At 40.6% G+C, this 57,671-nt stretch carries 46 protein-coding genes; 33 read left to right on the top strand and 13 right to left on the bottom strand.

Annotated elements, in window-relative coordinates; translation table 11 throughout:
* Nucleotides 1-297: 297 nt before the first annotated feature.
* On the top strand, nucleotides 298-1,473 hold the full coding sequence (nhaA, locus tag PSF09_RS17940; protein ID WP_210836629.1) for a Na+/H+ antiporter NhaA: 1,176 nt from the start codon (nucleotides 298-300) through the stop codon (nucleotides 1,471-1,473).
* A 190-nt stretch (nucleotides 1,474-1,663) separates the two neighbouring features.
* On the top strand, nucleotides 1,664-2,584 hold the full coding sequence (gene nhaR / locus PSF09_RS17935; RefSeq protein ID WP_004914690.1) for a transcriptional activator NhaR: 921 nt from the start codon (nucleotides 1,664-1,666) through the stop codon (nucleotides 2,582-2,584).
* A gap of 54 nt (nucleotides 2,585-2,638) precedes the next feature.
* On the opposite strand, the gene rpsT is transcribed toward nhaR, so the two are convergent.
* The gene (gene rpsT / locus PSF09_RS17930) at nucleotides 2,639-2,899 is read right to left on the bottom strand and encodes a 30S ribosomal protein S20 (RefSeq protein ID WP_004914688.1); all 261 of its coding nucleotides are present in this window, start codon (nucleotides 2,897-2,899) and stop codon (nucleotides 2,639-2,641) included.
* 589 nt (nucleotides 2,900-3,488) lie between these two features.
* Between rpsT and ribF the strand changes: the two genes are divergently transcribed.
* The 9 genes from ribF to PSF09_RS17885 all read left to right on the top strand — a co-directional run bounded on the left by ribF (nucleotide 3,489) and on the right by PSF09_RS17885 (nucleotide 16,442).
* Nucleotides 3,489-4,427, top strand: coding sequence for a bifunctional riboflavin kinase/FAD synthetase (gene ribF, locus PSF09_RS17925; protein ID WP_210836632.1), 939 nt, complete (start codon nucleotides 3,489-3,491; stop codon nucleotides 4,425-4,427).
* A 28-nt stretch (nucleotides 4,428-4,455) separates the two neighbouring features.
* The gene (gene ileS / locus PSF09_RS17920; RefSeq protein WP_272665620.1) at nucleotides 4,456-7,266 is read left to right on the top strand and encodes an isoleucine--tRNA ligase; all 2,811 of its coding nucleotides are present in this window, start codon (nucleotides 4,456-4,458) and stop codon (nucleotides 7,264-7,266) included.
* The gene (gene lspA / locus PSF09_RS17915; RefSeq protein ID WP_272665619.1) at nucleotides 7,266-7,769 is read left to right on the top strand and encodes a signal peptidase II; all 504 of its coding nucleotides are present in this window, start codon (nucleotides 7,266-7,268) and stop codon (nucleotides 7,767-7,769) included. Before ileS ends, lspA begins: the two co-directional genes overlap by 1 nt.
* An 82-nt stretch (nucleotides 7,770-7,851) precedes the next feature.
* On the top strand, nucleotides 7,852-8,322 hold the full coding sequence (fkpB, locus tag PSF09_RS17910) for an FKBP-type peptidyl-prolyl cis-trans isomerase (RefSeq protein WP_272665618.1): 471 nt from the start codon (nucleotides 7,852-7,854) through the stop codon (nucleotides 8,320-8,322).
* A complete protein-coding gene (gene ispH / locus PSF09_RS17905) occupies nucleotides 8,303-9,256 on the top strand; it encodes a 4-hydroxy-3-methylbut-2-enyl diphosphate reductase (RefSeq protein ID WP_210836637.1) in 954 nt (317 codons plus the stop codon). The genes fkpB and ispH overlap by 20 nt, the downstream gene beginning before the upstream one ends.
* A gap of 290 nt (nucleotides 9,257-9,546) precedes the next feature.
* The gene (dapB, locus tag PSF09_RS17900; protein ID WP_272665617.1) at nucleotides 9,547-10,368 is read left to right on the top strand and encodes a 4-hydroxy-tetrahydrodipicolinate reductase; all 822 of its coding nucleotides are present in this window, start codon (nucleotides 9,547-9,549) and stop codon (nucleotides 10,366-10,368) included.
* 445 nt (nucleotides 10,369-10,813) lie between these two features.
* Nucleotides 10,814-11,977, top strand: coding sequence for a glutamine-hydrolyzing carbamoyl-phosphate synthase small subunit (gene carA / locus PSF09_RS17895; RefSeq protein ID WP_272684267.1), 1,164 nt, complete (start codon nucleotides 10,814-10,816; stop codon nucleotides 11,975-11,977).
* A 15-nt stretch (nucleotides 11,978-11,992) separates the two neighbouring features.
* Complete coding sequence (gene carB / locus PSF09_RS17890) at nucleotides 11,993-15,214, top strand: carbamoyl-phosphate synthase large subunit (protein WP_272665615.1); 3,222 nt, start codon at nucleotides 11,993-11,995, stop codon at nucleotides 15,212-15,214.
* Between the two features lie 202 nt (nucleotides 15,215-15,416).
* Nucleotides 15,417-16,442 carry a MerR family transcriptional regulator gene (locus tag PSF09_RS17885; protein ID WP_272665614.1) on the top strand — a complete coding sequence of 342 codons (1,026 nt, stop codon included), beginning with the start codon at nucleotides 15,417-15,419 and terminating at the stop codon, nucleotides 16,440-16,442.
* 39 nt (nucleotides 16,443-16,481) lie between these two features.
* Here the strand turns inward: PSF09_RS17885 and PSF09_RS17880 are convergent, their stop codons facing one another.
* Together PSF09_RS17880 and metC are read right to left on the bottom strand one after the other, a co-directional pair.
* Entirely contained in the window at nucleotides 16,482-17,159 is a 678-nt protein-coding gene (locus PSF09_RS17880; RefSeq protein ID WP_210836649.1) for a DedA family protein, read from the bottom strand.
* Between the two features lie 163 nt (nucleotides 17,160-17,322).
* The gene (gene metC, locus PSF09_RS17875; protein WP_272665613.1) at nucleotides 17,323-18,507 is read right to left on the bottom strand and encodes a cystathionine beta-lyase; all 1,185 of its coding nucleotides are present in this window, start codon (nucleotides 18,505-18,507) and stop codon (nucleotides 17,323-17,325) included.
* A gap of 414 nt (nucleotides 18,508-18,921) precedes the next feature.
* Between metC and exbB the strand changes: the two genes are divergently transcribed.
* The 4 genes from exbB to yedF all read left to right on the top strand — a co-directional run bounded on the left by exbB (nucleotide 18,922) and on the right by yedF (nucleotide 23,262).
* Entirely contained in the window at nucleotides 18,922-19,863 is a 942-nt protein-coding gene (exbB, locus tag PSF09_RS17870) for a tonB-system energizer ExbB (protein WP_210836653.1), read from the top strand.
* A 5-nt stretch (nucleotides 19,864-19,868) separates the two neighbouring features.
* Nucleotides 19,869-20,294 (top strand): TonB system transport protein ExbD, encoded by a 426-nt coding sequence (exbD, locus tag PSF09_RS17865; protein ID WP_210836655.1) that lies wholly within the window; start codon nucleotides 19,869-19,871, stop codon nucleotides 20,292-20,294.
* Between the two features lie 1,517 nt (nucleotides 20,295-21,811).
* Complete coding sequence (gene yedE / locus PSF09_RS17860) at nucleotides 21,812-23,026, top strand: selenium metabolism membrane protein YedE/FdhT (RefSeq protein ID WP_109911866.1); 1,215 nt, start codon at nucleotides 21,812-21,814, stop codon at nucleotides 23,024-23,026.
* On the top strand, nucleotides 23,023-23,262 hold the full coding sequence (gene yedF / locus PSF09_RS17855; RefSeq protein WP_004914660.1) for a sulfurtransferase-like selenium metabolism protein YedF: 240 nt from the start codon (nucleotides 23,023-23,025) through the stop codon (nucleotides 23,260-23,262). The genes yedE and yedF overlap by 4 nt, the downstream gene beginning before the upstream one ends.
* A 322-nt stretch (nucleotides 23,263-23,584) precedes the next feature.
* On the opposite strand, the gene PSF09_RS17850 is transcribed toward yedF, so the two are convergent.
* Together PSF09_RS17850 and rdgC are read right to left on the bottom strand one after the other, a co-directional pair.
* Nucleotides 23,585-24,100: a GNAT family N-acetyltransferase gene (locus PSF09_RS17850; protein ID WP_272665611.1), complete on the bottom strand. Its 516-nt coding sequence runs from the start codon at nucleotides 24,098-24,100 to the stop codon at nucleotides 23,585-23,587.
* A 234-nt stretch (nucleotides 24,101-24,334) separates the two neighbouring features.
* On the bottom strand, nucleotides 24,335-25,240 hold the full coding sequence (gene rdgC, locus PSF09_RS17845; protein ID WP_004914657.1) for a recombination-associated protein RdgC: 906 nt from the start codon (nucleotides 25,238-25,240) through the stop codon (nucleotides 24,335-24,337).
* Between the two features lie 189 nt (nucleotides 25,241-25,429).
* Between rdgC and mak the strand changes: the two genes are divergently transcribed.
* Both mak and PSF09_RS17835 read left to right on the top strand, forming a co-directional pair.
* Nucleotides 25,430-26,335, top strand: coding sequence for a fructokinase (gene mak / locus PSF09_RS17840; RefSeq protein WP_272665610.1), 906 nt, complete (start codon nucleotides 25,430-25,432; stop codon nucleotides 26,333-26,335).
* 839 nt (nucleotides 26,336-27,174) lie between these two features.
* Entirely contained in the window at nucleotides 27,175-29,124 is a 1,950-nt protein-coding gene (locus PSF09_RS17835; RefSeq protein WP_210840445.1) for a bifunctional 2',3'-cyclic-nucleotide 2'-phosphodiesterase/3'-nucleotidase, read from the top strand.
* A 196-nt stretch (nucleotides 29,125-29,320) separates the two neighbouring features.
* Here PSF09_RS17835 and PSF09_RS17830 read toward each other — a convergent pair whose 3' ends face one another.
* From PSF09_RS17830 to PSF09_RS17820, 3 genes are all read right to left on the bottom strand, one after another.
* Nucleotides 29,321-29,620 carry a type 1 fimbrial protein gene (locus PSF09_RS17830; RefSeq protein ID WP_210840444.1) on the bottom strand — a complete coding sequence of 100 codons (300 nt, stop codon included), beginning with the start codon at nucleotides 29,618-29,620 and terminating at the stop codon, nucleotides 29,321-29,323.
* Between the two features lie 433 nt (nucleotides 29,621-30,053).
* Nucleotides 30,054-30,653, bottom strand: a complete 600-nt coding sequence (locus PSF09_RS17825) for a nitroreductase family protein (RefSeq protein ID WP_210840501.1) — start codon at nucleotides 30,651-30,653, stop codon at nucleotides 30,054-30,056.
* Nucleotides 30,654-31,005: 352 nt separating this feature from the next.
* On the bottom strand, nucleotides 31,006-31,866 hold the full coding sequence (locus tag PSF09_RS17820; RefSeq protein WP_210840502.1) for a MetQ/NlpA family ABC transporter substrate-binding protein: 861 nt from the start codon (nucleotides 31,864-31,866) through the stop codon (nucleotides 31,006-31,008).
* Nucleotides 31,867-32,104: 238 nt separating this feature from the next.
* On the opposite strand from PSF09_RS17820, the gene PSF09_RS17815 reads away from it, so the two are divergent.
* The gene (locus PSF09_RS17815) at nucleotides 32,105-33,139 is read left to right on the top strand and encodes an isopenicillin N synthase family dioxygenase (protein WP_272665608.1); all 1,035 of its coding nucleotides are present in this window, start codon (nucleotides 32,105-32,107) and stop codon (nucleotides 33,137-33,139) included.
* Nucleotides 33,140-33,187: 48 nt separating this feature from the next.
* The gene (locus tag PSF09_RS17810; RefSeq protein WP_272684266.1) at nucleotides 33,188-34,471 is read left to right on the top strand and encodes a cystathionine gamma-synthase family protein; all 1,284 of its coding nucleotides are present in this window, start codon (nucleotides 33,188-33,190) and stop codon (nucleotides 34,469-34,471) included.
* A 46-nt stretch (nucleotides 34,472-34,517) separates the two neighbouring features.
* Here the strand turns inward: PSF09_RS17810 and PSF09_RS17805 are convergent, their stop codons facing one another.
* A complete protein-coding gene (locus PSF09_RS17805; RefSeq protein WP_272684265.1) occupies nucleotides 34,518-38,201 on the bottom strand; it encodes an AAA family ATPase in 3,684 nt (1,227 codons plus the stop codon).
* A gap of 1 nt (nucleotide 38,202) precedes the next feature.
* Complete coding sequence (gene sbcD / locus PSF09_RS17800) at nucleotides 38,203-39,417, bottom strand: exonuclease subunit SbcD (protein ID WP_272684264.1); 1,215 nt, start codon at nucleotides 39,415-39,417, stop codon at nucleotides 38,203-38,205.
* Between the two features lie 250 nt (nucleotides 39,418-39,667).
* Here sbcD and phoB point away from each other — a divergent pair, with 250 nt between their 5' ends.
* From phoB to brnQ, 3 genes are all read left to right on the top strand, one after another.
* A complete protein-coding gene (phoB, locus tag PSF09_RS17795) occupies nucleotides 39,668-40,357 on the top strand; it encodes a phosphate regulon transcriptional regulator PhoB (RefSeq protein ID WP_272684263.1) in 690 nt (229 codons plus the stop codon).
* A gap of 23 nt (nucleotides 40,358-40,380) precedes the next feature.
* The gene (phoR, locus tag PSF09_RS17790) at nucleotides 40,381-41,691 is read left to right on the top strand and encodes a phosphate regulon sensor histidine kinase PhoR (RefSeq protein WP_272665604.1); all 1,311 of its coding nucleotides are present in this window, start codon (nucleotides 40,381-40,383) and stop codon (nucleotides 41,689-41,691) included.
* A gap of 490 nt (nucleotides 41,692-42,181) precedes the next feature.
* Nucleotides 42,182-43,507, top strand: a complete 1,326-nt coding sequence (brnQ, locus tag PSF09_RS17785) for a branched-chain amino acid transport system II carrier protein (protein ID WP_004914636.1) — start codon at nucleotides 42,182-42,184, stop codon at nucleotides 43,505-43,507.
* Between the two features lie 58 nt (nucleotides 43,508-43,565).
* On the opposite strand, the gene ggt is transcribed toward brnQ, so the two are convergent.
* The 3 genes from ggt to PSF09_RS17770 form a co-directional block, all read right to left on the bottom strand.
* On the bottom strand, nucleotides 43,566-45,332 hold the full coding sequence (ggt, locus tag PSF09_RS17780; protein WP_272665603.1) for a gamma-glutamyltransferase: 1,767 nt from the start codon (nucleotides 45,330-45,332) through the stop codon (nucleotides 43,566-43,568).
* Nucleotides 45,333-45,571: 239 nt separating this feature from the next.
* Nucleotides 45,572-46,174 (bottom strand): peroxiredoxin C, encoded by a 603-nt coding sequence (locus PSF09_RS17775; RefSeq protein WP_004905550.1) that lies wholly within the window; start codon nucleotides 46,172-46,174, stop codon nucleotides 45,572-45,574.
* A gap of 217 nt (nucleotides 46,175-46,391) precedes the next feature.
* On the bottom strand, nucleotides 46,392-47,003 hold the full coding sequence (locus PSF09_RS17770) for an acyl carrier protein phosphodiesterase (protein WP_272665602.1): 612 nt from the start codon (nucleotides 47,001-47,003) through the stop codon (nucleotides 46,392-46,394).
* 432 nt (nucleotides 47,004-47,435) lie between these two features.
* Between PSF09_RS17770 and queA the strand changes: the two genes are divergently transcribed.
* The 11 genes from queA (at nucleotide 47,436) to pgpA (ending at nucleotide 57,641) form a co-directional block, all read left to right on the top strand.
* Nucleotides 47,436-48,506: a tRNA preQ1(34) S-adenosylmethionine ribosyltransferase-isomerase QueA gene (gene queA / locus PSF09_RS17765; RefSeq protein ID WP_272684262.1), complete on the top strand. Its 1,071-nt coding sequence runs from the start codon at nucleotides 47,436-47,438 to the stop codon at nucleotides 48,504-48,506.
* 89 nt (nucleotides 48,507-48,595) lie between these two features.
* Entirely contained in the window at nucleotides 48,596-49,723 is a 1,128-nt protein-coding gene (gene tgt / locus PSF09_RS17760) for a tRNA guanosine(34) transglycosylase Tgt (RefSeq protein WP_272684261.1), read from the top strand.
* 94 nt (nucleotides 49,724-49,817) lie between these two features.
* Nucleotides 49,818-50,150 carry a preprotein translocase subunit YajC gene (gene yajC / locus PSF09_RS17755; RefSeq protein ID WP_004905542.1) on the top strand — a complete coding sequence of 111 codons (333 nt, stop codon included), beginning with the start codon at nucleotides 49,818-49,820 and terminating at the stop codon, nucleotides 50,148-50,150.
* A gap of 26 nt (nucleotides 50,151-50,176) precedes the next feature.
* Complete coding sequence (gene secD / locus PSF09_RS17750) at nucleotides 50,177-52,024, top strand: protein translocase subunit SecD (RefSeq protein ID WP_272684260.1); 1,848 nt, start codon at nucleotides 50,177-50,179, stop codon at nucleotides 52,022-52,024.
* A 10-nt stretch (nucleotides 52,025-52,034) separates the two neighbouring features.
* Nucleotides 52,035-53,003: a protein translocase subunit SecF gene (gene secF, locus PSF09_RS17745; protein WP_210837472.1), complete on the top strand. Its 969-nt coding sequence runs from the start codon at nucleotides 52,035-52,037 to the stop codon at nucleotides 53,001-53,003.
* A gap of 236 nt (nucleotides 53,004-53,239) precedes the next feature.
* Nucleotides 53,240-53,689: a transcriptional regulator NrdR gene (gene nrdR / locus PSF09_RS17740; RefSeq protein ID WP_210837470.1), complete on the top strand. Its 450-nt coding sequence runs from the start codon at nucleotides 53,240-53,242 to the stop codon at nucleotides 53,687-53,689.
* 5 nt (nucleotides 53,690-53,694) lie between these two features.
* Nucleotides 53,695-54,810, top strand: a complete 1,116-nt coding sequence (ribD, locus tag PSF09_RS17735; protein WP_272684259.1) for a bifunctional diaminohydroxyphosphoribosylaminopyrimidine deaminase/5-amino-6-(5-phosphoribosylamino)uracil reductase RibD — start codon at nucleotides 53,695-53,697, stop codon at nucleotides 54,808-54,810.
* A gap of 90 nt (nucleotides 54,811-54,900) precedes the next feature.
* Nucleotides 54,901-55,374, top strand: a complete 474-nt coding sequence (gene ribH, locus PSF09_RS17730) for a 6,7-dimethyl-8-ribityllumazine synthase (protein WP_004905531.1) — start codon at nucleotides 54,901-54,903, stop codon at nucleotides 55,372-55,374.
* Between the two features lie 103 nt (nucleotides 55,375-55,477).
* A complete protein-coding gene (nusB, locus tag PSF09_RS17725) occupies nucleotides 55,478-55,894 on the top strand; it encodes a transcription antitermination factor NusB (RefSeq protein WP_210837466.1) in 417 nt (138 codons plus the stop codon).
* A gap of 243 nt (nucleotides 55,895-56,137) precedes the next feature.
* On the top strand, nucleotides 56,138-57,121 hold the full coding sequence (gene thiL / locus PSF09_RS17720) for a thiamine-phosphate kinase (RefSeq protein WP_272665598.1): 984 nt from the start codon (nucleotides 56,138-56,140) through the stop codon (nucleotides 57,119-57,121).
* Between the two features lies 1 nt (nucleotide 57,122).
* Nucleotides 57,123-57,641 carry a phosphatidylglycerophosphatase A gene (pgpA, locus tag PSF09_RS17715; RefSeq protein WP_272665597.1) on the top strand — a complete coding sequence of 173 codons (519 nt, stop codon included), beginning with the start codon at nucleotides 57,123-57,125 and terminating at the stop codon, nucleotides 57,639-57,641.
* The last annotated feature ends 30 nt before the right edge of the window (nucleotides 57,642-57,671 follow it).

Here is a 57,671-nt window from a genome sequence, read left to right as displayed (position 1 = left end):
TAAAATCTTCATGAAAGGTATCGAGAAAAGAAGATGCATAATTATTTTGTGGTGGTTGAAAAATGTAGGTTGGGTACTGTAATAAAAAATTGAAATTATAAAGTCCATTTTTAACAAAATTTGTTATTTGTTTTTATAAAAGTTGTCTATAGTAAAATTAACGTTTCTTTATCATTCTCTGTGACGCTTAACTTAAATTGCTCGATAATTCCGATTCGTCTCTGATGAATAAACGACTTTTTACGAATTAATGATTAGCATAGTATTAACATTCAAAAATATATTGGGGTTAACTATATGACAGCAATTATTCGTAAATTTTTAAGGTTAGAAGCAGCAGGGGGCTTACTCCTGATTATTGCTGCCATAGTCGCTTTAATGATGGCTAACTCGCCATTACAAGGGGCTTATCAGCAATTTTTAGATATTCCTGTATCAATTAAGATATCAGAATTTGGTTTAGATAAGCCTCTGATATTATGGATTAATGACTTCTTAATGGCGATTTTCTTTTTGGTGGTCGGCCTTGAAGTAAAACGTGAGTTATTGGAAGGATCCCTTGCGGGGCGTGATAAAGCGATATTTCCAGCAATTGCGGCATTAGGGGGAATGATTGCCCCTGCACTAATTTATCTGTTATTCAACGGAGGAGATGCAGTTACTCAGCAAGGCTGGGCAATACCTGCAGCGACAGATATTGCATTTGCTTTAGGTGTGATGGCGTTATTAGGTAAGCGGGTGCCAACAGAACTTAAGGTGTTCTTATTAGCATTGGCTATTATTGATGACCTTGGTGTTATCGTGATTATTGCCTTTTTCTACACAAGTTCTGTTTCTTTGGTTGCATTGGGGCTTTCAGCACTGTGTATTGCCATTCTCTGTATGATGAATTGGCGTAGAGTAGAGAATACAGCTGCTTACTTAGTTATTGGGTTAATATTATGGGTGTGTATTTTGAAATCTGGGGTTCATGCCACATTAGCTGGGGTCATTGTTGGCTTCTTAATTCCTTTACATGGTACTAACCAGACCAAGCCTTCAGAAGAATTGGAACACGTTTTACACCCATGGGTTGTTTACTTAATTCTACCTATTTTTGCGTTTGCTAATTCGGGTGTACAGCTTCAAGGTGTAACATTAGAAGGTTTATTAAGCCCACTGCCATTAGGCGTTGCCGCAGGGCTAATTTTGGGTAAACCCATTGGGATTTTTCTGTTTAGTTGGATTTCGGTAAAACTTGGGTTCGCAAAGTTGCCTGAGTCGATTAACTTAAAACAAGTTTTTGCCGTTTCTGTATTGTGTGGGATCGGTTTTACTATGTCTATTTTTATAACCGGCCTCGCATTTGATGGACTCGATGAGGTGTATAGTACCTATTCACGCCTAGGTATTTTGCTTGGCTCTACGTTAGCTGCATTTTTAGGTTACTTTATGTTAAGAGTTGTGTTACCGAAACAAAAAGAACTAACTTAGTACCAGCTCAACATTTAATTTTGTAAATTATTAGTAAGAATTTCCGAACTAATAATCTATGATATACCGTAGTGTGTTTTTAAATACACTACGGTATTCATTTTAAAGGCTCTGAGAAATATGAGCTGCGGGTAAATGTGTATGGTCAATAGTCGTTTGTCTAGCTAGTGATGGTACAAAAGGAATCGATATGCGGGTTTCACATCTTAATTTTAACCATCTTTACTACTTCTGGCATGTATGTAAAGAAGGCTCTGTCGTTGGAGCAGCAGAAGCGCTTTACCTGACTCCTCAGACAATTACAGGGCAAATAAAAGCATTGGAAGAACGATTAGGTGGAAAATTATTCAAAAGGCAGGGGCGAGGTCTGGTGCCATCTGAGCTTGGGCAATTAATTTTTCGCTATGCAGATAAAATGTTCATGCTTAGCCAAGAAATGCTAGATATTGTTAATTATAGCCGCGAATCCAATCTACTGTTTGATGTCGGGGTTGCGGATACGCTATCAAAACAGTTAGTTAGTAAAATATTAGAAACTACAGTTGTAGAGCATGAACAAATTCATTTGCGTTGTTTTGAATCAACACATGAATTGCTATTAGAACAGCTCAGCCAACATAAATTAGACATGATTTTGTCTGATTGCCCAGTTGACTCATCGCAGCAAGAAGGCTTGTTTTCGGTGAAATTGGGCGAGTGTAATATGAGTTTCTTTTGCCGTCAGCCGATCCCTAAAAAGCCATTTCCTGAGTGTTTAGAGGAACGTCGTTTATTAATTCCTGGGCGGCGATATTTATTAGGTAGGCATATCTTAGCTTGGATACGAAATAAAAATCTACAAGTTGAAGTGTTAGGTGAGTTTGATGATGCGGCACTTATGAAAGCATTTGGTATGCATTATAACGCGATTTTTGTAGCTCCATCGCAGTATACACCTGATCTTCTAGGTGGCGAAGATATTGTAGAGTTAGGCCGTTTAGAGAGCGTAAAAGAAGAGTATTACGTTATTTTTGCAGAGAGAATGATTCAGCACCCAGCAGTACAGCGAGTGTGTAATAAAGATTTTTCAGATTTATTTTCAGTGCCGCTTGATAGCTTAGATAAAAAATAGCGACAAATAAAAAACCGGCATAAGCCGGTTTTTTAAGCTAATCAAGAAGCAAAATTACATTGCTTTGATTTGAGCAACTAAGTTAGCTTTATGACGTGCTGCTTTATTTTTGTGGATCAGGCCTTTAGTAGCATGGCGATCAACAATAGGTTGCATGTCATTGAATGCTTTCTGAGCAGCTTCTTTATCGCCTGCAGCGATAGCAAGGTAAACTTTCTTGATAAAAGTACGTACCATAGAGCGACGGCTAGCGTTATGCTGACGACGTTTCTCTGACTGAACGGCACGTTTCTTAGCTGATTTGATATTAGCCAAGGTCCAACTCCCAAATGTATTCTATTGAGGACAATTCAAAGGTCGAGGAATATGCCCTTTCGCCCTTCATTTGTCAATGGATTTGTGCAAATAAACATCGTGTACTTCGATGCTCATGCGCTGTGAATGGTGCAAGATTCTATCAGCAAATATAAGAAGAATACAGATCTTAGCGTGAAAAAATGCGTAATTGATGGCAGAAATTTAAAAAGAATTAAGATGAAAAATGTTTTTTAGTCTATCAATCAGTGGGTAGTATGAAAATCAAGCATGTTATGGCTGTTTTTTGTTCTTTTTGACCGTTTGGTTATAACCATTGAAGTATAAAACATAAAAATATAATATTTTTAGAGACCTTGGAACAAATTTGTTGTATTGATAATCCATTGGTTACCCCAAAGTTTTTGATGTTCGAATCCAATTGCTCTGTTTGGGGAGCGTAATAACCCACTAATTACATAAAAATAGTGGTTAATAAATCGTGTAGAGATCAAAAAAATAGGGTTTAATGAAACCTTTTGCGAACTAAGGTTAACCTTATGCGTCGTACAAGGTATAATCCTACAATTTCCTCGGTATTGAGCCTGTTATGGAGCTAATTCGCGGTATACAGAATATCCGGGCGTGCCATCATGGTAGCGTGCTGACTATCGGTAATTTTGATGGTGTCCATCGTGGGCATCAGGTTTTACTTCAAAATTTGAAACTTAAGGGAGCGCAGTTAGGGTTACCAACTGTCGTGATGATATTTGAGCCTCAGCCCCTTGAATTTTTTATTGGTGACAAAGCGCCTGCGCGTTTGACGCGTTTGCGAGACAAAGTTAAATATCTTGCAGACAGTGGTATTGATTACCTCTTATGTGTTGAATTTAACCAGCACTTTGCATCATTAACACCCGCTGAGTTTGTTGCTGACTTACTTGTCAGTAAGCTTGGGGTAAAGTATCTCGCTATTGGCGATGATTTCCGCTTTGGGAAAAATCGCATGGGGGACTTTGCTTTTTTACAGCAAGCAGGTGATGAATTTGGTTTTGAAGTTGCAGATACAGAAAGCTTCTGTGATTCAGGGCTTCGTATTAGCAGTACAGCGATACGAAAAGCGATTCAAGAAAACAATCTTGAATTAGCGGAAAGCCTATTAGGGCACTCTTATCGTATTAGCGGGCGAGTGGTTCATGGTAATCAACTTGGCAGAACAATAGGTTTTCCAACAGCAAACCTACCGTTAAAACGTTTAGTCACACCAGTTACTGGTGTGTATGCTGTAGAAGTTTACGGTTTAGGTGATAAGCCTCTACCTGGTGTGGCAAATATTGGCACACGTCCGACTGTATCTGGAAAAGGAACACAGTTAGAAGTTCATCTGATTGATGCAAATATGGATTTATATGGGCGTCATATCGATGTAGTGTTACGTAAGAAATTACGTGATGAGCAGCGGTTTGCTTCGTTGGAAGCGCTTAAGGAGCAAATTGCTAATGATGTAATTGCAGCGAGAGAGTATCTTACTGCAATAGGAATCAGATAATTTAGCGGAAAATTGGAACTGAGAATCGATGAGTGACTATAAAAATACCCTGAATCTACCAGAAACAGGGTTCCCAATGCGTGGCGATCTCGCTAAACGCGAACCACAGATGTTAGAGCGCTGGTACAAAGAAGGTTTGTATCAGGCAATCCGTAAAGCAAAATCGGGCAAGAAAACTTTTATTCTGCACGATGGCCCTCCGTATGCTAACGGCAGTATTCATATTGGTCACTCAGTTAACAAAATTCTCAAAGATATTATTATTAAGTCCAAAGGGTTGGCGGGTTATGATTCCCCATACATCCCGGGTTGGGACTGCCATGGATTACCGATTGAACATAAAGTTGAACAAATCGTTGGTAAGCCAGGGGAAAAAGTTTCCGCCGCTGAATTTCGTGCACAATGCCGCCAATACGCTAAAGAGCAAATTGAAGGCCAAAAAGCTGATTTCATGCGTCTTGGTGTTTTAGGTGAGTGGGATAAACCTTATCTAACAATGGATTTTAAAACCGAGGCTCACATTATTCGAGCGTTGGCGAAAACTATTGCAAACGGCCATTTAGTGAAAGGAGCAAAGCCTGTTCACTGGTGTACAGCTTGCGGTTCTTCATTAGCGGAAGCTGAAGTTGAATACTACGACAAAACATCACCGTCTATCTACGTTCGCTTTCCAGCTGTAGATAGCGAGGCCGTGTGTGAAAAATTTGGTGTGGTAAGTGACAAAACTCCGTCGCTGGTTATTTGGACAACGACACCTTGGACATTGCCAGCAAACCGCGCAATTTCATTAAATCCTGAATTCAAATATAACTTGGTCGATGCAAATGGCGAGTTAGTCATTTTAGCCGCAGACCTCGTTGAAGACGTGATGAAAACTGCGGGTATCTCCGTATGGGAAGTTCTTGGTGAATGCGAAGGTTCAGCATTAGAATTGTTGCGCTTCCAGCACCCATTTATGGGCTTTGATGTTCCTGCTATTTTGGGCGATCATGTGACATTAGACGCAGGTACGGGGGCTGTTCATACCGCACCAGGCCACGGTCCTGAAGACTATATTGTCGGCCAGAAATATGGCTTAGAAACGGCTAACCCTGTGGGCCCAGATGGCTGCTTCTTACCAAATACTTACCCAACATTAGATGGCGTATTTATTTTTAAAGCTAACGATCTTATCGTTGAATTATTGAACGAAAAAGGCGCGTTACTGTACAAACAAGCGATTCAACACAGCTACCCATGTTGTTGGCGCCATAAGACTCCAGTTATCTTCCGTGCTACGCCACAGTGGTTTATCGGCATGGATAAAAACGGCTTACGTGAACAATCTCTGAAAGAAATTGATATTGTTCAATGGATCCCGGGGTGGGGACGTGCACGAATTGAATCTATGGTTGAAAACCGCCCTGACTGGTGTATTTCTCGTCAACGTACTTGGGGTACCCCAATGTCGTTGTTTGTTCATAAAGACACTGAAGAGCTACATCCTCGCACATTAGAATTAATGGAAGAAGTGGCTAAGCGTGTTGAAGTGGATGGCATCCAAGCATGGTGGGATCTTGACCCTGCTGAGCTGTTGGGTGATGAAGCTGAAATATATCGTAAAGTACCTGATACCTTAGACGTGTGGTTTGATTCTGGCTCAACGCACTTTGCGGTTGTGGATGCTCGTCCTGAATTCCATGGTAATTCAGCGGATATGTATCTTGAAGGGTCGGATCAACATCGTGGCTGGTTTATGTCATCATTGATGTTATCAACAGCAATGAAAGGGAAAGCACCTTATCGCCAAGTGTTGACACATGGTTTTACTGTTGATGGCCAAGGCCGCAAAATGTCTAAATCTTTAGGCAACACAGTAAGCCCACAAGATGTAATGAATAAACTGGGTGCAGATATCTTACGTTTATGGGTTGCATCAACGGATTATACTGGCGAAATCGCAGTTTCAGATGAAATTTTAAAACGTGCTGCTGATTCATATCGCCGTATTCGTAATACTGCACGTTTCTTACTGGCTAACCTGAGTGGTTTCAATCCTGAAACCGACATGGTGAAACCAGAAGATATGGTGGTTTTAGACCGTTGGGCGGTAAGTCGTGCGTTAGAAGCTCAGCAAGAAATTGCTAAAGCCTATGATGAATATGACTTCTTGTCTGTTATCCAGAGATTAATGCATTTTTGCTCCATTGAAATGGGGTCATTCTATCTGGATATCATCAAAGACCGTCAGTATACCGCGAAAAGTGATAGCTTAGCGCGTCGTAGCTGCCAAACTGCGTTATTCCATATTGTTGAAGCGCTAGTGCGTTGGATGGCTCCAGTTCTGTCCTTCACTTCCGATGAAATTTGGAATGAGTTACCAGGAAAACGCGCTCAATTTGTTCTTACCGAAGAATGGTATGACGGTTTATTTGGTTTAGATGAATCAAATGAAATGAACAACAGCTTCTGGACTGAGCTATTGGCGGTTCGTGGTGAAGTGAATAAGGTCTTAGAACAAGCGCGTACTGATAAGCTCATCGGAGGCTCATTAGAAGCTGCAGTGACATTGTATGCAGATAAAACTTTGGCAGAAAAACTGCAAAGCCTGGGTGATGAATTACGCTTTGTTTTACTGACATCACAAGCTCATGTTGCTGATATTGCAACAGCTCCAGCAGATGCACAAGAAAGTGAATTGAAAGGCCTGAAAATTGCTTTCAGTAAAGCAGCGGGTGAAAAATGCCCACGTTGCTGGCACTATGCAAGCGATATCGGTTCTTCAAGCGAGCAACCTGAAATCTGTGGTCGCTGTGTCACTAACGTAGCCGGTAACGGCGAAACACGTAAGTTTGCTTAATGAAGACGCCAGTTTGTTCTACCGGTTTGCGTTGGTTATGGTTAACCATTGTGATCATCGTTGCGGATTTAGGCATTAAGCAATTAGTGCTTAGTGACCTAAATTTGTACGAACCGCATCCGATAATGCCATTTTTTAACATAATGTACGCGCAAAATTTTGGTGCGGCATTTAGTTTCTTGGCTGATGAAGGCGGGTGGCAACGTTGGTTCTTTGCGGGTATTGCAATTGGGATCTCCGTTATCTTAATGGTTATGATGTATCGCCAAAGTGCACAAAAACGCCTATCTAACATTGCATATGCATTGATTATTGGTGGTGCTATCGGTAATTTAAGCGACCGTTTAGTCCATGGCTTCGTTATCGATTACCTTGATTTTTACGTTGGTAATTGGCATTGGCCAACATTTAACTTAGCGGATATGGCGATTTGTATCGGTGCTGCTTTAGTTATTATTGAAGGTTTCTTGCCAGATAAGTCTAAGCAAGAAAAAGCCAAATAAAATGGCAGCGCACTAGGTTAGAATGTAATAACTCACAGCCCAGATTTTCTGGGCTGAATTTTATGATAAATAGGTTTGGTTTATGTCTACTCAAATACAGGCGCAGAGCTCTGTTTTACTGCATTTCACACTGAAATTGGAAGATGGCTCTACGGCTGATTCCTCGCATGCACAAGGAAAGCCTGCGTTGTTTGTTTTAGGGAATAACTCCTTATCGCCAGAACTTGAAGCTCAATTGATTGGCCTTAATGAAGGTGAAAAGAAAAGTTTTTCGCTGCCCGGAGACACTGTTTTTGGGAAACATAATCCTGACTTAGTTCAATATTTTTCATTGCGTGACTTTATAGAAACAGGCATTCCTGAAATTGGTACGATAATGCTATTTACCGCGATGAATGGCAGTGAAATGCCAGGTGTAGTAAAATCAATTGAAGGTGAGTCGATTACTATTGATTTTAACCACCCTCTCGCTGAGCAGCAGATTAGTTTTGATATCGAAGTGCTTGAAGTAGACCCGCAATTGGAGAATCACAATGCAAATATTAATGGCTAACCCTCGTGGGTTTTGTGCTGGCGTAGACCGCGCAATTAGCATCGTAGAAAGGGCATTAGAACTATATGGTGCTCCGATTTACGTTCGTCACGAAGTGGTTCATAACCGTTATGTTGTTGATGATTTACGTCAACGTGGTGCTATTTTTATTGAAGAAATCTCAGAAGTACCTGATGGGTCAATCTTGATTTTTTCTGCGCATGGCGTTTCTCAAGCCATTCGCCAAGAAGCGCGTTCTCGCGATCTAACGATGTTATTTGATGCCACTTGTCCTTTGGTGACGAAAGTTCATATGGAAGTTGCACGAGCGAGCCGTAAAGGCAAAGAAGCCATTTTAATTGGGCATGCAGGGCATCCAGAAGTCGAAGGCACGATGGGTCAATACAGTAACCCTGAAGGCGGGATGTATCTTGTTGAAAGCCCTGAAGATGTTTGGAAATTAAAAGTGAAAGATGAAAATAATCTCTCTTTCATGACACAAACAACACTTTCTGTTGATGATACCTCTGATGTTATTGATGCACTGACCTCTCGCTTTCCAAGCATTGTAGGGCCTCGTAAAGACGATATTTGCTATGCAACGACTAACCGCCAAGAGGCAGCGAGAGAACTTGCAGAACGCGCTGATATTGTTTTAGTCGTCGGTTCTAAAAACTCATCAAACTCAAATCGTCTAGCGGAATTAGCTTCGCGCATGCAAAAACCTGCATTTTTAATTGATGGTGCAGAAGATATTAAAACGGAATGGTTAGCAGATAAAAACATTATTGGCTTAACTGCGGGGGCATCAGCGCCAGACATCTTAGTTAGGCAAGTCATTGATCGACTTAAAGAGTTAGGAGCCGACTCGGTTGTTGAGTTGCAAGGGCGTGAAGAAAATATCGTCTTTGAAGTCCCTAAAGAATTAAGAGTTGAGGTCAAAGAGATTAATTAATCATTTGGTTTTAATTACAGGAACAGCCGCTTTATCATTCCTATCTTTGCGGCTGTTTTAACCTTTTTATTCAAGTTGTTCCCTTCGCATTTTCTCTCAATTAAAACTTTTACTGATAATCTTTATGCTTTCTACGCTTTTGTTAATAACTCTGCATTTTTGCTAGCAGAATACAGTCAGGATAGTTAATCTGTATCACAATCATTTCTAAACTGTGGGTAAAAATAGCCTTTTTATCCTAAACAACAGTTCAAATTTATATATTTGCATTAATTAAAAAAGGATAAACCATGGCAAATTCAGTGGTACGTGTCGCAATAGTTGGTGCAGGTGGACGTATGGGACGCCAGCTAATCCAAGCCGCACAACAACAAGATGGAATTCAATTGGGGGCAGCGATTGAGCGTGAAGGCTCGTCACTTATCGGAACCGATGCAGGTGAACTTGCAGGTATCGGTAAGTTAGGTATCTCTATTGTTGATTCACTTGACCAGGTTGTTAATGATTTTGATGTGGTTATTGATTTTACGCGTCCAGAAGGCACATTGCATTACTTAGCATTTTGTAAAGCCAACCAAAAAGCCATGGTCATTGGTACGACAGGGTTTGATGAGCAAGGGAAGCAAGCCATTGCCGAAGCTGCGAAATCTATTCCTATTGTCTTTGCGGCAAATTTCAGTGTCGGCGTCAATGTAGTACTGAAATTACTGGAAAAAGCAGCAAAAGTAATGGGAAATTACACAGATATTGAAATTGTTGAAGCTCATCACCGCCATAAAGTGGATGCGCCATCAGGTACTGCTTTAGCCATGGGGGAATCTATTGCTAGCGCGCTGGGTAAAAATTTAAAAGAGTGTGCTGTATACACCCGTGAAGGCTACACCGGAGAGCGAGAACCTGGAACTATTGGTTTTGCAACTATCCGAGCTGGGGATATTGTGGGTGAACATACCGCCATGTTTGCGGATATCGGAGAGCGAGTTGAAATTACTCACAAAGCCTCTAGCCGCATGACCTTTGCAAATGGTGCAATTAAGGCATCAGGTTGGGTTTGCGCTAGAAATAGTGGGTTATATGATATGAAAGATGTGTTAAGTCTTGATGATTTGTAGTATTTTTATTTGTTTTTTTAATTATAAATCAATTAATTATAATTAATAACTGTTTATTTGATGTTGATTTGAATTATTTGCATTCAAATCAACATTAACTTATGTTTTTATTGTTTTTATCTCCAATTTTGCTCGTTAATTATCCTTTCCTCCTTCTTTTAGCTGAGTTATTATCAATAAACTAGTTATCTTACTTTGCAACCGTTTACTAATTCATTTTTACTATGATTTATACTGCTCATCCAATTAAAAGTGAGGTAGTTGAGTAAAAAAGTAAGATAAAAGTGAAAAAAATGCATTTTTTTCTAGACAAGACCCTATCTCATCATTAGAATGCGCGCAATTTGCCAAAAATTTGCTTAAAAACTCATTTTGGCATTGATTTAGATCGCAAAATCTGAATTAATATGCAAAAAACGTGATTTATTATTCTCCGGAGGGTGTTTTGATTAAGTCAGCTATATTGGTTCTGGAAGACGGAACCCAATTCCACGGGCGTGCTATCGGTGCAGAAGGCGCTGCTGTTGGAGAAGTCGTTTTCAACACGTCGATGACCGGATATCAAGAAATAATTACAGACCCTTCCTATTCCCGCCAAATTGTTACTCTCACTTATCCCCATATTGGTAATATCGGCACTAATGCTGATGACGAAGAATCTCCAAATGTTCATGCTCAAGGCTTAATCATTCGTGACTTACCATTGGTATACAGTAACTTCCGCGGGCAAGAAGGGTTATCTGAATATCTAAAACGCCATAATGTGGTGGCGATTGCAGATATCGATACACGTAAATTGACACGTTTACTGAGAGAAAAAGGCGCTCAAAACGGTTGTATCATTGCGGGTGATAACCCAGATGTTGCACTGGCATTGGAAAAAGCGCGTAGTTTTTCAGGTTTGAATGGGTTGGATTTAGCAAAAGAAGTCTGCACTAAAGAGATTTATAACTGGTCCCAAGGTTCATGGACGCTGGAAAATGGCCAGCAAGGCGCAAAAACTGCGGATGAACTCCCTTTACATGTTGTCGCTTATGACTTCGGTGCGAAGCGCAATATCTTACGTATGTTAGTTGACCGTGGCTGCCGTTTAACTGTGGTACCAGCAACAACACCCGCAGAAACTGTATTGGCGATGAATCCTGATGGTATTTTCTTATCAAATGGCCCTGGTGACCCAGCCCCATGCGATTACGCCATCAAGGCCATTGAAACATTTTTAACCACAGAAATTCCAGTATTTGGTATCTGTTTAGGGCACCAGTTACTTGCCCTGGCAAGTGGCGCTAATACCATAAAAATGAAGTTTGGCCATCATGGTGCTAACCATCCAGTTAAAGATTTAGATAAAGATGTGGTGATGATCACGGCGCAAAACCATGGTTTTGCTGTTGACGAATCGACACTTCCCGACACACTGCGAGTGACTCACAAGTCGCTGTTTGATGGAACATTGCAAGGTATTCACCGTACGGATAAACCAGCATTCAGCTTTCAAGGCCACCCAGAAGCAAGTTCAGGGCCACATGATGCGGCAAATTTATTCGACCATTTTATTGAATTAATTAATGAATACCGTCAGAACACACCTCGTCAAAACGCACAATAATCGGGAGCAAAAGAAATGGCAAAACGTACTGATATAAAAAGCATTCTGATTTTAGGTGCTGGCCCGATTGTGATTGGCCAAGCATGTGAATTTGACTACTCAGGTGCTCAAGCATGTAAAGCACTGCGTGAAGAAGGCTACCGCGTAATCTTAGTTAACTCGAACCCTGCGACAATAATGACTGACCCAGAAATGGCAGATGCAACTTACATCGAGCCGATTCACTGGGAAGTTGTGCGTAAAATCATCGAAAAAGAGCGCCCAGATGCAGTATTACCAACCATGGGTGGCCAAACCGCACTGAACTGTGCGCTTGAATTAGAGCGTAAAGGCGTTTTAGCCGAGTTCGGTGTCACTATGATTGGGGCAACGGCAGATGCAATCGATAAAGCTGAAGATCGCCAACGTTTTGATAAAGCAATGAAAAAAATCGGCTTGGGCACTGCACGCTCAGGTATTGCACATAATATGGAAGAGGCATATGCCGTTGCAGATGCGGTCGGCTTTCCCTGTATTATTCGCCCATCATTTACGATGGGAGGCACCGGTGGTGGTATTGCCTATAACCGTGAAGAGTTTGAAGAAATCTGTACTCGCGGTTTAGATTTGTCCCCCACTAATGAATTATTGATTGATGAATCGTTAATTGGCTGGAAAGAATACGAAATGGAAGTTGTCCGCGATAAAAAAGACAACTGTATTATTGTTTGTTCAATTGAAAATTTCGATGCCATGGGGATCCACACGGGTGATTCTATCACTGTAGCTCCTGCTCAGACATTAACCGATAAAGAATATCAAATCATGCGTGATGCATCGATGGCAGTATTACGTGAAATCGGTGTTGAAACGGGCGGCTCTAACGTTCAATTTGCGGTAAACCCTAAAGATGGGCGTTTAATTGTTATTGAAATGAACCCGCGGGTTTCGCGCTCATCAGCACTTGCTTCTAAAGCGACTGGCTTCCCAATTGCAAAAATTGCGGCAAAATTAGCGGTGGGTTATACCCTTGATGAGTTAATGAATGACATCACTGGTGGCCGTACTCCGGCATCATTTGAGCCTTCCATTGACTATGTTGTGACAAAAATTCCACGTTTTAACTTTGAAAAATTTGCGGGCACGAATGACCGACTAACAACGCAAATGAAATCTGTCGGCGAAGTGATGGCTATTGGTCGCACATTCCAAGAATCAATGCAAAAAGCATTACGTGGCTTAGAAGTAGGCGCAACAGGCTTCGATCCGAAAGTGGCTCAAGAAGACCCTGAAGCACTAACTCGCATCCGTCGTGAATTAAAAGATGCAGGTGGAGAACGTATCTGGTTTATCGCGGATGCATTCCGTGCCGGTCTTTCTGTTGATGGTGTTTTCAATTTAACCAATATTGACCGCTGGTTCTTAGTGCAAATCGAAGAACTGGTGCGTTTAGAAGAAGAAGTGGCTGAATTAGGCATCAATGGCCTCACTAAGGACTTCTTGCGTGTACTTAAGCGTAAAGGCTTCGCAGATGCACGTCTGGCAAGTTTAGTCGGTGTTTCTGAAGCAGAATTACGCAAACTACGCCAAGGATATGATTTACATCCAGTATATAAACGTGTTGATACTTGTGCGGCAGAGTTTGCAACAGACACGGCTTATATGTATTCCACTTATGAAGATGAGTGTGAGTCCAACCCAAATAATGCTAAACCGAAGGTGATGGTGTTAGGCGGTGGGCCAAACCGAATTGGGCAAGGGATTGAATTTGACTATTGTTGTGTACATGCATCTTTAGCGTTACGTGAAGACGGCTATGAAACCATTATGGTGAATTGTAACCCAGAAACTGTTTCAACCGATTACGACACGTCAGACCGCCTCTATTTCGAACCTGTCACTCTTGAAGATGTGTTGGAAATTGTACGTATCGAGCAGCCAAAAGGTGTGATTGTGCAGTATGGTGGTCAAACACCATTAAAATTAGCTAGAGCGTTGGAAGCTGCAGGTGTTCCTGTTATTGGTACGAGCCCAGATGCCATTGACCGCGCAGAAGACCGTGAACGTTTCCAGCAGGCTGTTAATCGTTTGAACTTAAAGCAGCCACAGAACGCAACTGTCACTGCTATTGAGCAAGCAGTTGAAAAAGCAGCTGTTATTGGTTATCCACTGGTTGTTCGCCCATCCTATGTGTTAGGTGGTCGAGCAATGGAAATCGTATATGATGAAATCGATTTGCGTCGTTATTTCCAAACGGCGGTAAGCGTTTCTAACGATGCGCCAGTGTTACTTGACCGCTTCTTAGACGACGCAGTTGAAGTTGACGTAGATGCAATTTGTGACGGAGAGATGGTGCTGATTGGCGGTATCATGGAGCACATTGAGCAAGCTGGCGTGCACTCTGGTGACTCTGCATGTTCACTACCTGCATATACACTTAGCCAAGAAATCCAAGATGTGATGCGCGAACAAGTCCGCAACCTTGCCTTCGAGTTACGTGTACGTGGCTTGATGAACGTGCAGTTTGCCGTCAAAAATAACGAAGTTTATTTAATTGAAGTCAACCCACGTGCGGCAAGGACTGTGCCTTTTGTTTCTAAAGCAACTGGTGTGCCATTAGCGAAGGTTGCAGCGCGAGTGATGGTGGGGCAAACCTTGACACAGCAAGGAGTAACGGAAGAAGTTATTCCACCATACTACTCTGTAAAAGAGGTCGTATTACCATTTAATAAATTCCCTGGGGTTGACCCAATTCTTGGGCCTGAAATGCGTTCAACAGGTGAAGTAATGGGAGTCGGCCGGACATTTGCAGAAGCATTTGCTAAAGCGATGTTAGGCAGTAGCTCGACGATGAAAAAATCAGGCCGTGCACTGTTATCCGTGCGTGAAGGGGATAAAACACGTGTGGTTGATTTAGCCGCTAAGCTGTTAAAGCACGGCTTTGAGTTAGATGCCACTCACGGTACAGCGATTGTGTTAGGAGAGGCTGGGATTAACCCGCGCCTTGTCAATAAAGTTCATGAAGGTCGCCCACACATTCAAGATAGAATTAAGAATGGTGAATATGATTACATCGTGAATACCACAGCAGGTCGTCAAGCCATTGAAGACTCAAAATTAATTCGCCGCAGTGCATTGCGTTACAAGGTTCACTATGACACGACGTTGAATGGCGGTTTTGCCACCACGATGTCGCTCAGTGCAGATCCAACAGATACGGTAATCTCCGTACAAGAAATGCATGCATTAATAAAGTAATTATTTAATAAATTACTTATATAAGCCTCAGTATTCAATTTACTGGGGCTTTTTTATGGCTACTTTTAAATTATCGCTAGCGAGAAAATAATTGTCTGGTGATATTGTGGGTAAAATATAATTCCAATAAAAAATGCAAAATTGAGATTGACTCTCACGTAACGTGAGGCACTAACCTTGGTCGCAATTACAGGAGGAACCTATGCTATTTCAAGTTGGTGAGATTGCGGAAAAAACAGGATTAACCATCCGTACACTGCATCATTATGAAGAAATCGGCTTATTGGTACCAACTGCAAGAACCGATGCGGGTTATCGGCTTTACAACATGCAATGCATAGAGCGTTTAACGCAAATTCAATTGCTACGGCAGGTTGGAGTCAAACTAAAAAACATCGGTGAATTACTGGATGGCCAGAGTGGGGATATGACGAGTTTGTTGCAAGAACGAATTGCATTATTAACGGAACAAATGGAGCAAATGGCGACATTGCGTTATCGATTAGAGCAATTACACAAGCAAATGCAAACAGGTAATACTTTAACTCAGGCTGATTGGTTTTCTGTATTGGAGATGATGTCGATGTTTGATAAATATTTTACCCCTCAAGAGTTGGAACAATTGCCACTCTATACGGCGCACACGCTGAAAAATCAAGAGTGGCAACAGCGGGTAGCAACGGTAAACAAGCTGATGGAACAAGGCGCTATACCTCAATCTATCGAGGTGCAACAAATTGCACATGAATGGATGACGGCGTTAGAACGAGATACTGGGGGCAACCCGGATTTCTTTGCACGGCTGAATCAAATTCATTTATCGGATAACACGTTAGCCTATTCATCGGGTATTTCTGTTGCAATGATCCAATTTGTTGCAGAGGGTTTTAGTGAGTACCAATTATCACTGTTTAAACCTCATTTAACCACAGAGCAATTTGCTTTTGTTCAGCAACATTATTTTGCTTCAGGCCAGGTATGGCCAGAACTCATTGCGGGTTTATATAATGCATTAAAAGCACATAAATCCCCAGATTCACCCGAAGTACAACAATTAGCGAAAACATGGTTAACGATGTTCAACCAGTTTACGGGGGGAGATCCTGAGCTACAAGAGAGAATTCGGGCAATTTATCGAGAGGAACCCAAGATTTCGCAAGGAACATGGATGACAGTAGAAATTGGCCAGTACTTGTTTTCTGCTATTAGTATCTTGATGGACAAATAAGCCAAATGGCCGCTAATTAGCGGCCATTACTCGGTCATACTATGGTTTTTCTTTGTTACCAGAGAGTGCCTTTCGGTGTTTCCAATACATTACAATTGAACCAATTAGCCCACTAATTAGTAAGATGACAGGGATAATCATCAGTGCACTAATAACAATTTGCTCATGTTCTTTCACAAAAGGAATTTGGTTTAAGGCATACCCCAAGGTGACTATTAAGCCAACCCATAACAAGCCACTTAGCCAGTTAAAAAATTGGAAACGGCGGTGACTTAATTCAGATAACCCAGCGAGCAAAGGTAATATTGTTCTGACAAATGCAAGGAAGCGGCCAATAAGTAGGGCGTATAATCCTTGCTTATTAAACATATTATTTGCTTTGGTGTGATATTCCTCAGGAATTTGCGCTAACCAGCGTTTCACAACCTTGGTTTCACTTAACCATCGGCCTTGTAGAAAGCCTAGCCAGCAACCTAAACTGGCTGCTGTTGTCAGTAAGAGTATTGTGGGAACAAAGTGTAAGACTCCTTTGGCAATTAATGCACCTGAAAGGATCAACAAGGTATCACCGGGTAGGAAAGCGGCGGGAAGAACGCCATTTTCTAAAACAATGACAACAAAAAGTACGGTATATATAACCCAAAGCACTTCAGGGTTGGAGAGTTTAAGGAAATCGTGGTGCCAAAGTGCCAGTACGATTTCGCGTAGGACTTCCATAATCATTCCTGTATCTGCGTAAAAGCGAATTTCTTTATCATCTATATTACAGGAAAAAAAGGGCTCAAGTTTGATTTGTTTGATGAATTAATCATTGAGTGGATAAATTGCAGGAAATATTTAATAATTATCCTGCAATTAACATATTGATTTAAGTTACAAATTAAATTCGCTCAAAAGCTAATTGTAAGTCGTGAATTAAATCATCGGTGTGCTCTAAACCGATATGCACTCGGAAGAAGGTGCCTTCTTTTGGTGAAAAATCATACTGCCGCATACTGAGCAAATCTTCTTTTTGGTATCCCAAAATCAGCGATTCAAAACCGCCCCATGAATAGCCCATTTTAAAATGATTAAAATTATCAAGAAAAGCGGTAAATTGCTCCGTGGTTAAGCGTGATTTTAGTTGGAAAGAGAACAGACCATTCGAGCCTGTAAAATCACGAATAAAGAATTTATGACCCGGAGAATTTTCAAGTGCTGGGTGAAAAACCTGTTCAACTTCAGGGCGTTGCTGTAACCAATTAGCAACTTGTAAGCTATTAATTTGATGCTGTTTTAATCGAGTCGGCAATGTATGCAGGCCACGATTAGCCATATAAACAGTGTCTGGGTCAGCTGTTTGGCCTAAGAGATAGGAATTTTCACGTAATGTTTCAATACAGCGTTGGTTAGCCACAGCAAGGCCGAGCATTCCGTCGGAATGGCCATTGATATATTTAGTTGCTGATTGGATTGAAACGTCAACATCAAATAGTAATGGTTTAAGTAAGACGCCTGCAGCCCAAGTGTTATCGATCATAATTACAATTTCAGGCGATTTAGCACGTATAGCTTTTACGATTGCAGGTAAGTCATGAACTTCCATGGTGATGGAGCCGGGGGATTCTAAGAATACAATACGCGTATTGGATTGGATTAAATCAGCAATTCCCGTTCCGATTAGGGGATCAAAATACGTGGTTTGAACATTTAACTTAGTGAGAATATTGTCACAAAAATTTTGGGTTGGATCATAAGCTGAACCGGTAACAAGGATATGTTCGCCTGCAGAAATAAAGGACAAAATGGCATTGGTAATTGCGGCAGCACCAGAAGGGTAAAGGACACAACCGGCACCCGCTTCTAATTCTGTCATGGCTTCTTGAAAAGCAAAATGTGTTTGCGTACCACGGCGTCCATAAAATAGTACGTTATTTGCACGATGGCGAGTTGCATGTCGTTTCTCTTCAAGCGTATCAAAAATAATAGAAGAAGCTCGCTGAATAACGGGGTTTACCCCTTTTTGTGTGTACTTAGGGTTCCGCCCAATATGGACTAATTGTGTTTCAGGTTTTATGTCTGCCATGATTTTTTCCCTACACAGAATGTGAGCTGGTTAAATTTAGAGGTGATTTATACTAAGACGTTAAATGATCCTGATAGAAATGTAACTTGAGTATTCTTCAACTTTCAAATCATAGGTAAGTTTCATTTTGTCAGGTTGCGTATGATCACTTAATTGAGCGATGAATTATTAAGGAAAATAACCGCATAATAGAGAAGGGCATGTTTGTCTAAACGCAAAAAAATATAAAAAAATCGCGAATACTAATGATAATTACTATCAATTCGCGCTGTGTTTGATATCATCAGCACCGTCTTTTTGAAAAGAGACGGACAGCGCGAGTCAAATTTCGCTTTTAAAGGTTAGTCGATGAATGGCACAATCATCGATATGAATTTTATTATACAACACTAAAAAGAGAGTAAAGGCCAACTGATGCGTAAACTAACAGCTTCTATTCTATTGGCGTTCGGCTTGATGGGTACGGCAGTCGCTGAAACCACACCTGCAACAACACCAGCTGCGTCTCAAAATACACCATCAACACAACCGGCAGTAAATCCGGCTGCACCACCAACAACACCAAGTGCTGAAGTTGCATCAGTACCCGCTGTGCCTGTACAAGGCGAAACAGTGAACACAACAGTTGTTAATGAAAATATTGAAATTGCAACAGAAGCACCAACAGGGGGCTTTGATCAAGACTTATCTGTTTGGGGAATGTACCAAAATGCAGATAACGTGGTTAAAACCGTTATGATTGGTTTAGTGATTGCTTCTGTTATTACATGGGCACTGTTTTTCTCAAAAGGTTTAGAGATTTTAGTTGCTCGCCGTCGCTTAAAAGAAGAAGCGAAAGCGATTGCTGAGGTGAAATCACTCGATGAAGCAGTCAGTATCGCAGAAGGCTTCAAAGCAAATAGCATTACTCGTATGTTATTAAATGAAGCCGTTACTGAGCGGGCGTTATCAGCCAATAGCTCTGATTTATCAGGAACAAAAGAGCGTACTGCATTCCGTCTAGAAAGGGCAGTTGCTGCTATTAGCCGTTATATGGGCCGTGGCAATGGTTATTTGGCTACTATTGGTGCGATTTCTCCATTCGTCGGTTTATTTGGAACTGTTTGGGGGATCATGAATAGCTTTATCGGGATTGCCCACTCACAAACAACTAACCTTGCTGTTGTTGCGCCAGGCATTGCAGAAGCACTATTAGCGACAGCAATTGGTCTTATTGCCGCTATCCCTGCGGTTGTGATTTATAATATTTTTGCTCGTATGATCAACAACTATCGTGGTCAAGTAGGGGATGCCGCTGCTCAGTCCGCATTGTTACTGGGGCGTGATCTTGATCTGGCAAATAGCAAAGCAAGGTAATTATTATGGCAATGCGTTTAGGTGACGAACAAGACGATAGCGGTGAAATGCATGAAATTAACGTAACACCTTTTATTGATGTTATGTTGGTTTTATTGATTATCTTTATGGTTGCGGCACCATTGGCAACAGTTGATATTAAAGTCGACCTACCCGCTTCGACAGCGAAGCCGCAGCCGCGTCCAGAAAAACCCGTATTTCTAACGGTGAAATCGGACAACCAGCTTTTTATTGGTGACCAAGCTGTGACAAAAGAACAGCTTGCTTCTACACTTGACCAAGCAACAAGTTCTAATAAGGAAACGACAATCTTTTTCCAAGCGGATAAGAGTGTTGATTATGAAACTATGATGGATGTAATGAATGCATTGCGTCAATCAGGGTACTTGAAGATTGGTTTAGTGGGTATGGAAGCAACATCCTCAAAATAAGCGAATTACATCGTATAAACGCGTTTTATCATTAAGGGTAAAACGCGTTTTTTATTATCTAACTGTGCCTTAAGGTAAGTCTGTAGCGTTCTAATTTCCCGTTAACTCCGTTTTTGTCTATCTCATCACATTTATTTTGCTAATTAAATTTCTTTTTAAGAATTTTATTCTTACTTGACGTTTTATATTTGTAATTTAGTAGGCTGGGGTGGCTATTGTACTCATTGTTTCACTCTATTTAGGATATTTTTGCTTGTATTTTCTATAAGCAATGAAGCATTTTATTAATTTTTATAATGAATCATTGTTTGTTTTTTCTTTCTTATCACAGTAATGTCTATTGATTTTACCTTTTTTACTATTTATCTATTAGTTACATTGATTCATTTTCTTGGTTTTTTAATTTTTAAATGCGAGTTAAATAGCATATTAATGCTGATTATTTTATCAAAAGTAATGCAATAGCGATGTAAAACTTAATGAAAAATAAACCATATTATAAGTAAGGGTTTGTATAGAGATCATTTTTAACCTATTTGGCCTAATTCCTTATTAAGTTGGTGGTTATTTTGTAAGGGAAGGATTCATCAGAAAAGTGATTATTTATCATGACCCTGATTGTTTTTATATTTAATTCGTAGTTTAATAAATTTTAATTACGTAAATATCATTAATATTTATAATTGAAAAATATGTAAATTTTATTAATGTTCAAAAGATTTTATTATTCCAGAAAATATATTTGTAAAGCTATGTGATATATATTAATTAATATTAAATTTTAAATGAATTATTTTCTATAAAAAATGTAAATTGTTTGTAATATCTTAACTATAGGTTAAATATTTTGCCCTATTTTGACTTTTTTAATGTATCCATTTGATTCTAATTGTTTTATTTGATTTTTTTGTATCTTATCATGAAAATGAAAAAACACTTGCGCAACAAAAGTGTTGCGCTATAATGCAATCAATAACATTTAGAAACACTTTTAAATACTTTATTATACTGCGTTATCTATTTTTATAATTTACTTATGCTAGGGAATCAATAAGGCCAATGCTAATTTGGGAATAATATAAAGTTAGTGAACGTTTAGGCCTTTGCATTAAAAATAGATATAATTACTTAACAGGTAGGTCAGCTAAGTGAACGTATTTATACCGTGAGATAAGTGTTATTACTGGAGTCAAATGGGCTGACTACAGACTACGCATAGCAAGCGTCGCCGTAATACGGCAATTTCATATTATACTCTTCTATAGATAAAATAAGACTACACTTCCAGCGTTATCATTAAGATAGCGCTTTTTTTTTATTTCAGTCTATTTCTTCAAATCTGAGTGTGCTCAAGATCAATCTGTCTCTCGTTTTATGATGAAATAACTTCACGAAAAAATTTTTCGGAGTATGATGTTGCCACTTCGCTGTGGGGGTCGATATAAATACTTATAACGATAATTATACAACGGCGAATTTCTCTGCCAAGGTCTGGCGTGAATGAATTGGAAGTAACAATGACTTGGTCTGATTTTAAATCTCGCTATCTCATCGGTTTTTGGAAACCATTACCTGCAGTTATTGCAGCAGGTATCTTATCAACCTATTACTTTGGCTTGACGGGCACATTCTGGGCTGTCACGGGTGAGTTTACGCGTTGGGGCGGGCACATCATGCAGTTGTTTGGTGCTGAGCCAGAGACATGGGGCTATTTCAAAGTTATTGGCTTTGAAGGCACACCACTGGATCGCATTGATGGCGTAATGATCATTGGTATGTTTGCCGGGTGTTTTGCCGCTGCATTATGGGCCAATAACATTAAATTACGAATGCCTCAGCATCGGATACGTATTTTTCAAGCTATTTTAGGCGGTATTATCGCTGGATTTGGTGCTCGTTTGGCGATGGGATGTAATTTAGCTGCATTCTTTACTGGTATCCCTCAATTTTCATTACACGCATGGTATTTTGCTGTTGCTACTGCGGCAGGGTCATACTTTGGTGCGAAATTCACACTAATGCCAATGTTTCGCATTCCTGTGAAACTGAAAAAAGTCAGTACCGCATCGCCGTTAACACAAAATCATAATGTGGCGAAAAGGCGCTTTAAACTGGGAATGGTGATTTTCACTTTAGCACTGGCTTGGGGCTTTTATACCTTATTAGACTCCCCAGTGATGGGGTTTGCCATTTTATGTGGTATTGGTTTCGGGCTACTGATTGAAAGAGCACAAATTTGTTTTACCTCTGCATTTCGTGACCTGTGGATCACCGGACGTACTCATATGGCGAAAGCTATCATTATTGGTATGGCGGTCAGTGCGATTGGTATTTTCAGCTATGTGCAGTTAGGTGCAACGCCAAAAATTTTATGGGCTGGGCCGAATGCTGTTATTGGTGGATTGCTGTTTGGCTTCGGTATTGTACTCGCTGGTGGCTGTGAAACGGGCTGGATGTACCGTGCCGTAGAAGGCCAGGTTCATTATTGGTGGGTAGGCTTTGGTAATATTATTGGTGCTACAGTACTGGCTTACTACTGGGATGACTTAGGCCCTTGGCTAGCGACTGATTTTGACAAAGTTAATCTACTCGAAACTTTTGGTCCAGAAGGTGGATTACTAGTCACTTATGGGTTATTAGCGGTCGCATTTGTACTGATGTTGGTCTGGGAAAAACATTTTTTTCGTAAACGTTCTCAAAAAGCATCTAATGTATCCGTGGAGGTAGTATGAGTAAGAAAGACATTATCCCTGATTACCGGTTAGATATGGTCGGGGAACCTTGTCCATACCCAGCGGTGGCAACATTAGAAGCAATGCCATCGCTGAAAAAAGGCGAAATATTAGAGGTAGTAAGTGATTGCCCGCAGTCGATCAATAATATTCCTCTGGATGCGAAAAACTATGGTTATACTGTGTTGGATATTCAGCAAGATGGGCCGACTATTCGTTATCTTATCCAAAAATAACAGATACGCGTCATATTTTGCACTGTCGAGGTGTTGGCTTCATGCGTTAGCCCTAGTCACATACTTGTGTATGCTCCTAGGGTCTAACGCATTTGCCGCCTTGCGACAGCACAAACTATTTAGCGTATTGGTATTGGTCATGCTTCGTGCTGTAGCGTTGTTGACTGCTCTCACAAGCTCTAGTCACACGATACCCAGAGCTTATTCAATTGTCGCCTAGCTACACCCCAAATAATGTAGGGTATCTTGGTGATACCCTACATATATTAAAGCGGTCGGTAAATCGGGAAATTGAACACGGTTAGTATAGGTAGTAGTTCGGTTACTCTTCTTGTTCTTGCCAATTAGTAATATCTAAAACCAGCTCACATTCATCATCCATATAAGCGCCTGTTGGAACAAAACCAAGCTTTTTGTAGAACTCAAATGGGCTTTCTTCCCCTTCACCACAGCTATTATAAAGGCGTGGATAACCTTTTCTTTTTAAATACTGGATGACTTGAACTAAGGCTTCTCGGCCAAACCCCAGTTTTTGGTAGGGTTCTGCAATCATAAAGCGCCAAAGCATAATGCCGTCATATTCTAACTCATCGTCATCTAGCCCTGAATGCAGCATGATAAAACCAACAGGGACATCATCAGCGTAAATGCCTCGATACCATGCGCAATCAGAAAATTGTGCTTCCACTATGGAATAGGCGTTATCTGCTACCATATTACGCTGTGCTTCACTAAGTGTATGACTTAGTAAGCAAATTTCAGAAAAATTTTCTGCAGTGACTTTTTGTAGGGTAACCAGTGAATTTTCATCCAATTCAGGTTCGATGAGCTCTTTCATAACATTTCCTTCGACAGAATATTGACCATAATCATCAGTGATGGGTTATTTTTATTATTGTTAAACATAATTAAATATCAGAAATTTGCGATATGGATATAAATCAATCAACCAGAGATTTCACAACCAGTCAATGACTTAATTGTGGCTATGTAAGCGGGATCTAAAAAGTGATGGCAACTTACTTAAGTGTGAGTTGCCATTGTGAGAGCAATAGAGGATATGGAAACAAATTTAGTGTTCGGCTTCACCACCTAAGACATCAATCAAGCGAGCGATTAACGCACTGAGTTCACCGGTCATTAAGACGTAATCAGCATCAAATTTTTGAGCGTAGTCTTCTTTGGCGATGTCATCATTTTGATCTTTTAATGTATCACTAAATTTAAGGCGTTTCAGGGAACCATCGTCAGATAACATGAACTGGATACGCTCTTCCCAATCTAAGGCCAGTTTGGTAACGAGCTTGCCTGCTTCAATGTGGTTTGCGATTTCATCAGAAATTAGGTCTTGCTTCTTACAGCGGATAATACCACCTTCTTCTAAGATAGCTTTTAGCTCTGCTTCATCCATGACAGCAAAGCCTTGTGGTAATGAGCCTGAGCGGATCCACTCAGTAAGTGTTAGCTCTATAGGGTCTTTAAAAGTCAGAGGAACGACAGGTAAAGAACCTAAGCTTTTGCGGAGTAAGGCTAAATTGTCTTCAGCGCGTTTTGCACTTGCGGCATCAACAATAATTAATTGATTTACAGTATCAATCCAAATGTAGGTTTTACTGAATTTACTAAATGCGCGAGGGAGTAAAGCATGGACGACTTCATCTTTTAAGGAGTCTTTTTCGGTTTTTTTTAACTTACGCCCTTGTTCAGCTTCTAGTTTTTCAATTTTATCCTGTAGTTCTTGCTTTATTACAGGAGATGGCAGCATTTTTTCTTCTTTTTTAGCACAAATAAGAATTTGATTACCCGCAGCATGCGTCAAGGCATCACCACCATTCATAGGGGAAACCCAGCCAGTTTGCATCATGTCTTGGCTACCACAAGGATGATAGGCGAGGGCGGCAAGCTGTTTCTCTAAATCATCTGCGGAGAGTGCCAAATCCCGATTTAGGCGATAGACCAATATATTCTTGAACCACATGAAAAACCTACCTTTGTTGATAAATAGCCAGTTAGAGCAGGGGGCTATGATAGCGAATTGTCTGTTATTAAGCGAAAAAAAATACGTTGTTGTTGAGGGCTGCTATCATTTCATTAGCTAACTATTGATAATACTCCTCAAATCAAGCCATGATAACCATAGAACCCCTGAATAGTAGAGAGCATCATAATGAGAATAGGTATTGACCTTGGTGGAACCAAAATCGAAGTTATTGCATTGAATGACAGTGGTAATACTTTGTTTCGTAAGCGTATTCCAACACCCCGTGGTGATTATGATGCGACACTTAAAGCGATAGTGAATTTAGTGACGGATGCAGAAACGGCAACAGGGTTGTCAGGCAGTGTTGGCATAGGGATCCCTGGAACCTTGTCTCCAGTGACTGGAAAAGTTAAAAACGCCAATTCCACATGGCTTAATGGCAAACCATTCGATGCCGATTTAAGTCATTTATTAAATCGTGAAGTAAAAATGGCAAATGACGCTAATTGCCTAGCCGTCTCTGAGGCAGTTGATGGTGCAGGGGCTGGCGAGAAAGTCGTGTTTGCCGTAATTATCGGAACTGGATGTGGTGCAGGAATTGCAATAAATGGGCAAGTGCACTCAGGGGGGAATGGGGTTGCAGGGGAATGGGGTCATAACCCTCTACCATGGCAAGATGAGCAAGATAGGCAATTTTTAGTAACAGAAAACTGCTATTGCGGGCTGACAGGTTGTACGGAATTGTTTGTCTCAGGTACAGGATTTATGGCGGATTACGCGAAAATGTCAGGAAGCCAGAAAACGGGGATGGAAATTGTCGAATTAGCACAATCAGGTGATAAACATGCCACCATTGCACTGGAAAATTACCTCAATCGCCTCGCAAAAGCCCTCGGACAAGCCATTAATATGTTAGACCCAGACGTGATAGTGCTAGGGGGCGGAATGAGCAATGTAGATTACTTATATGAAGCGTTGCCAGCAAGGATCCGCCAATGGGTATTTGGTAGGGAGTGTGATACGCCAATTCGTAAAGCGGTGCATGGGGATTCGAGTGGGGTTCGCGGAGCCGCTTGGCTATTTTCGTCCTAATTTACGCTGTAGCGTTGTTGGCTGTGCTCGGCTACTCGGGTCACATACTTGTGTATGCTCCCCGAGATAACCTCTCTTGCCGCCTAGCTACAGCGCAAATTAGTTAGAAAATATCGTGTTAATGATGGTTGTAGCGTTGTTGGCTGTGCTCGGCTACTCGGGTCACATACTTGTGTATGCTCCTATTTTTTCGTCATACTTCAAGCTGTGGCTGTGTTGGCTTCATTCAGTCACTTTAGTCACATACTTATATATGCTCCTAGAGATGACCTCATCTTGCCGCCTTGCCACAACTCGAATTATTTAGAAAAAATACTTGATTTCTAATCTAATGAAATCTCTTTAGAAAACTAATGATTAAATAATCATCTTTTAATTCTTAAATTAAATTTAGATTAATTGAAAATAATTTGATGAGTATATTTATAAAATAAAAATGGATAAGAAAAATAGAGGCATTTTATTGGTGAAATAAAGCACAGGAATTTAAGTTAAATAATATCCTTTAATACTAAGTGATATAAATCACAGTTCTTTTTTTCCTTCGAAAAATATTCACAACTCCTTAATGGAATAACGTAAGTTAATTAAGGTGAATTTGTCATCATTAATTCATTTTTGTGAGCTATATAAAAATCAAGCCCAATAAAAAGATGAAAACCGTGATTTAGTCACAAAAAATGGTTACTGTTTGCAGTGTATTATCATTAAAAATTGACGTCATGCACATAGTGTAAAATTTTAACGCTATTTTTGTTGTTTATTTGTTCAATTTTACAGGGTAGGTACTCAAATTTGAGAGGCAATTTTCTCTCAAAAATGGCAACTAAGGGGATTACATGAATAAAGTATTAAAACTTTCAACACTTGCTATGTTAGTCGCATTTAATGTGAACGCGGCGACGGTTGATTTACGCGTAATGGAAACATCGGATGTTCACAGCAACCTCGTTGACTTTGATTACTATAGAGACAAGCCGACAGAGCAATTTGGTTACGTACGTACCGCGACATTAATTAAAGCCGCTAAACAAGAAGCAACAAACTCAGTATTAGTGGACAACGGAGATTTAATCCAAGGTAGCCCATTAGCAGATTATATAGTAGGTGAAGGTTTAAAAGACGGTGAATCTCACCCAGCACATAAACTTTTAAATACTATGGGTTACACCGTAGGTAACTTCGGTAACCATGAGTTTAACTTTGGATTAGAGTTCTTACACAAAGCGATTGATGGCGCAAAATTCCCATACATTAATGCCAATATTATCGACGCGAAAACAGGTAAAAACTACTTTAACCCATATATTATTGTCGATACACCAGTTAAAGATAGAGACGGCAAAACACACACCATCAAGATTGGTTATATTGGTTTTGTTCCACCGCAAATTCTCATTTGGGATAAACCAAATTTAGAAGGCAAAGTATTAGTTAATGACATTACTGAAACCGCGAAAAAATTTGTACCTCAAATGAAAAAAGAGGGAGCAGATTTAGTTGTTGCGATCCCTCACTCTGGTTTCTCTCAAGAGCCATATAAAGCAATGGCTGAAAACTCAGTTTATTACCTTAGTGAAGTTCCGGGTATTGACGCCATTATGTTTGGCCACTCACACGGTGTGTTCCCAAGCAAAGATTTCAGTGATATCAAAGGCGTTGATGTGGCAAAAGGAACTGTGAATGGCGTACCCGCTGTCATGCCAGGACAGTGGGGTGATCATTTAGGTGTTGTTGATTTAGTGGTCAATAATGATGATGGTGCTTGGAAAGTGGTTGATGCAACCGCTCATGCACGCCCTGTCTATGACAAACCAAATAAGAAAGCTTTGGTTGAGCGCGATGGCGACCTCGCAAAAATTATTGAACAAGAACACCAAGATACTCGTAAATTTGTCGGGAAACATATCGGTAAAGCATCAGAAAACATGTACAGCTACTTAGCATTGGTTCAAAGCGATCCAACTGTACAAATCGTGAATGATGCCCAAATTGATTACACCAAAAACTTTATTCAAGGTGACCCAGATCTGGCTGATTTACCGGTTCTTGCAGCCGCAGCACCATTTAAAGCAGGTGGTCGTAAAAATTCACCGACTGAATTCATTGAAGTCGAAAAAGGTGATTTAACCTTCCGTAATGCTGCTGACCTATATTTATATCCAAATACGTTGGTTGTGGTTAAAGCGACCGGTGCGGATGTCGTCGAATGGTTAGAATGTTCAGCGGGAATGTTCAATCAAATCAATCCACAATCAACAGCACCACAAAGCTTATTGAATTGGAATGGTTTCAGAACTTATAACTTTGATACCATTAGTGGTGTAAATTATCAAATCGACTTGACTCAACCAGCGAAATACGATGTTGATTGCCAAACCGTCAATAAAGATGCTAACCGAATCAAAAATGTCACCTACCAAGGTAAGCCGATTGATCCAAAAGCCACCTTCTTAGTGGCAACGAATAACTACCGTGGCTACGGCGGTAAATTTGCGGGAACAGGTGATAATAATGTTGCATTTGCATCTCCGGATGAAAACCGTTCTATTTTAGCGGCTTATATTGCTAAAGAGTCTAAAGAGAAAGGACAAATTGCGACTAAAGCGGCTAATAATTGGTCATTCACACCAATTAAAACAGACAAAAAACTGGATGTTCGCTTTGAAACAGCACCAAGTGAAAAGGCTGCAAACTTTATCAAAGAAAATGCACAGTATCCGATGAAACAAATCGGTACTGATGATATTGGTTTCGCTATTTATCAAATAGACTTAACTGAGAAGTAATCTTAACGTATTTGTATCGTTCAAGCCTGCCTACGGGTGGGCTTTTTAGTTGCTAACTTATAGGTTTGAGATGTGGTTATTAGTGGGGGATGATGCGAATTAAGCAGATGTTAAGGGGAAATAGCGCTCGGAATATTAACATCACTTTTAAAGTTTAATACCCCGAGCGGTTATAATTAATGTAGACATCATATTACTATTCATAAAAAACATTCAACATAGGTAATTTAGAGTTTTTGTCATATTCTACTTTTACATATTCAGATTCTATCTTTTGGCCCTCTTTTAAGGAACGGGTTATCGAGATGTCTTTACCTTTCCGGTAACATTTAACATTAACTTGCTCTTTATGTTCAACGTTGACTGAACATTGTGGCTCATAGATATAACCTGTAAATGAAATTGTACCTCCTGATGAATTATTACTTGCATAGGTGAAAGAACAGCTTGAAATGATTATAGCAACAATAGATGTTAGTAAAGATAAACCTTTCATAGTCCACCCCCTTAATAACATGTTACACGATGAAGCGTGTTTTTGTGCTCTCACTTTTAGTGTAGTTCAAATATCCATAATGCAAAACTAAAAATGAAAATATACTTAGAGTTTAGTGGGAGGATTGATTAATTCATTGATAAGTATCAATTTATCTATTTGTTTAATTTCTTCTGATCAATTAATAATCAAGTGGTAATGAAAGTGTAATAATAACAGTGCAATTGTAAATATTTCTATTTATTTTGATACAGTACTTTTAGTAATTATGTTTTATTGATAACACGGATTAATTTGGAATAAGCTATTATTTTAAATGATGAGAATCATAAGTGATGACATTAAGTGGTTCACTTTAATAATATGATATAAATAAAATCCCCCCGTAAGTATATTACGAGAGGATTATTTAAAGTTTTAGTATTATTTCAGCTTATTTGAAAACCTTGAAACGAACATCATCGTCCATAAAGTCTTTATCACCAGCAGGTGAATTAATAGAACCAAATACCATTTGAGCGCGTAATACCCAATTAGCAGGAACTTTCCATGCAGTTTGTACGTCATTATCAATCAGTGGATTGTAGTGCTGTAAAGATGCACCAATATTTTCTTGTGATAATGCAGTCCAAACTGCGAATTGAGCGATACCGCTGGCTTGTTCAGACCAAATTGGGAAATTATCCGCATATAAAGGAAATTGCTCTTGTAAGCCTTTTACGATGTCTTGGTCTTCAAAAAACAGAATAGAACCAGCACCTGCAGCAAAGCTATCAATTTTTTGTTCTGTTGCAGCGAAGGCTTGCTCAGGAACAATTTTACGCAGTGCTTCTTTGGTCATATTCCATAGTTTTTTATGTTCAGCACCAAATAAAATCACCACGCGAGATGTTTGTGAGTTAAATGATGATGGTGAATGTTTAACTGCTTCTTTAACTAATTTCGTGACGTGTTCTTCTGATACAGGTAAAGCATCGCCGAGGTTATAAATGGTACGACGATTTTTAATCATTTCGATAAATGCGTTAGACATTTTAGTCTCCTAGCTTTTCATTAGCGCACGGCATGTTATTGAATAAATCTTAGAAGCCGTAGTGTGTTTCAATGGTTATTACTATAACGTGGGGAATAAAAAATCATAGAAAAAAAATTTAACGATAAGGTTCAAATTTTTGAATCAAGTCAAGACGTGGTTTTAATTTGTTTAAAATCAATGGATTGTTTTTATTTCCGGTGGTGTTTTATGGTGAAAATGAGCATGGATAAGCACGAATGAATAACATGCATAGAAAATAATTGAGTATAAAAAAGGGGGAAAATATGGGAAATGAAAGTGCCTAGCTAGGGGCGTAATCCTGCTAGGCAAGAATGATAACTAGTTTTACTTAATTGAGTTCACTAATATTTTTGGTTATTTCTATTTTAGTTCCGCCAAAATTATCAATGATGTACTTTCTTACCGCTTCAGTGTGGTACAGTTCTGCTAATTTGGCAAATTTGGGGTTATCCTTGTTATCTGTTTTAACGACTAATAAATTGATATTATTAATAATAGTCTCATCATTTTCTTCCCTAAATAGCGAGTCAGTTAAAACGTTTAACCCGCCTTCTTGTGCAGCTGTATTACCGATGACTGCGATATCAACATCCGGTAATGCCCTTGGGCCATGAGCATATTTTATTTGCCTAAAAACTAAGTTCTTAGGGTTCGAGACAATATCATTAGTAGACCCTGTGGCTTGGTTGAAATCAGGTTTTAATGCAATTAACCCTGACTTTTCAAGTAATTTAAGTGCACGTATATGATTGGCTGCATCGTTAGGAATGGCAACGATAGATTGCTGAGGTAAATCAGCCAATTTTTTATGCTTTACCGAATATATACCCATTGGTTCAAAATAGGTGGTTGAAATTGCGGTTAATTGGTTATTATGACTTTTATTAAAATCTTTTAAAAAGCCCCAAGATTGAAATGCATTCACATCAACATCTCCGTCAATAGTGGCGACATTAAGAGTTATTCCATCATCAATAATTTTGACATCAATATCGAGATTGGCTTTTTTAGCTTCCGAAGATTGAGCAATAAATTGCCATATATCCGCATCACTACCGTGGCTGCCAATAATAATTTTTTGTGATGTTGCTTTTTGTGACTCTGTTATTTCGTTAGTGCTTTCTTCTTGGGAACATGCCACTACGGCCGATAACGACAAAGATAATAACACTGCAGGTAGTTTTTTCATTTGATGATCTCTAATTGGTTTTGTTATCAGTATCTAACCAAATAAAAATAAAGCTTTATAAATAATATTTTTTCCACATTTTTTCTTTTTAGTTATATAAGGTTAAAATATTCAAAAAGTTATATCGATATAGTTTTAAATTATTTTTAGTAATATCAGATGTGGTATTTAATCGAGTGATAAATATATCGTGAATTTTATTCATCATTTAAATAAATATTTTAGAAGGTCGATTAATATGTCTATAACACAATTACCTATTATTGATTTACATGAACTTGAAAACCCTGAAACAAGGGAGGATTTCTATAAAAAATTACGGTTTATTGCCAGGGAAATTGGTTTTTTTTATCTCGTTGGGCACAATATTTCTGCTGGTACCCGAGAGCAATTATTAGCTACAACTAAGCAATTTTTTGCCTTACCTCAAAGCGAAAAAGAAAGTATCTCGATGGAATACTCAAAACATTTTCGAGGGTATACGGCATCCACAGAAGAGAGTACTCGTAGCCAGCCAGATTACCGCGAACAGATTGATATTGGCGAAGAGTTACCGGCATTACAACTTAATCAAGATGATCCTATTTGGTTTAATTTACATGGGCCAAATCAATGGCCACAATCCTTACCTGAACTTAAACCCCAAGCACTTGCGTGGCAACGTGAAATGCGAGCCATTGCAATAAAATTAATTAAAGCATTTTTAGTTGCATTAGAATTACCATCAAATAGCTTTGATGAAATTATTGCCGACCCCGCTCAACATTTATTAAAACTTATTCATTATCCGGCAAGGGAAGATAATAATGAAGGAGAGCAAGGGGTTGGAGCGCACAAAGATGCGGGAATTTTAACCTTATTATGGCAGGATAATAGTGGGGGGCTACAAGTTGAAACAGATGCTGGTTGGATAGATGTTGAACCTTTGGAAAATGCATTTGTGGTAAATATTGGAGAAGTATTTGAATTAGCCACTAATGGCTATTTACGTGCGAATGTTCACCAAGTTGTTAGGCGTAAAAATAGTCATTCTCGCTATTCCATTGCTTATTTTATTACACCAAATATTTTTGCAGAAGAAGTCCCATTATTAAATTTACCCCATTATTTAGCACAACAAGCGTTAGGGCCTGATAGCGATCCATTAAATCCATTATTTACTAATCTCGGGAAAAATGTCATTAAAGGGCGTTTGCGTTCCCATTTGACAGTAACTCGTCGCTTTTACCCTAAGGAATATGAGCAAATAATAAGTAATAATAATATTATCTGAGCAATTAAGTCGTTAGAGATATGATGATAAACCGTATTGGAGCTAAAAATGTCAGAACAAAGCTATAAAAAGGACTTACAAGGTAAAGAATTATCCCCAGAAACGTTAATGATGAGTTATGGGTATGACCCTAAGCTTTCAGAAGGATCAATTAAACCGCCTGTTTTTCTGACATCTACATTTGTATTTAAAACCGCTCAGGAAGGGAAAGATTTTTTTAATTTAGTTAGTGGGCGCACACAAACGAGCGAAAACCAGAAACAAGGATTGGTGTATTCACGTTTTAACCATCCAAATAGTGAAATTGTTGAAGACAGATTAGCTCTATATGAAGGTGCACAAAGCGCAGCACTATTTTCTTCCGGTATGTCGGCTATTACGACTTGCTTAATGGCAGTATTGCAACCAGGTGATGTTCTACTCCATTCTCAGCCTCTCTATGGTGGAACAGAAACTTTATTTTTGAATACATTGGCTCGTTTCGGAATAACTTCGGTTCCTTTTCAAAATGGGTACGAGCAGGAGTCCATCTTAGAAGTTGCTAGTCGAGTCGGTAAAGAGCAAAAAATTGCGGCTATCTATATTGAAACGCCGTCTAACCCATTGAATACACTTGTTGATATTGAATTAATTAGCCAAGTGGCTAAGCAGATAGCTACGAAGCAAAATGGGCAAACTCCGTTAGTCATTTGTGACAATACGTTGCTAGGGCCTGTATTTCAAAAGCCACTCGCTCTCGGTGCAGATTTAAGTGTGTACTCACTAACTAAATATGTGGGAGGACATTCAGACTTAGTCGCAGGTGCGGTGGTTGGAAGTCAGGAGCTAGTCAAGAAAGTAAAAGCCCAACGTAATGCCATCGGTACACAGCTTGACCCGCATTCTAGCTGGATGTTGGGGCGGTCGTTAGAAACATTACAATTACGTATGGAAAGGGCAAATGAGAGTGCAAAAATATTAGCGGAGTATCTCCATCAGCACCCTAAAGTCAGTAAAGTGCATTTTCCTGCCTTTTTTCCTAAAGCGAGTGTTGAGCACCAGGTTTATCAAAAACAGTGTACAGGAGCAGGCTCAACTTTCTCTATCAATGTAGGGGATAATGAAGCGGATGCATTTCGTTTTCTAGACAACTTAGCTATCTTTAAATTAGCGGTTAGTTTAGGGGGAACTGAGTCGCTCGCCAGCCATCCTGCATCGACAACCCACTCAGGTGTTGCTCAAAAGGTCAGAGAACAAATCGGTATTAGTGATAATTTAGTTCGCCTATCTATAGGTATTGAAAATGTGAATGACCTTAAATATGCATTGGAATTAGCATTAGAAGCGATTTAATCATCAGGGTGGGGAATTTCCCACCCTGAATAGTCACTAAATTGAGTTAAATGATGCGGTATTGTGCGGGAAGTTCGCTAAAACCAAGCCCATTGCCTTTTTTCACTGCAATTTGGACGGGAATACGTTCTTTCATTGCTTCCACATGGCTAATCACGCCAATAGTTTTGCCAGATGCATTTAAACTTTCTAATGCATCAAGGGCAATATCTAACGTTTCTGCATCTAAAGTACCAAAACCTTCATCTAAAAAGAGCGATTCTAATTGTGTACGGTGACTTACCATATCAGATAGCGCTAAGGCTAACGCTAAGCTAACTAAAAAACTTTCCCCACCTGAAAGCGTTTTAATATCTCGAATGCTATCCGCTTGCCAGCCATCAATAACTTGTAATTCAAGGTTTGCTTGGTGACTGCGCTGTAATAAATAGCGACCATGGAGTTTTTCAAGTTGTTGATTGGCTAGAGAAACCAAACAATCCAAAGTTAAGCCCTGCGCATAACGTCGGAATTTATCTCCTTCAGCAGAACCAATAAGTAAGCTGAGATAGCTCCAATCATCATAACTTAATTGGCCCTTTTCTATTTCCTGCAGTAAATCTTGTTGTTGATGGCGCAGTTGCTTGTCTGTACTGAGCTGGTTAATTATCTGGCCTTGTTTTTGGTTTATTTGCTTAATTTCTTCATCAAGTTGAGTAACAATTGTTTGTAATTGCGTTTCATTAAGTGCTGAAAAATCAGTGATACGCTGTTGATTCAGTACCTCAATAGCTTGCAACCCTTCTTTATAACGCGTTTCACATTGTATGCGAGCTTGGTTAATATGTTGTTTTAGCGCTTCTAATTGCTGTTTTTCTTCGTGGCTGATTAGCGCATCAAGGAAAGCTTGTTGATGATGAAATGGACTATCCGTAAGCGCTTGAGTAAACAGGGTATTAGCTTGTGTTTGTGCCAGTTTTGTTTTTTCACAGGCGTCAATCAGCTCTTGATAACTTCCATTCATTGATGCAATGGCTTTATCAACCTCATTGAGTTGTTTGCTTAATTGTTCCTGAGTTTGGAAAAGTATGGTTTGTTTGTCATTCAACTGCTGAATAAATTGGCTGATGGCTAAGCCAGAAAGCAGTGTTTTTCGTTGTGCTGTTTTTTGCTCTAAACCTAACTCAATTTGTTTAAGGCGATTTCTTTCTTGTTCAATTTGTTGAGTGAGTATATTGAGTTGCTCTGACTCAACTTTTAATGTGGCATTATTGACTTCAATGTGTTGGCTAAGTGCTTGTGCTGCCACTTTTTGGTTATTAAAACGCTCACTTCGCTGAGTAATATCGAGAACCCATTCATCGAACGTATCTTTATCTGGCACATTTAAGTTAAATGGCGCTAGGGTAGATTGCCACTGCTCTAATTGTCTCTGTTTGCGTTGTTGGAATTGGCTCTGTTCTTTTTGCAGCTCATCATGTTGTTGTGTTTGGTTCTTTAAGCGTTCTTCGACTAATAACAGGTCTGATTGCAACTGGGTAAAGCTTGCTTGTTGCTCGTGTAAATGATGTTTGGTTTGCTGGTATTCACGCTCTAGAACAGCCATATCCACAACTATTTTCTGTTGCGTCGCTAGCTGATCCGTTAATTGATTAATTAAGAACGTAACGGCTTGTTCATTTTGGGTTAACTCAGGTGTGAGTGCTTGCTCACATGTCTTTTGCCACTGTTGGTTAAATGCATCGAATTGTTCATTGATTTGCTGCTGTTGCTGTAAATTTTCGTTTTGACGTTGTTTTTGTGTGTGAAGTTGTGATTCTAACTGAGTTTGTTGTTGTTTTAATTGGTCGAGTTTATTTGTTAGCTCAATGAGTTGTTGCTGTGTTTCACTGAGATGGATTGATTGATAATCGTGAACTGCTGGGTGTTCTGTTGAACCGCATAATGGGCAGGGGTTACCTGCTATTAGTTGTTGGCGTTCATGCTCTAGGCTGACAATTTTTTGTTCTAATTGTAATTTGTCATTGGTTAGTTTAATGAGTGGGGTCAATTCATTAATACGTGTTACGGCCAGGCTCAACGCTTTTTGCGCGGTGGTGATATCTTGTGTTAATTCAATATCTTTTTGAATTTGATTCTGTTTCTGCGTTTGCGCATTAAGGCATTGAGATAATATTAATGGCAATAACTTAGCATGTTGTAAACGTGCTTGTAGCTGTTCAATATGTTGATTGATGGTGTTAATGTCATGTTTTTCTTGGTTTTGTTTGTAGATTTCTTCTTGTTTTTTGAACGCGGAAGTGCTGCGCTCTAATTCGAGGCGTTTTTGGGCTAATTTCTCAGTTTGCTGCAGCTGTTGCCGCTGTAACTGCGCGACTTCATTTGAAAGTATTTGTTGTTTTTTGTGCAAACTTGCCAGTTTGTCAGCTAATTCGAAAATAAAATGGCCTTGTTGTTGCCAACTGCCTATTTGCGAACTGAGCTCAGCGTCTTTTGGGTGTTCTTCTAGGAATATATTGTGTTTTTTTAACTCAAGGTGTGCATTTTGGATCTGACTTTGCGTTTCACTAACTAAGCGTTGCTTTTGCTGAAGAGTGATTTGTTGTTGTTCGATTTGCTGTTTAATTTCAGACTGTTGCTGTTTCAATTGTGCAATTTGGTTATCAAGAGGCCTGACTGTTTCATCAATCAATTGATGTTGTTGTTTAGCAAAATCAAGGTGTTGTTGATACTCGAATTGTGATTTCAATAAATTTTCTTGCAGTGGGGCGCGTGCAGCTTGCTGGGTTTGCAGGCTAAGCTTCAAATGTTGTTGTTTATTCGTGTATTCAGTGAGCTGTAGCTGTTGTCGTTCAACCTCCTGCCATAATGGACGAAGGGATTCCGCAGGAGCGCTGTCAGCTAACCTTTTTAATTGAGGTTGTGCGGCTTGGAACTCAAGTTCGTTTTTTTTGAGTTCTTCATCAAGTGACTGCATGCGTTGGGTGAGTTGGCGATATTGTTGCCACCAATTAACCCCTTGTTGGTGGTGAGCACGCTGTTGCTTGCTTTGTGTTTCTTGCTCAAATAAATGGTTTTGCTGAACCAATAATTCTTGGTGTTCTGCTTCTGTGAGTAAATTAATGTTTTGTGCTTTTGCTTTTAGTAAATCTAAGTCAATTTTGGCTTGCTTGTGTTGATTAAAAACATAAATTGAAATTTGGCTATAAATTTCGGTACCTGTAATTTCTTCAAGTAAATCAGCGCGTTCTTTCTCAGAGGCATTTAAAAAAGCCGCGAAATCCCCTTGGGAGAGTAAAATGGATTTAGTAAAACGCTCATAATCAAGCCCTGTTATTTGCGCCACTAATTCTTTTATCTCTGTGATTTTTACGGTCAATATTTTACCATCAGCAACTGTTGCAAGCTCCGCTTTAGGCTGTTGTAAATTGCCATCAGGTTTACCTCCAGCCCGACGTTGGCTCCAAAAGGCACGATAAGCTTTACCTTTGACCTCAAACTCTACTTCCGCGAGGCATTCCCCGGTATGGCGGGTCATTAGCTCATTTTGTGCGTTAGAAATGGTTTTTAAACGCGGTGTTCGGTGATAAAGCGCGAGGCAAATCGCATCCAATAAGGTCGTTTTCCCTGCACCAGTGGCGCCCGTAATGGCAAACAGGCCATTGCTAGCAAATGGCTCTTCAGTGAAATCAATTTTCCATTCACCTCTAAGAGAGTTAATATTTTTTAAACGTAAACTTAAAATTTTCATATTAACTTTCCTTGCTCATTTGCAATGCGTCATAAGATTGTTGAAATAGCTGTACTAGACGCTGTTCACGCTCAGGATCATCTAAAGACTCTTGAGCAAGGCGGCGTAAAAAAACGTCTTCTACGGTGAGTTCACTCAATGTTTCATTAGCTAAGGTTTGGCTTTGTCCCTGTATTTGCTTGCGTGCGCGGCGTAGTATTACGACTTCGACTGGGAGCTCTTGTGTCAAAGCTTCAATACGTTGTTGGATATCAGCGAGGTAATCTTGTGAAGCAACTTCAATATCAAGCCAAACCGGTTTATCACCTTGGTAATCTTTCCATATCTCTAATTGCTGTTCTATTTGGTTTAAGGCGCCTTTAATGCTTTGTAATGGCTGAATAATAGGGATTTCCAATGGTGTGACTTGAGTCAATTTACTTCCACTGAATTCAACAAGGCAGACGCTTTTTTGTTGTGCCGTTTCGTCAAAGCTCAATGCAATAGGTGAACCGCAGTAGCGAATACTTTCTTGTCCTCCAATCACTTGGGGACGGTGAATATGGCCAAGGGCAATATAGTCAGCAGGTGGAAAAGCCCCTGAAGGAAACGCATCTAACGTACCAATATAAATATCTCGTACAGAGTTAGTTAAGGCTGCGCCGACAACGGTTAAATGGCCTGTTGCAATAATTGGAATATCCAGCCCCAAAGCGGTTCGCTGCTCTAGTGCGAGTTGGTAGCTGGCTTGGTAATGATCATGAATCGCTGTTTGCAGCGAGTGTTGTTTCTCTTCAATATCTTGCCCTGCAATACTTAGTTGAATATCTCGAGGGCGTAAAAAAGGAATGGCACAGACTAAACCAATAGGTTGAGCCTGTTTATTTACTAAGGTAATAACATGTGGCTCACTTCCCGACGTAATGACTTGTGTATTTAAGTAACGAAGTAGAGCACTTGATTCATTGAGTACAGAAACAGAGTCGTGATTACCGCTTAAAATAACCAGCTGGCAGCCTGTTTTTTGTAAATCAACAATAAATTTGTTGTACAGTTCACGTGCATAGCTTGGCGGGGAGCCTGTATCGAAGATATCACCTGCAACGATGACAGCATCAACATGATGTAATTCCACTTGTTCAACGAGCCAATTCAAGAAATGTTGGTGCTCAGGCGCACGGCTTTTGGTAAAAAAATACTGACCAAGGTGCCAGTCTGAAGTATGAATAATGCGCATGAGCTATTAATTCCTGTCATCAATAATGTGCACGAACGTTCGATAATTGAGTATACCTGATCCAGATAACTCGTTGAGGGATGTTTGCGACTTTATTACCATGTTGCGGAAATATTTCACTTAAATGACATTTAACCGTTAAAATAAAGATTAATATGAGTTTCACCCATTGATATTCATAATTCTGTCATAAAAGTGACGCATAATGCTTTCACATTTTAAATGTCTTCTTAATTTTACAGGAACAATCATGGCAAGACGCATTCTAGTTGTTGAAGATGAAGCGCCCATCCGAGAAATGGTTTGTTTTGTATTAGAACAGAATGGTTTTCAGCCTATTGAAGCTGATGATTATGACAGTGCGATTGCACAACTCGTTGACCCTTTGCCTGACCTCGTACTCCTGGATTGGATGATCCCAGGGGGATCTGGAATCCAAGTAATTAAACATATGAAGCGTGATAGCGCAACACGTGACGTTCCTGTCATGATGTTGACTGCACGAGGCGAAGAAGAAGACCGCGTAAAAGGTTTGGAAGTTGGCGCGGATGACTATCTGATTAAGCCGTTTTCACCAAAGGAATTAATCGCTCGGGTAAAGGCAATTTTACGCCGTATTTCACCAATGGCGACGGAAGATATTATTGAAATGAATGGGTTAATGTTAGACCCTACATCTCATCGTGTGACCAGCAATGAAATCCCTATCGATATGGGCCCAACTGAATATAAATTACTGCATTTCTTCATGACTCACCCTGAACGCGTATATAGTAGAGAACAGCTACTAAATTATGTATGGGGAGCTAATGTGTATGTGGAAGATAGAACTGTCGACGTACATATTCGGCGGTTAAGAAAGGCGCTAGAGACGGAAGGTCATGATAAAATGGTACAAACTGTACGCGGTACAGGTTATCGTTTTTCTATCCGTTACTAAAAACCACAAAGGGAGAGGCATGCGTGCTTGAACGTTTATCGATTAAGCAGCTGATTTGGGGGCTGTTTTTATTTATCTTACCCGCCCTTATCTTATCGGTTTTTATTGGCCACCTAGCGTGGCTATTAGTGATATCGCTACTTGCTGCACTGACATGGCATGGGTATAACTTACTTAAACTCTCTTACTGGTTGTGGCTAGATAAAAGCATGTTACCCCCCGAGGGGAGAGGTGGGTGGGAACCGATATTTTATGGCATCTACCAGATGCAACAACGTAATCGTAAACGCCGTCGTGAGCTAGGTCAGTTAATTAAACGGTTTCGTAGTGGTGCAGAATCACTACCTGATGCAGTAGTTATGATGACAACAGAAGGGAATATCTTCTGGTGTAATCGTCATGCGCAGGCTTTACTCGGCTTCCGTTGGCCTGAAGATAATGGCCAACATATTTTTAATTTATTACGTTACCCAGATTTTAGCCGCTACTTCACCATTAAGCGTTATGACCAAGCACTGACTATCGAGCTGAATAGTGGTGAAATTGTTGAATTTCGTATCTTGCCGTATACCGAAGGGCAATTATTGATGGTAGCTCGAGATGTGACAGAAAAACGACGTTTGGAAAAGGCGCGTAGGGACTTCTTTGCGAATGTAAGCCATGAACTACGAACTCCTCTTACTGTCATTCAAGGCTACCTTGAGGTCATGGATGACCAAGAAAATGTCACTGCGGTCAATAAAAAAGCACTGCATGTCATGCAAGAGCAAACTCATCGTATGGATAACTTGGTCAAACAGCTTTTGCAGTTATCACGTATAGAAATTGCTCCTCAAATTAACCTTGATGAGCAAGTGAATATCCCCGTCATTCTCAAAATGATTGAACAAGAAGCACTCAGTTTAAGCCAAGGGCGCCACCAGTTTGAATTTCATGTTGATGAAAAATTGCGTGTCCATGGCAATGAAGAACAATTACGAAGTGCAGTGGCGAATTTAGTCTATAACGCAATTAGCCATACGCCAGAAGGCACCAAAATTTGGGTTGAATGGCAAAGAAATGGTCAGGGTGCTCGCTTTAGTGTGAGAGATAACGGGCAAGGGATACCCGCAGAGCATATTCCTCGTTTGACAGAACGGTTTTATCGGGTAGATAAAGCACGCTCCCGTCAAGGTGGTGGAGGTACCGGTCTTGGGTTGGCTATTGTTAAACATGCACTACAACACCATAGCAGCCAATTGGTGGTAACAAGCCAATTAGGTAAAGGAAGTGAGTTTTCATTTACTTTACCGCCAGTATTTATTGTTGATGACAAAAAACTTAAAAATGGGTAAATAATTCCACTTTGTTAATGTAATCAAAATATTAATAAAGTGGATTATTTCTATTTATCAACCCATATCTGTATTCAATTCAAAATATATATATTTAATGCTGATTATTGTTATCACATCAATTATATATTCTGTTAAATAATCAATTATAATCACCAGAAAAAGACGAGTTGTTTATTTTTCGAGCAAGGTATATAACGAGTATTAGGATTTTACTGAAAGTAATCACTAGTTCTGAAAATTAGTTTAGTTATTTATTCTTGTTTTTCGGTTTGCTATTGCCTTTTTTCCCTATAAAAGTTCTACTTGTTGTCAGTTATTGGCGAATTTTTCTGTTTTTTGACTTTTCATTTCGTATGATACAAACAAACATGCTTTTTTATATTGTTAACAGTATGTTTATCAGAATTCTATCTCGCTATATATATTTCAAAGGGTTGCTAAGTGTAAACCCATAATTTTCTATTTTGTCACTTAAAAATAACATAATATGGCTCATCGTTTATCATCAAGAGATATCATCGCATTAGGCTTTATGACTTTTGCGTTATTCGTCGGGGCAGGAAACATTATCTTTCCTCCTATGGTTGGCTTGCAGGCAGGGGAACAAGTTTGGACTGCGGCACTAGGGTTTTTGGTTACAGGCGTGGGTTTACCTGTTTTAACCGTTATTGCACTAGCTAAAGTAGGTGGGGGGATTGAAGCGCTCAGTACACCTGTAGGCAAAACGGCAGGGTTACTATTGGCGGTTGTCGCTTATTTGTCTGTAGGGCCTCTATTCGCAACGCCAAGAACGGCAACTGTATCCTATAAAGTCGGTATCGCACCCTTATTCGGTGGCGAGTCCGATATGCTATTACTTATCTACAGCGTAGTTTACTTCGTTCTAGTTATCGGTATTTCACTATATCCTGGAAAACTGCTCGATAGCGTTGGGCACATTTTAGCGCCTGTAAAAATGTTAGCCTTGGCTATTTTGGGTATTGCGGCTGTCATGTGGCCTGCGGGGGATCCGATCCCTTCTACAATAGAATACCGTGAGATGGCTTTCTCGAACGGTTTTATCAATGGTTATCTAACTATGGACACCCTTGGTGCTATGGTATTTGGTATCGTTATTGTTAATGCGGCACGTTCAAGGGGTATCGAAAACTCTTCATTATTAACTCGTTACACTATGTGGGCAGGGTTAATTGCAGGGGTATTATTAACTCTGGTTTATTTGTCCTTGTTTAAGCTTGGTGAGAATAGCGGTTCGTTAATTCCCAACCCTGCTGATGGCGCTGATATTTTACATACCTATGTTCAATATACTTTTGGTAATTACGGTAGCTTCTTCCTTGCGGTATTAATCTTTGTTGCCTGTATGGTCACTGCCGTGGGTTTAACTTGTGCCTGTGCCGAGTTCTTTAGCCGCTATGTACCGATTTCTTACCGTAAACTGGTGTTGATCTTGGGTGTGTTCTCCATGGTGATCTCAAACTTAGGTTTAAGTAAGTTAATCGCCTTCTCATTACCCGTGCTAGTTTCAATTTATCCGCCCTGTATTGTCTTAATTTTATTAAGCTTTACTTTGAAGTGGTGGAAAAACCCAACGATAGTGATTGCGCCGACAATGTTAGTTAGCTTTGTCGTCGGTTTAATCGGTGCCGTAAAGGCGTCAGATCATCTTAAAGGTTATATTCCTGAATGGATGACAGCAATGCCACTGTATAAACAAGACTTAGTCTGGGTATTACCAACGGTTGTTGTGATGGTCGTGGCAATTTTATGCGATAAGTTTGTGTCACCTGCTGCACAGCATAAACAAGTGTAATTAGTTGAAATTACAAAAAAAGGAGCTAAATAGCTCCTTTTTCTATTTTATTGGGCCATTAATCAACACCGACAGCGCTCCCTGCTGGACGGCGTACATCGTTAGAGCCATAAATGAAGCCTTCACGAACTTTCCCCGAAACAGCAGAATCATTACCCGAAGACTTGGCACTAACACCAGCGCCTTCAGGGATCGCGACCATAATCAGCTCGGCGGCACCCCATGGTGTTTGTTCAACCATCTGGTAACCCATTTTATCGAGTAGCGCTAAGGTGTCTTTAGAAACCCCTCTTTGCTCATAATAGACCTCATCAGGGAGCCACTGATGGTGAATACGCGGTGCATTAACGGCTTCTTGTGGTGGCATACCATGGTCGATAATATTTAAAGCAGTTTGCAGCGTAATCGAAATAATCCGTGAGCCTCCTGGGGAACCGAGAACTAAAAATACTTTGCCATCTTTCGTCACGATAGTCGGGCTCATCGAGGATAGTGGGCGCTTACCTGGAGCAATAGAGTTGCGCTCCCCTTGTACTAAACCATACAGGTTTTTTTCACCTACTTTGGTGGTGAAGTCATCCATTTCATCGTTCAAGAAAAAGCCAGTTCCGGGCGGGATCACCACAGAGCCAAAGCGACCATTAATCGTGTAAGTGGTTGAAACTGCGTTTCCTTTTTCATCAACAACAGAATAATGTGTAGTCTCCGGTTTTTCGTGAGGCCCTATTCCTGGTTGAACCTGAGTTGATGGCGTTGCTTGGTTGGGTTTGATTTCTTTGCGTAGCTCTTCTGCATAGGCTTTGCTGAGTAGCTTTTCCGTTGGATTATCGACAAATTCAGGGTCGCCTAAGAAGGTGTTTCTATCCATATAGGCATGGCGCATTGCTTCTGTAAGAGTATGAATATAGTCGGCAGAGTTAAAGCCCATTTCTTTAAGGTCATACCCTTCTAAGATATTAAGCGTTTGGCAGATAGTCACTCCACCTGAACTTGGTGGTGGTGCTGAAATAAATTGATAGCCTCTATAGGTACAGCTAACAGGGGCTGTATCTGTGATAGTAAAATCCGCAAAATCTTTTGCGGTTAAGATGCCCCCATTTTTCTTGGAGGCTTCTTCAACAATTTTGGGGATCTCTCCTTCGTAAAAAGCAGAAGGACCGTTTTGGGCAATTTTTTCTAAGGTATTAGCTAAATCAGTCTGAACTAACAAGTCACCGGGTTGGAAAGAACTACCATCAGGTTTTAAGAAGATACGTGCGACTTCTGGGTCTTGTTTAAAACGTTCTGTCGTGGTGTCGAGAACATCAGTATCCGCTCTAGTCAGCACAAAGCCTTCTCTAGCTAATTTAATAGCCGGCGCCATCACTTGCTGGCGGCTCATCGTACCGTATTTTTCTAAGGCATAGTCTAAGCCTTTAACGGTACCCGGTACACCTGACGCGAGATAGCCATATAGGCTCGCATCTTTGATTAGTTTGCCGTCTTTATCTAAATACATATCTGCACTAGCGGCACCGGGCGCGGTTTCTCTGAAATTAATAAATAAATCTTTGCCATCGGCTAGATGAATAGTCATAAAGCCACCACCGCCGATATTGCCACAGCAAGGGTTAACTACGGCTTGTGCATATCCTACCGCAACAGCGGCATCAATAGCATTGCCGCCTGATTTTAGAATATCAGCCCCAATTTGTGATGCTAAATGTTGGGAGGAAACAACCATACCTTTTTTCGCTTCAACGGCAGGTTCAGAGGCGGCATACAGTTGATTAGAAACAAGTAAGGAAAGAAATAGAACCGCAGGGCGTAATGATGTTTTTATCATTCGTATCTCCCAGTTAGGGTTAGTTGAGTTGTTCTATCGCACAAATATTCAATATGAATGATTTGTTAATTATTTGTGTCTTTATTGTATAGCACACAATAATACAAAACATTGAGTATTTGAGTTAAGAATTGTTAACTGAGTGGAATAAATGCGAGTAGGAAGAGAAAAGATAGACTTGGTTCACAAAAAGTAAAAAGCGGGCTTGATGCCCGCTTTTCTAAAACTCGCGTAACGAATTACAGTTTTGCAGAGTTTTTAGTCAGGTAGTCAGCAACGCCTTTTGGAGATGCATTCATACCTTCTTGGCCTTTTTCCCACTGAGCTGGGCAAACATCACCGTGCTCTTCGTGGAATTGCAGTGCGTCAACCATACGCAGCATTTCGTCAATGTTACGGCCTAGTGGCAGGTCATTAACGACTTGGTGACGGACAACGCCGTTTTTGTCAACGAGGAAAGAACCACGCAGTGCAACGCCTGCATCTGGGTGTTCGATACCATAAGCTTTGATGATTTCGCGTTTGATATCAGCAACCATTGGATATTTAACTTCACCAATACCGCCGTTATCTACTGGTGTTTTACGCCATGCGTTATGAACAAACTCAGAGTCAAAAGAAACACCAACAACTTCTACGCCACGTTTTTTGAATTCTTCGTAGCGGTGGTCAAATGCGATAAGCTCTGAAGGACAAACAAAAGTAAAGTCCATTGGCCAGAAGAAGATCACAGCTGGACGGCCGTTCAGGTGGGTTTTCAGGTTGAAGTTATCAACGATTTCACCATTACCTAAAACAGCTGCAGCAGTAAAGTCAGGGGCTTGACGTGTTACCAGAACCATAATTTACTCCTATGAGTTTGAATTAAAGTTTGTTGTCCTGTCTATTTAATCACTGATAAATAGTATGGACATAGACTTCCAAAAGAATAGAAAAATATCTTTTGATAATAAAGACATTTAAACCAATTATTGTGATAGGTTTTGGCTATCAATAGTACTGGTTTATCAAACTAATATCAATAAGATAGTTTTATTCCACTAAAGTGCAAGCTTTAATTTATTCCTTTGTGTTAATTGTGACAGTCTGTACAAAAAAATGTTGCAGCGCATTAGCCATCATTTGTGGATAAAATTGAAAGAAAATAGTTTCTAATGCATCATATTGTAATAAAAAGTCGTCAAATGAACCACTTAGTGCGCTAAGCTTTGGCCGTCTTCTTGCCATACCATTCAGTGATTTTCCAATATAATTTTTATCTGCATAGCAAATTAACCATCGCTGAGGCCAGAGGTATTCATTTAACTCCTGGAATTTTTCAGGGGTATGACAAAGCTGCGGCTCAATAATTTTTCGGCAGTCACGTACAAAGTCTACTAGCGGTATTGATGGTTCAATAGTTGACCAATGCAAAGATAAAAAATGATCCCAAACTAAATCTAAGGTTATAGGTGCAACACGGCGATACTCATCACGAAACAACAATTTAGCTTCTTTGACTAAAGGGTGAGTATCTGTAACGCGGTCGACAGTTCGATGCATAAAGATACCAGAGACAATTTCGGGCGAATAAAGGCCCGTAGGGTTGCCGCGGACGTAGTCAGCCATGATGTTGCCGAGTAAGGAGCTGTCAGCGAGGTGGGCCAAATGGAGGTGCGCTAAATAGTTCACATAAAATGTCCGTCGTCTTTCAAACCACAGGGGTGTTAGCTTCGTAAAGCCACCCGAATCACATACTCATGTATGCTCATCGGGATATCTTTACTTGCTGCCTACCTGTGATTCGAAATCCATAGGACATGCAGCGCAGCTTAGCTAACTTTTTGATTGCTCAAACTATAGCAGTAATTGCTTTGAATCCGAAATTCATGGTGTATGAACATTGAGAAATGAAGAAAAACAATAGAAATAAATCTGTCATGAAAAGTGAGTAAGATTGAAATAATTCATTCTTTGAATGGATAAATAGTACGCAGAATTTTTTGCTAACAAAATATTTGTTAAATAATGGTGCTTTTTTGTGCGATTTTGCGCTTATTTCTTGCGCCAAAGTCAGTGCGGCACTAGACTAGTCGCCTGTTTTTTTAGATTGATGTCAATACAATGCGTGTTTCCGATTTTACTTTTGAATTACCTGAAGAACTGATTGCCCATTATCCGCAGGCTGAGCGTAGTGCTTGCCGTTTATTAAGCCTAGATGGCGGCTCAGGGCAGCTCACGCATGGTGTTTTTACCGATATTCTAGAAAAATTGGAGCATGGTGACTTACTGGTGTTCAATAATACTCGCGTGATCCCCGCACGGTTATTTGGGCGCAAAGTTAGCGGTGGTAAAATTGAAGTTCTGATTGAGCGTATGTTGGATGAACACCGCGTACTCGCTCATGTTAGGGCATCAAAAGCACCAAAAGAAGGGGCTGAATTACTGCTAGGCGAAGATGAAAGCGTGAAAGCGACGATGGTCGCACGTCATGGTGCATTGTTTGAACTGCGTTTTGACGATGAACGTGATGTATTAAGCATTCTAAACCAAATTGGTCATATGCCTCTGCCACCTTATATTGACCGTCCTGATGAAGAGTCTGATAAAGAACTTTATCAAACCGTGTATAGCGAAAAACCAGGTGCTGTTGCGGCACCAACGGCAGGTTTACACTTTGATGAGCCGTTACTTGAAGCATTGCGCCAAAAAGGCGTAGAAATGGCGTTTGTGACATTGCATGTGGGAGCCGGTACCTTTCAACCTGTACGGGTTGATACTATCGAAGATCACATTATGCATTCTGAATATGCAGAAGTGCCACAAGAGGTCGTAAACGCTGTTTTAGCCTGTAAAGCACGAGGTAATCGTGTTATCGCTGTTGGGACGACGTCGGTTCGGTCGCTAGAAAGTGCCGCAAAAGCGAGCCAAGATGCATTAATAGCTCCATTTTTTGATGATACCCAAATCTTTATTTATCCAGGGTATGAATATCAGGTGATAGATGCACTGATCACCAACTTCCACTTACCAGAATCGACATTAATTATGTTGGTTTCTGCGTTTGCTGGATACAAAAACACCATGAATGCATATAAAGAAGCCGTTGAACAAAAATACCGTTTCTTTAGTTATGGTGATGCTATGTTTATTACCCCCAATACAAAAGCTCGATTTGAGAAAATTGGTGAGTAATCAGTTTGAAGCGGTGGCATCGGCTGCTTGCTTAGCAAATTAATATTATCGATAGCAACAGACTGTTTTTCTGCTGCTAGGAGGCAAACGTGAAATATGAATTACAAACGACCGATGGCAATGCACGCCGTGGTCGCTTAGTCTTTGAGCGTGGTGTGGTGGAAACCCCTGCATTTATGCCAGTAGGAACCTACGGTACAGTTAAGGGTATGACACCGGAAGAAGTCAAAGAAACCGGCGCTCAAATCTTATTAGGGAATACTTTCCACTTGTGGTTGCGCCCAGGGCAAGAAATCATGAAGTTACATGGCGATCTCCATGACTTTATGCAATGGCAAGGCCCAATTTTAACCGATTCAGGTGGTTTTCAGGTCTTCAGTCTTGGTGCGATGCGCAAAATTAAAGAAGAAGGTGTGCATTTTCGCAACCCAATCAACGGTGAAAAAGTTTTCCTAAGTCCTGAAAAGTCGATGGAAATTCAGTATGACCTTGGCTCAGACATTGTCATGATTTTTGACGAGTGTACGCCATATCCAGCAGATTGGGACTATGCAAAGACATCAATGGAAATGTCACTGCGTTGGGCTGCACGTAGCCGCCAACGTTTTGACGAACTAAACAATAAAAATGCCTTATTCGGTATTATTCAAGGTAGTGTTTACGAAGATTTACGTGATATTTCAGTTAAGAGGCTGGTGGAAATCGGCTTTGATGGGTACGCTGTAGGCGGCTTAGCCGTTGGCGAACCGAAAGAAGATATGCACCGAATCTTAGAACATGTCTGCCCGCAAATTCCAGCGGATAAACCTCGTTACTTAATGGGGGTTGGTAAGCCTGAAGATTTAGTGGAAGGGGTTCGTCGCGGTATTGATATGTTCGATTGTGTGATGCCAACACGAAATGCACGAAATGGGCATTTATTTGTGACAAATGGCGTGGTAAAAATTCGTAATGCTAAGTATAAATCAGACACATCGACGCTGGATGCTGATTGTGACTGCTATACTTGTCGTCATTATAGCCGTGCTTATCTGCATCACCTTGATAGATGTAATGAAATTCTTGGTGCAAGGCTCAATACCATCCATAATTTACGTTATTACCAGCGCTTGATGGCCGGTATTCGCCAAGCCATTGAAAATGGGAATTTTGAAGAGTTTGCTAAAGATTTTTACCAAAAGATTGGTAAACCTGAACCTTCATTAAATATCGAATGAATTTAAGTGCGAAATGCCATTAATCTGTGTAGCATATCAAACTTAGCTTTTTTGTATGTAAAATTGCTTTCAATAAAACAATGAGGAAAGTTGAATGAGTTTTTTTATTTCTGAAGCAGCGGCGTCAGCAGGTGCACCAGCGCAAGGTAGCCCGTACACTATGGTTATCATGCTTGTTGTTTTCGCGCTGATCTTCTATTTCATGATTTTGCGTCCACAGCAAAAACGTGCGAAAGAACACCGTAAATTGATGGAATCTATCACTAAAGGTGATGAAGTTTTAACAACTGGCGGTTTAATCGGACGTGTAACTAAAGTGTCTGAAACCGGTTATGTGGTTCTTGAGCTGAGTGAGAACACAGAAGTAACCATCAAACGTGATTTCGTTGCTGCTGTTTTACCTAAAGGCACAATGAAAGCAATTTAATTCTGATTCTCCCGAAGGGAACTGCCGTGCTAAACCGTTATCCTTTGTGGAAGTATCTGATGTTGATCTTCGCGATCCTCATCGGTTTGCTTTATGCACTTCCAAACCTATATGGTGAGGATCCGGCTGTTCAGATCACTGGCGTGCGGGGAACCGCCGCCAATGAACAAACGCTGATCCAAGTCCAGAAATCGTTAAAAGACGATAAAATTGAGAGTAAATCTATCTCTCTAGAAAATGGGGCCATTTTAGCCCGATTCAACAACTCTGATGTTCAGTTACGTGCACGTGAAGTGATCATGAATGCACTGGGTGACCAGTATGTTGTTGCACTAAACCTTGCACCTGCAACGCCTAAGTGGCTCGAAGCTGTCGGTGGTGAACCGATGAAGCTGGGTCTTGATCTGCGTGGTGGGGTTCACTTCCTGATGGAAGTTGATATGGACACTGCATTAGGTAAATTGCAGGAACAAAACATGGATGGTTTGCGTAATGACCTGCGTCAAGAAGGCATTGCGTACTCTTCTATTCGTAAAGGCAATGATTACAGCGTGGAAGTTCGTTTCCGTAACGCGGATGATCGTAGCCAAGCTGAAAAAGCATTGTCTCGTAAATACCCAGACTTAGTCTTTAGTGATGGCAGCGATAACACGATGATTGCTGTTATGACTGACGAGCGTTTACGTGAAGCACGTAACTATGCGGTTTCTCAGAACATTACTATTATTCGCAACCGTGTAAACCAATTAGGTGTTGCGGAGCCACTCGTTCAACGCCAAGGCGCTGACCGAATTGTGGTTGAATTACCGGGTATTCAAGATACTGCGCGCGCAAAAGAGATTTTAGGTGCGACTGCGACATTAGAATTCCGTCTAGTGAATACCGCCGTGGATTCTTCTGCAGCGGAAAGTGGCCGTGTACCAGGTGATTCAGAAGTTAAATATGACCGTGAAGGCATGCCTTATGTCTTATATAAGCGTGTGATCTTAACGGGTGACCATATTACCGACTCAACATCTGATGCGGATGAAAACGGTCAACCACAAGTGAGTATCAGTCTTGATAGTTCTGGTGGTTCTATCATGTCTGACTTTACACGTGATAACCAAGACAAGCTGATGGCAACGCTGTTTGTTGAATACAAAGACAGTGGCAAGAAAGATGCAACAGGCCGTTCAATTTTGGTGAAAGATGAAAAAGTCATCAATGCGGCACGTATTTCTGCACGTTTTGGTAGCAAATTCCGTATTACTGGTATTAATAACGGCACTGAAGCTCGCCAGCTTTCATTACTGTTACGTGCAGGTGCATTGATTGCGCCAATCCAAATTGTTGAAGAACGTACCATTGGTCCAACACTAGGTATGCAAAATATCGAGCAAGGGCTGAAAGCATGTATCGCAGGTCTGTTAGCTTCTATCCTGTTTATGATTATTTACTATCGTAAATTTGGTCTGATTGCGAGTAGCGCGCTGTTGGCAAACTTGGTGTTAATTGTTGGGGTGATGTCCTTATTACCGGGCGCAACTCTGACTATGCCTGGTATTGCCGGTATCGTGTTAACTCTTGCGGTTGCCGTCGATGCGAACGTTCTAATTAACGAACGGATTAAGGAAGAGCTCAAGAACGGTCGATCTGTTCAGCAAGCAATTCATGAAGGGTATAAAGGCGCCTTCTCAAGTATTACAGACGCAAACTTAACGACACTGATCACTGCGATTATTCTATATGCAGTGGGTACTGGGTCTATTAAAGGCTTTGCGATTACGACAGCGATTGGTGTCGCAACCTCTATGTTTACAGCTATCGTTGGTACACGTGCTATCGTGAACCTGCTTTACGGCGGTAAACGTATTAACAAGCTGTCAATTTAAGGAGCACGTTGTGGCACAGGATTATACTGTTGAACAATTGAACTATGGCCGTAAAGTTTATGACTTTATGCGCTGGGACAACGTTGCCTTTAGCATTTCTATCGTATTACTGATAGCTTCTTTTGTGATTATTGGCGTCAAAGGTTTTAACTGGGGCTTAGATTTCACCGGTGGTACGGTAATTGAAATCAACTTAAGTCAGCCAGCTGATTTGGATAAAATTCGTGATAGCTTGTCTAACTCGAATCATAAAGATCCACTAATCCAAAACTTTGGTAGCAGCCGCGATATCATGATCCGTATTCCGCCAATTGAAGGCACTGCTGGTCAAGAAGTCGGTAAAGAAATTATCACGATTATCAACCAAAATGTGGATGATAAAGCAACCGTAAAACGTATTGAATTCGTGGGGCCTAGTGTTGGGGCTGAATTAGCACAAACAGGGGCTTTGGCTCTGTTAACTGCGTTGATTTGTATCCTTATCTATGTTGGTTTCCGTTTTGAATGGCGTTTGGCTGCGGGTGCCGTGTTATCTCTTGCGCATGACGTGGTGATCACTTTAGGTATTCTGTCTTTGTTCCATATAGAGATAGATATGACTATAGTAGCATCATTGATGTCAGTTATTGGTTACTCACTGAACGACAGTATCGTTGTATCAGACCGTATCCGTGAAAACTTCCGTAAAATACGCCGTGGTACACCGTACGAAATCATGAACGTCTCTTTGACGCAAACATTGAGCCGTACCATCATGACATCAGCCACCACATTGTTAGTGGTTCTGATGCTATACCTGTTCGGTGGCGCAATGTTAGAAGGCTTCTCGTTGGTTATGTTAATCGGTGTAACTATCGGTACTATCTCATCTATTTATGTTGCTTCTGCATTAGCATTGAAGATGGGTATGAAGCGTGAACACTTGATGCAAGCGAAAGTCGAAAAAGAAGGTGCTGACCAAGAGTCATTACTGCCTTAGATTTGAAAATAGCTAAGATAATTAATACTCAAACTAGTTTGTGTTGTAGGTAGGCGACAAATGCAATTAATCCCTAGGAGCATACAAAGTATGTGACTAGGGTTAATAAATGATGCCACCCCCTCCTGCAGCGCGAAATATGAAGAGTTACAAGCACCCTAGGAGGCATCTTCTTGGGTGTTTTTTCTTGCATAGTAGGGTAAACTAGTTCTCCGTAAATAGATTCAGGAAACGCTATGCACTGCCCATTCTGCTCAGCTGTAGATACGAAAGTCATCGACTCGCGTCTGGTTGGTGAAGGCTCTCAAGTACGCAGGCGCCGCCAATGTTTGCTTTGCCATGAACGATTTACCACTTTCGAGGTTGCAGAGCTGGTAATGCCTCGTGTCATTAAGAGTGATGACGTTCGCGAGCCATTTGATGAAGAAAAGCTTAACCGAGGTATGCAAAAAGCATTAGAAAAACGCCCTGTTAGCTCAGATGACATCGAGCAAGCCATTATATCAATCAAATCCCAACTGCGAGCCACGGGGGAGCGTGAAGTTCCATCTAAACTGATTGGGAGCTTGGTAATGGAAGAACTGAGAAAGCTCGATAAAGTTGCCTATATCCGTTTTGCTTCTGTTTACCGCAGCTTTGAAGATGTGCGCGAATTTGGCGAAGAAATCGCTAAATTACAGGATTAACGCTAATGATTGAACAAGACAACATGTATATGGCTCGTGCTTTTGAATTGGCACGAAAAGGGCGTTTTACTACATCACCTAATCCAAATGTCGGGTGTGTGATTGTGCGTGATGGTGCCATTGTCGGTGAGGGGTATCATCAGAAAGCAGGGGAACCCCACGCTGAGGTTCACGCATTGCGTATGGCAGGGGAAAAAGCGCAAGGGGCAACGGCCTATGTCACCCTTGAGCCTTGCAGTCATCACGGCCGCACTCCACCTTGTGCAGAAGCACTGATTACTGCAGGTGTAAGCCGAGTCGTTGCCGCCATGCAAGACCCCAATCCTCAGGTTGCAGGCCGTGGTCTGTATATGTTGTCGCAAGCAGGAATTGAAACACGTAGTAATGTTTTATTAGACGATGCTGAAGCGGCGAACCGTGGCTTTTTAAAACGTATGCGTACCGGGTTTCCCTATATCCAGTTGAAACTTGCTGCTTCGCTTGATGGCAAGACCGCCCTTGAATCAGGGGAAAGCAAATGGATTACCAGCTCCGCAGCTCGCAAAGATGTACAAGCTCTTCGAGCCGAGGCTAGTGCTATTTTAAGTACGAGCAGCACGGTAGTTGCTGATGACCCTTCTTTAACGGTGCGTTGGAACGAGCTCCCATCAGATATCCAACAAGTGTATCCAGAAAGCCAAGTACGCCAACCCATTCGTATTGTGCTAGATAACCACAATCGAGTGACTCCTGACCATAAAGTTACTCAATTAGATGGTGAATGTTGGTTAGTGCGCTCAAACCCAGATGAAAATGCAGTATGGCAAGGAAAAGTTGAGCAAATCGCTATTCCAGCAGATGAAAACGGCACCGATCTGGTTATTTTAATGATGCAACTGGCTAAACGTAATGTGAATAGTATTTGGGTTGAGGCGGGGGCAAAACTCGCAGGCTCATTGCTTAAATTAGGTTTAGTTGACGAACTGATTGTCTATATTGCACCTAAATTACTAGGTGACAGCGCTCGAGGTTTGGTGGACTTTCCGCCGCTTAACGGCCTTGTTGATGCGCCAAAATTTGAATTTACAGAAGTGAAGCAAGTCGGGCCAGACCTACGTGTCAGGCTTCGTCCCGTATGGTAAATGGTTTTTTTGAAAATCATACGTACGATACACGAAAGAATGTGATAAAATCCGCGCCCCGCGGGTTATAATTAATATTAGAGGAAGGCTATGAACGTAATTAAAGGTGTTGTTGCTGCTCCACAAGCGCGTGTTGCTATCGCTATCGCTCGTTTTAACAACTTTATTAATGATAGTCTGCTGGAAGGTGCTGTTGATGCGTTAGAACGCATTGGTCAGGTTTCAAATGACAATATTACAATTGTGTGGGTTCCAGGCGCTTATGAGCTGCCATTGACCACAAAAGCATTGGTTGAAACGAATAAATATGATGCAGTGATTGCATTAGGTACCGTTATTCGTGGTGGTACTGCTCACTTTGAATACGTTGCAGGTGAATGTAGCTCTGGTTTATCTCATGTTGCGATGAACAGTGAAGTACCAGTGACTTTTGGTGTGTTAACCACTGAAAATATTGAACAAGCTATTGAACGTGCGGGTACTAAAGCAGGTAATAAAGGTGCTGAAGCTGCACTGACAGCACTTGAAATGATTAATGTAATTAAAGCCATCAAAGGCAAATAATACACAATTTGCTCTATGTTGCTGTTTTTTCGCCATCACGGTGTAGATTACGCAATGCAACAAGTGTTTATTGTGTACAGTTTTTAAATTTAAGGGGAATCTTGTGAAACCTGCTGCTCGTCGCCGCGCTCGTGAGTGTGCTGTACAAGCCATTTATTCATGGCAATTATCTGGCAATCCAATTGCTGAAGTCGAATATGAGTTTATTGCTGAACAGGACATGTCAGACGTCGACGTAAACTATTTTCGTGAACTGTTATCAGGTGTTGCGACTAACGCAACAAAACTAGATCAACAGATGGCGCCTTATTTATCTCGTCAGCTCGAAGAGTTAGGGCAGGTAGAAAAAGCGATTTTACGCGTCTCCATGTTTGAATTAAGTTTCCGTCAAGATGTACCTTATAAAGTCGCAATCAACGAAGGTATTGAATTAGCGAAAGTTTTTGGCGCAGAAGATAGCCATAAATTCGTTAACGGTGTATTAGACAAAGCTGCACCTGCGGTTCGCCGTAAAAAATAATAATATCAGGGTTCCCTCCTGTAGCACTACGGTAATAAATAGGTAGGCTGGGTTCCAGTCTACCTTTGTGTTTATATGCTCGCGATATTTCAATGGCCGGTGAGCGAAGAATAATTGCAACCAATTAGATAGAATCTTCAGGTTAGCAATTCGGTGCTATTTACCTATTATTGAATTATTAGGGTGTAAATTATTTGCTTCGTCTTAAACGAAAATAGATATAGCGAAAACGGAAAATCTACCATGTTATATGGCGAATTTGACCTCATCGCGCGTTATTTTAACCGTCAAACCACTAACCGACGTGATGTTAATATCGGTATTGGGGATGACTGTGCGTTGATGACCATTCCAGAAAAACAGCAACTTGCTGTAAGCACTGACACTCTCGTTTCTGGTATTCATTTCCTACCAACCATTTCACCAGCTGATCTTGCTTATAAATCATTAGCATCTAATTTAAGTGACCTCGCAGCGATGGGCGCAGACCCAGCATGGGTTTCTTTGGCAATTACATTGCCTTGTGTTGATTGTGATTGGTTACAATCTTTTAGTGATAGTTTGTTTGAACAGCTTAACTATTATGGCATGCAATTAATTGGTGGTGATACAACCCGCGGCCCGATGAGCTTGACCTACACGGTTCATGGCTTAGTGCCAAACGGCAAAGCGATGTCCCGTGCTGGAGCGCGTAATGGCGATTGGATTTATGTCACGGGGACTCTCGGTGATAGCGCTGCTGGCCTTGCTATTTTGCAAGATAAACTGAATGTTAAAAATTTAGAACATCAAGAATGGCTAATTGCGCGCCATTTACGTCCACAGCCACGAATTTTACAAGGCCAAGCGTTGAGAAACCTGGCTTCTTCTGCGATTGATATTTCGGATGGTTTAGTTTCTGATCTCAACCACATCTTGAAAGCGAGTAGTTGTGGTGCGCGCATTAATTTAGATGCATTGCCTCAATCAGAAGCGTTGAAACAAAGTTGTAGTATCGAACAAGGGCGTTTATGGTCTTTGAGTGGTGGTGAAGACTACGAACTTTGCTTTACCGTTCCTGAAATTAACCGCGGGGCGCTAGAGATGGCACTTGCACATACAGGCTCAGGCTTTACGTGTATTGGGCAAATTAAGCCGCAGTCTGAAGGGATTAGCTACTTTTGCAATAACCAAGAAGTTGATGTAAACCTAAAAGGTTTCGATCATTTTGTTTCGGAAGGTGCATAGAATGGCTAGTCGCCAAGAAAAAGCAGAAGCAAAAAAACGGCTGAATATGCGTAATCCTTGGCACTTATTGGCCACAGGATTTGGTAGTGGCCTTTCACCTATTGTGCCAGGCACAATGGGCTCTCTTGCTGCGATACCTTTCTGGTTATTAATGGCCAACATGCCAATTTGGAGTGTGTGGGTACTCATTGTCGCAGGCTTTTGGATTGGTTGCCTAATTTGCCAGCGCACTTCCGATGATATGAGAATTCATGACCATGGCAGTATTGTTTGGGATGAATTTATCGGGATGTGGATTACTCTCATGGCGATCCCAGTTGTTGATTATGAATGGGTTATCACTGCCTTCTTTATTTTCCGCATATATGACATGTGGAAGCCATGGCCGATAAGGATTTTTGACCGAAAAGTCAGCGGCGGTTTTGGCATCATGATAGACGATATTATTGCGGCGATTTTTGCTTATGTGACTATTTGGTTGTTGGTTTGGTATGAGGTTATGCCGTTCTCAACCAATTAAATACGCGTCATATTTCAAATTGTAGGGGTG

The organism is Providencia sp. PROV141, from assembly GCF_028481645.1.
GTDB lineage: Bacteria > Pseudomonadota > Gammaproteobacteria > Enterobacterales > Enterobacteriaceae > Providencia > Providencia rettgeri.
Note: the sequence above shows the minus strand (reverse complement) of the source record. Positions and strands in the feature narration are given on the sequence as shown.

Coding starts and splice junctions, on each gene's coding strand:
- nhaA (WP_210836629.1), top strand. CDS start 298: ATGACAGCAATTATTCGTAAATTTTTAAGGTTAGAAGCAGCAGGGGGC.
- nhaR (WP_004914690.1), top strand. CDS start 1,664: ATGCGGGTTTCACATCTTAATTTTAACCATCTTTACTACTTCTGGCAT.
- ribF (WP_210836632.1), top strand. CDS start 3,489: ATGGAGCTAATTCGCGGTATACAGAATATCCGGGCGTGCCATCATGGT.
- ileS (WP_272665620.1), top strand. CDS start 4,456: ATGAGTGACTATAAAAATACCCTGAATCTACCAGAAACAGGGTTCCCA.
- lspA (WP_272665619.1), top strand. CDS start 7,266: ATGAAGACGCCAGTTTGTTCTACCGGTTTGCGTTGGTTATGGTTAACC.
- fkpB (WP_272665618.1), top strand. CDS start 7,852: ATGTCTACTCAAATACAGGCGCAGAGCTCTGTTTTACTGCATTTCACA.
- ispH (WP_210836637.1), top strand. CDS start 8,303: ATGCAAATATTAATGGCTAACCCTCGTGGGTTTTGTGCTGGCGTAGAC.
- dapB (WP_272665617.1), top strand. CDS start 9,547: ATGGCAAATTCAGTGGTACGTGTCGCAATAGTTGGTGCAGGTGGACGT.
- carB (WP_272665615.1), top strand. CDS start 11,993: ATGGCAAAACGTACTGATATAAAAAGCATTCTGATTTTAGGTGCTGGC.
- PSF09_RS17885 (WP_272665614.1), top strand. CDS start 15,417: ATGCTATTTCAAGTTGGTGAGATTGCGGAAAAAACAGGATTAACCATC.
- PSF09_RS17880 (WP_210836649.1), bottom strand. CDS start 17,159: ATGGAAGTCCTACGCGAAATCGTACTGGCACTTTGGCACCACGATTTC.
- metC (WP_272665613.1), bottom strand. CDS start 18,507: ATGGCAGACATAAAACCTGAAACACAATTAGTCCATATTGGGCGGAAC.
- exbB (WP_210836653.1), top strand. CDS start 18,922: ATGCGTAAACTAACAGCTTCTATTCTATTGGCGTTCGGCTTGATGGGT.
- exbD (WP_210836655.1), top strand. CDS start 19,869: ATGGCAATGCGTTTAGGTGACGAACAAGACGATAGCGGTGAAATGCAT.
- yedE (WP_109911866.1), top strand. CDS start 21,812: ATGACTTGGTCTGATTTTAAATCTCGCTATCTCATCGGTTTTTGGAAA.
- yedF (WP_004914660.1), top strand. CDS start 23,023: ATGAGTAAGAAAGACATTATCCCTGATTACCGGTTAGATATGGTCGGG.
- PSF09_RS17850 (WP_272665611.1), bottom strand. CDS start 24,100: ATGAAAGAGCTCATCGAACCTGAATTGGATGAAAATTCACTGGTTACC.
- rdgC (WP_004914657.1), bottom strand. CDS start 25,240: ATGTGGTTCAAGAATATATTGGTCTATCGCCTAAATCGGGATTTGGCA.
- mak (WP_272665610.1), top strand. CDS start 25,430: ATGAGAATAGGTATTGACCTTGGTGGAACCAAAATCGAAGTTATTGCA.
- PSF09_RS17835 (WP_210840445.1), top strand. CDS start 27,175: ATGAATAAAGTATTAAAACTTTCAACACTTGCTATGTTAGTCGCATTT.
- PSF09_RS17830 (WP_210840444.1), bottom strand. CDS start 29,620: ATGAAAGGTTTATCTTTACTAACATCTATTGTTGCTATAATCATTTCA.
- PSF09_RS17825 (WP_210840501.1), bottom strand. CDS start 30,653: ATGTCTAACGCATTTATCGAAATGATTAAAAATCGTCGTACCATTTAT.
- PSF09_RS17820 (WP_210840502.1), bottom strand. CDS start 31,866: ATGAAAAAACTACCTGCAGTGTTATTATCTTTGTCGTTATCGGCCGTA.
- PSF09_RS17815 (WP_272665608.1), top strand. CDS start 32,105: ATGTCTATAACACAATTACCTATTATTGATTTACATGAACTTGAAAAC.
- PSF09_RS17810 (WP_272684266.1), top strand. CDS start 33,188: ATGTCAGAACAAAGCTATAAAAAGGACTTACAAGGTAAAGAATTATCC.
- PSF09_RS17805 (WP_272684265.1), bottom strand. CDS start 38,201: ATGAAAATTTTAAGTTTACGTTTAAAAAATATTAACTCTCTTAGAGGT.
- sbcD (WP_272684264.1), bottom strand. CDS start 39,417: ATGCGCATTATTCATACTTCAGACTGGCACCTTGGTCAGTATTTTTTT.
- phoB (WP_272684263.1), top strand. CDS start 39,668: ATGGCAAGACGCATTCTAGTTGTTGAAGATGAAGCGCCCATCCGAGAA.
- brnQ (WP_004914636.1), top strand. CDS start 42,182: ATGGCTCATCGTTTATCATCAAGAGATATCATCGCATTAGGCTTTATG.
- ggt (WP_272665603.1), bottom strand. CDS start 45,332: ATGATAAAAACATCATTACGCCCTGCGGTTCTATTTCTTTCCTTACTT.
- PSF09_RS17775 (WP_004905550.1), bottom strand. CDS start 46,174: ATGGTTCTGGTAACACGTCAAGCCCCTGACTTTACTGCTGCAGCTGTT.
- queA (WP_272684262.1), top strand. CDS start 47,436: ATGCGTGTTTCCGATTTTACTTTTGAATTACCTGAAGAACTGATTGCC.
- yajC (WP_004905542.1), top strand. CDS start 49,818: ATGAGTTTTTTTATTTCTGAAGCAGCGGCGTCAGCAGGTGCACCAGCG.
- nrdR (WP_210837470.1), top strand. CDS start 53,240: ATGCACTGCCCATTCTGCTCAGCTGTAGATACGAAAGTCATCGACTCG.
- ribD (WP_272684259.1), top strand. CDS start 53,695: ATGATTGAACAAGACAACATGTATATGGCTCGTGCTTTTGAATTGGCA.
- ribH (WP_004905531.1), top strand. CDS start 54,901: ATGAACGTAATTAAAGGTGTTGTTGCTGCTCCACAAGCGCGTGTTGCT.
- thiL (WP_272665598.1), top strand. CDS start 56,138: ATGTTATATGGCGAATTTGACCTCATCGCGCGTTATTTTAACCGTCAA.
- pgpA (WP_272665597.1), top strand. CDS start 57,123: ATGGCTAGTCGCCAAGAAAAAGCAGAAGCAAAAAAACGGCTGAATATG.